This is a genomic window from Streptomyces sp. NPDC037301 (assembly GCF_055602785.1).
Map to the genome: position 1 here is coordinate 57,551 of NZ_JBVJWD010000027.1, position 56,261 is coordinate 113,811.

At 69.8% G+C, this 56,261-nt stretch carries 48 protein-coding genes and 6 pseudogenes (1 of these 54 cut by a window edge); 22 read left to right on the forward strand and 32 right to left on the reverse strand.

The features are described 5' to 3' along the window. Both ACZ7IB_RS32570 and ACZ7IB_RS32575 read right to left on the reverse strand, forming a co-directional pair. Positions 1 to 1,101, reverse strand: partial view of an extracellular solute-binding protein gene (locus ACZ7IB_RS32570; protein ID WP_470917500.1) — the 5' portion only. It extends 207 nt beyond the left edge of the window; the window shows 1,101 of its 1,308 coding nt (coding positions 1-1,101); the start codon lies at positions 1,099 to 1,101; the stop codon falls past the left edge of the window. Then, positions 1,098 to 4,019, reverse strand: coding sequence for an alpha-L-rhamnosidase (locus ACZ7IB_RS32575; protein WP_470917502.1), 2,922 nt, complete (start codon positions 4,017 to 4,019; stop codon positions 1,098 to 1,100). Before ACZ7IB_RS32575 ends, ACZ7IB_RS32570 begins: the two co-directional genes overlap by 4 nt. Positions 4,020 to 4,328: 309 nt before the next feature. On the opposite strand from ACZ7IB_RS32575, the gene ACZ7IB_RS32580 reads away from it, so the two are divergent. Together ACZ7IB_RS32580 and ACZ7IB_RS32585 are read left to right on the forward strand one after the other, a co-directional pair. Then, positions 4,329 to 5,933 carry an alkaline phosphatase D family protein gene (locus ACZ7IB_RS32580; RefSeq protein WP_470917504.1) on the forward strand — a complete coding sequence of 535 codons (1,605 nt, stop codon included), beginning with the start codon at positions 4,329 to 4,331 and terminating at the stop codon, positions 5,931 to 5,933. A gap of 468 nt (positions 5,934 to 6,401) precedes the next feature. Further along, a complete protein-coding gene (locus ACZ7IB_RS32585; protein ID WP_470917506.1) occupies positions 6,402 to 6,797 on the forward strand; it encodes an SSI family serine proteinase inhibitor in 396 nt (131 codons plus the stop codon). A gap of 51 nt (positions 6,798 to 6,848) precedes the next feature. On the opposite strand, the gene ACZ7IB_RS32590 is transcribed toward ACZ7IB_RS32585, so the two are convergent. From ACZ7IB_RS32590 to ACZ7IB_RS32610, 5 genes are all read right to left on the reverse strand, one after another. Beyond that, positions 6,849 to 7,007: a hypothetical protein gene (locus ACZ7IB_RS32590; RefSeq protein WP_389799927.1), complete on the reverse strand. Its 159-nt coding sequence runs from the start codon at positions 7,005 to 7,007 to the stop codon at positions 6,849 to 6,851. Positions 7,008 to 7,073: 66 nt separating this feature from the next. Then, a complete protein-coding gene (locus ACZ7IB_RS32595; RefSeq protein ID WP_470917507.1) occupies positions 7,074 to 8,024 on the reverse strand; it encodes a cytochrome c oxidase assembly protein in 951 nt (316 codons plus the stop codon). Between the two features lie 112 nt (positions 8,025 to 8,136). Further along, positions 8,137 to 9,165, reverse strand: coding sequence for a 6-phosphofructokinase (locus tag ACZ7IB_RS32600; RefSeq protein WP_470917508.1), 1,029 nt, complete (start codon positions 9,163 to 9,165; stop codon positions 8,137 to 8,139). 346 nt (positions 9,166 to 9,511) lie between these two features. Further along, entirely contained in the window at positions 9,512 to 10,240 is a 729-nt protein-coding gene (locus tag ACZ7IB_RS32605; RefSeq protein ID WP_093893408.1) for a type 1 glutamine amidotransferase, read from the reverse strand. A 34-nt stretch (positions 10,241 to 10,274) separates the two neighbouring features. Beyond that, the gene (locus tag ACZ7IB_RS32610) at positions 10,275 to 11,513 is read right to left on the reverse strand and encodes a Mur ligase family protein (protein ID WP_451817936.1); all 1,239 of its coding nucleotides are present in this window, start codon (positions 11,511 to 11,513) and stop codon (positions 10,275 to 10,277) included. A gap of 114 nt (positions 11,514 to 11,627) precedes the next feature. Here ACZ7IB_RS32610 and def point away from each other — a divergent pair, with 114 nt between their 5' ends. Then, entirely contained in the window at positions 11,628 to 12,173 is a 546-nt protein-coding gene (gene def, locus ACZ7IB_RS32615) for a peptide deformylase (protein WP_470917510.1), read from the forward strand. 12 nt (positions 12,174 to 12,185) lie between these two features. Here the strand turns inward: def and ACZ7IB_RS32620 are convergent, their stop codons facing one another. After that, on the reverse strand, positions 12,186 to 12,836 hold the full coding sequence (locus tag ACZ7IB_RS32620; RefSeq protein ID WP_327276626.1) for a TetR/AcrR family transcriptional regulator: 651 nt from the start codon (positions 12,834 to 12,836) through the stop codon (positions 12,186 to 12,188). A 173-nt stretch (positions 12,837 to 13,009) separates the two neighbouring features. On the opposite strand from ACZ7IB_RS32620, the gene ACZ7IB_RS32625 reads away from it, so the two are divergent. Then, positions 13,010 to 14,236: an acyl-CoA dehydrogenase family protein gene (locus ACZ7IB_RS32625; RefSeq protein ID WP_470917512.1), complete on the forward strand. Its 1,227-nt coding sequence runs from the start codon at positions 13,010 to 13,012 to the stop codon at positions 14,234 to 14,236. Positions 14,237 to 14,384: 148 nt separating this feature from the next. Here the strand turns inward: ACZ7IB_RS32625 and ACZ7IB_RS32630 are convergent, their stop codons facing one another. The 3 genes from ACZ7IB_RS32630 to ACZ7IB_RS32640 all read right to left on the reverse strand — a co-directional run bounded on the left by ACZ7IB_RS32630 (position 14,385) and on the right by ACZ7IB_RS32640 (position 16,148). Then, positions 14,385 to 14,873 carry a glutathione peroxidase gene (locus ACZ7IB_RS32630; protein ID WP_470917514.1) on the reverse strand — a complete coding sequence of 163 codons (489 nt, stop codon included), beginning with the start codon at positions 14,871 to 14,873 and terminating at the stop codon, positions 14,385 to 14,387. 96 nt (positions 14,874 to 14,969) lie between these two features. Further along, the gene (locus ACZ7IB_RS32635) at positions 14,970 to 15,536 is read right to left on the reverse strand and encodes a GNAT family N-acetyltransferase (protein WP_470917515.1); all 567 of its coding nucleotides are present in this window, start codon (positions 15,534 to 15,536) and stop codon (positions 14,970 to 14,972) included. Positions 15,537 to 15,566: 30 nt separating this feature from the next. Further along, positions 15,567 to 16,148 (reverse strand): helix-turn-helix domain-containing protein, encoded by a 582-nt coding sequence (locus tag ACZ7IB_RS32640; RefSeq protein WP_470917516.1) that lies wholly within the window; start codon positions 16,146 to 16,148, stop codon positions 15,567 to 15,569. 159 nt (positions 16,149 to 16,307) lie between these two features. On the opposite strand from ACZ7IB_RS32640, the gene ACZ7IB_RS32645 reads away from it, so the two are divergent. Further along, on the forward strand, positions 16,308 to 16,745 hold the full coding sequence (locus ACZ7IB_RS32645) for a DUF7144 family membrane protein (RefSeq protein ID WP_470917517.1): 438 nt from the start codon (positions 16,308 to 16,310) through the stop codon (positions 16,743 to 16,745). Positions 16,746 to 16,761: 16 nt separating this feature from the next. Here the strand turns inward: ACZ7IB_RS32645 and ACZ7IB_RS32650 are convergent, their stop codons facing one another. From ACZ7IB_RS32650 to ACZ7IB_RS32660, 3 genes and pseudogenes are all read right to left on the reverse strand, one after another. Beyond that, a complete protein-coding gene (locus tag ACZ7IB_RS32650) occupies positions 16,762 to 18,147 on the reverse strand; it encodes a chloride channel protein (protein ID WP_470917518.1) in 1,386 nt (461 codons plus the stop codon). Positions 18,148 to 18,418: 271 nt separating this feature from the next. Beyond that, the gene (locus tag ACZ7IB_RS32655) at positions 18,419 to 18,583 is read right to left on the reverse strand and encodes a hypothetical protein (RefSeq protein ID WP_470917519.1); all 165 of its coding nucleotides are present in this window, start codon (positions 18,581 to 18,583) and stop codon (positions 18,419 to 18,421) included. Between the two features lie 182 nt (positions 18,584 to 18,765). Then, positions 18,766 to 19,233: pseudogene (locus ACZ7IB_RS32660) on the reverse strand (cation:proton antiporter domain-containing protein); the annotation flags it as partial. A 259-nt stretch (positions 19,234 to 19,492) separates the two neighbouring features. On the opposite strand from ACZ7IB_RS32660, the gene ACZ7IB_RS32665 reads away from it, so the two are divergent. Together ACZ7IB_RS32665 and ACZ7IB_RS32670 are read left to right on the forward strand one after the other, a co-directional pair. Further along, positions 19,493 to 19,939 carry a DUF6325 family protein gene (locus ACZ7IB_RS32665; protein ID WP_470917520.1) on the forward strand — a complete coding sequence of 149 codons (447 nt, stop codon included), beginning with the start codon at positions 19,493 to 19,495 and terminating at the stop codon, positions 19,937 to 19,939. 89 nt (positions 19,940 to 20,028) lie between these two features. After that, positions 20,029 to 20,328 carry an SHOCT domain-containing protein gene (locus tag ACZ7IB_RS32670; RefSeq protein WP_470917521.1) on the forward strand — a complete coding sequence of 100 codons (300 nt, stop codon included), beginning with the start codon at positions 20,029 to 20,031 and terminating at the stop codon, positions 20,326 to 20,328. A gap of 33 nt (positions 20,329 to 20,361) precedes the next feature. On the opposite strand, the gene ACZ7IB_RS32675 is transcribed toward ACZ7IB_RS32670, so the two are convergent. Then, complete coding sequence (locus ACZ7IB_RS32675; protein ID WP_470917523.1) at positions 20,362 to 21,069, reverse strand: hypothetical protein; 708 nt, start codon at positions 21,067 to 21,069, stop codon at positions 20,362 to 20,364. A gap of 69 nt (positions 21,070 to 21,138) precedes the next feature. On the opposite strand from ACZ7IB_RS32675, the gene ACZ7IB_RS32680 reads away from it, so the two are divergent. Next, positions 21,139 to 21,375 carry a DUF6011 domain-containing protein gene (locus ACZ7IB_RS32680; RefSeq protein WP_385650348.1) on the forward strand — a complete coding sequence of 79 codons (237 nt, stop codon included), beginning with the start codon at positions 21,139 to 21,141 and terminating at the stop codon, positions 21,373 to 21,375. A 12-nt stretch (positions 21,376 to 21,387) separates the two neighbouring features. On the opposite strand, the gene ACZ7IB_RS32685 is transcribed toward ACZ7IB_RS32680, so the two are convergent. Next, a complete protein-coding gene (locus tag ACZ7IB_RS32685; protein ID WP_470917524.1) occupies positions 21,388 to 22,260 on the reverse strand; it encodes an acyl-CoA thioesterase in 873 nt (290 codons plus the stop codon). A gap of 49 nt (positions 22,261 to 22,309) precedes the next feature. Continuing rightward, complete coding sequence (locus ACZ7IB_RS32690) at positions 22,310 to 24,883, reverse strand: DEAD/DEAH box helicase (RefSeq protein WP_470917526.1); 2,574 nt, start codon at positions 24,881 to 24,883, stop codon at positions 22,310 to 22,312. A 78-nt stretch (positions 24,884 to 24,961) separates the two neighbouring features. Between ACZ7IB_RS32690 and ACZ7IB_RS32695 the strand changes: the two genes are divergently transcribed. Further along, positions 24,962 to 25,753: a metal-dependent hydrolase gene (locus ACZ7IB_RS32695; RefSeq protein ID WP_329839839.1), complete on the forward strand. Its 792-nt coding sequence runs from the start codon at positions 24,962 to 24,964 to the stop codon at positions 25,751 to 25,753. A gap of 69 nt (positions 25,754 to 25,822) precedes the next feature. On the opposite strand, the gene ACZ7IB_RS32700 is transcribed toward ACZ7IB_RS32695, so the two are convergent. After that, positions 25,823 to 26,881 (reverse strand): LacI family DNA-binding transcriptional regulator, encoded by a 1,059-nt coding sequence (locus ACZ7IB_RS32700; protein WP_470917528.1) that lies wholly within the window; start codon positions 26,879 to 26,881, stop codon positions 25,823 to 25,825. A 116-nt stretch (positions 26,882 to 26,997) separates the two neighbouring features. Here ACZ7IB_RS32700 and ACZ7IB_RS32705 point away from each other — a divergent pair, with 116 nt between their 5' ends. The 6 genes and pseudogenes from ACZ7IB_RS32705 to ACZ7IB_RS32730 all read left to right on the forward strand — a co-directional run bounded on the left by ACZ7IB_RS32705 (position 26,998) and on the right by ACZ7IB_RS32730 (position 31,051). Beyond that, entirely contained in the window at positions 26,998 to 27,216 is a 219-nt protein-coding gene (locus ACZ7IB_RS32705; RefSeq protein WP_470917529.1) for a hypothetical protein, read from the forward strand. Positions 27,217 to 27,563: 347 nt separating this feature from the next. Next, positions 27,564 to 28,151: pseudogene (locus tag ACZ7IB_RS32710) on the forward strand (ABC transporter substrate-binding protein); the annotation flags it as partial. Positions 28,152 to 28,177: 26 nt separating this feature from the next. Further along, entirely contained in the window at positions 28,178 to 28,327 is a 150-nt protein-coding gene (locus ACZ7IB_RS32715; protein WP_470917530.1) for a hypothetical protein, read from the forward strand. Then, positions 28,324 to 29,235, forward strand: coding sequence for a carbohydrate ABC transporter permease (locus ACZ7IB_RS32720; RefSeq protein WP_470917532.1), 912 nt, complete (start codon positions 28,324 to 28,326; stop codon positions 29,233 to 29,235). Before ACZ7IB_RS32715 ends, ACZ7IB_RS32720 begins: the two co-directional genes overlap by 4 nt. A gap of 65 nt (positions 29,236 to 29,300) precedes the next feature. Beyond that, entirely contained in the window at positions 29,301 to 30,107 is an 807-nt protein-coding gene (locus ACZ7IB_RS32725) for a carbohydrate ABC transporter permease (RefSeq protein ID WP_470917534.1), read from the forward strand. A 59-nt stretch (positions 30,108 to 30,166) separates the two neighbouring features. After that, positions 30,167 to 31,051 carry a nucleoside hydrolase gene (locus ACZ7IB_RS32730; RefSeq protein WP_470917535.1) on the forward strand — a complete coding sequence of 295 codons (885 nt, stop codon included), beginning with the start codon at positions 30,167 to 30,169 and terminating at the stop codon, positions 31,049 to 31,051. A 103-nt stretch (positions 31,052 to 31,154) separates the two neighbouring features. On the opposite strand, the gene ACZ7IB_RS32735 is transcribed toward ACZ7IB_RS32730, so the two are convergent. The 6 genes from ACZ7IB_RS32735 to ACZ7IB_RS32760 all read right to left on the reverse strand — a co-directional run bounded on the left by ACZ7IB_RS32735 (position 31,155) and on the right by ACZ7IB_RS32760 (position 41,628). Next, complete coding sequence (locus ACZ7IB_RS32735; RefSeq protein WP_470917537.1) at positions 31,155 to 31,907, reverse strand: serine/threonine-protein kinase; 753 nt, start codon at positions 31,905 to 31,907, stop codon at positions 31,155 to 31,157. 659 nt (positions 31,908 to 32,566) lie between these two features. Beyond that, entirely contained in the window at positions 32,567 to 34,348 is a 1,782-nt protein-coding gene (locus tag ACZ7IB_RS32740; protein ID WP_470917538.1) for an ABC transporter ATP-binding protein, read from the reverse strand. Then, entirely contained in the window at positions 34,345 to 36,252 is a 1,908-nt protein-coding gene (locus ACZ7IB_RS32745) for an ABC transporter transmembrane domain-containing protein (RefSeq protein WP_470917539.1), read from the reverse strand. Before ACZ7IB_RS32745 ends, ACZ7IB_RS32740 begins: the two co-directional genes overlap by 4 nt. Before the next feature lie 196 nt (positions 36,253 to 36,448). Further along, positions 36,449 to 37,903, reverse strand: a complete 1,455-nt coding sequence (locus ACZ7IB_RS32750) for a Gfo/Idh/MocA family protein (RefSeq protein ID WP_470917541.1) — start codon at positions 37,901 to 37,903, stop codon at positions 36,449 to 36,451. 239 nt (positions 37,904 to 38,142) lie between these two features. Further along, positions 38,143 to 41,094, reverse strand: coding sequence for an FAD-binding and (Fe-S)-binding domain-containing protein (locus ACZ7IB_RS32755; protein ID WP_470917542.1), 2,952 nt, complete (start codon positions 41,092 to 41,094; stop codon positions 38,143 to 38,145). Between the two features lie 90 nt (positions 41,095 to 41,184). Then, the gene (locus ACZ7IB_RS32760; protein ID WP_470917544.1) at positions 41,185 to 41,628 is read right to left on the reverse strand and encodes a MarR family winged helix-turn-helix transcriptional regulator; all 444 of its coding nucleotides are present in this window, start codon (positions 41,626 to 41,628) and stop codon (positions 41,185 to 41,187) included. 156 nt (positions 41,629 to 41,784) lie between these two features. On the opposite strand from ACZ7IB_RS32760, the gene ACZ7IB_RS32765 reads away from it, so the two are divergent. Then, on the forward strand, positions 41,785 to 43,590 hold the full coding sequence (locus tag ACZ7IB_RS32765; RefSeq protein ID WP_470917545.1) for an ABC transporter ATP-binding protein: 1,806 nt from the start codon (positions 41,785 to 41,787) through the stop codon (positions 43,588 to 43,590). A 384-nt stretch (positions 43,591 to 43,974) separates the two neighbouring features. Next, positions 43,975 to 44,823, forward strand: coding sequence for an endolytic transglycosylase MltG (gene mltG / locus ACZ7IB_RS32770; RefSeq protein ID WP_470917547.1), 849 nt, complete (start codon positions 43,975 to 43,977; stop codon positions 44,821 to 44,823). Between the two features lie 12 nt (positions 44,824 to 44,835). Here mltG and ACZ7IB_RS32775 read toward each other — a convergent pair whose 3' ends face one another. Then, on the reverse strand, positions 44,836 to 45,978 hold the full coding sequence (locus ACZ7IB_RS32775; RefSeq protein WP_470917548.1) for an NAD(P)-binding domain-containing protein: 1,143 nt from the start codon (positions 45,976 to 45,978) through the stop codon (positions 44,836 to 44,838). A gap of 123 nt (positions 45,979 to 46,101) precedes the next feature. After that, positions 46,102 to 46,619: pseudogene (locus tag ACZ7IB_RS32780) on the reverse strand (LLM class flavin-dependent oxidoreductase); the annotation flags it as partial. A gap of 141 nt (positions 46,620 to 46,760) precedes the next feature. Here ACZ7IB_RS32780 and ACZ7IB_RS32785 point away from each other — a divergent pair. The 4 genes and pseudogenes from ACZ7IB_RS32785 (at position 46,761) to ACZ7IB_RS32800 (ending at position 51,215) form a co-directional block, all read left to right on the forward strand. Further along, complete coding sequence (locus ACZ7IB_RS32785; RefSeq protein WP_470917549.1) at positions 46,761 to 47,183, forward strand: secondary thiamine-phosphate synthase enzyme YjbQ; 423 nt, start codon at positions 46,761 to 46,763, stop codon at positions 47,181 to 47,183. A gap of 613 nt (positions 47,184 to 47,796) precedes the next feature. After that, a pseudogene (locus ACZ7IB_RS32790) lies at positions 47,797 to 48,033 on the forward strand (IS30 family transposase); the annotation flags it as partial. A gap of 202 nt (positions 48,034 to 48,235) precedes the next feature. Further along, positions 48,236 to 50,479 (forward strand): serine/threonine-protein kinase, encoded by a 2,244-nt coding sequence (locus ACZ7IB_RS32795; protein ID WP_470917551.1) that lies wholly within the window; start codon positions 48,236 to 48,238, stop codon positions 50,477 to 50,479. Positions 50,480 to 50,660: 181 nt separating this feature from the next. Then, positions 50,661 to 51,215, forward strand: a complete 555-nt coding sequence (locus ACZ7IB_RS32800) for a helix-turn-helix domain-containing protein (protein WP_470917562.1) — start codon at positions 50,661 to 50,663, stop codon at positions 51,213 to 51,215. On the opposite strand, the pseudogene ACZ7IB_RS32805 reads toward ACZ7IB_RS32800, so the two are convergent. Both ACZ7IB_RS32805 and ACZ7IB_RS32810 read right to left on the reverse strand, forming a co-directional pair. Further along, positions 51,103 to 51,330 (reverse strand): annotated as a pseudogene (locus ACZ7IB_RS32805) (DUF4140 domain-containing protein); the annotation flags it as partial. The gene ACZ7IB_RS32800 and the pseudogene ACZ7IB_RS32805 overlap by 113 nt on opposite strands. 22 nt (positions 51,331 to 51,352) lie before the next feature. Next, positions 51,353 to 51,895: a nucleoside-triphosphatase gene (locus tag ACZ7IB_RS32810; protein ID WP_470917553.1), complete on the reverse strand. Its 543-nt coding sequence runs from the start codon at positions 51,893 to 51,895 to the stop codon at positions 51,353 to 51,355. Between the two features lie 109 nt (positions 51,896 to 52,004). Here ACZ7IB_RS32810 and ACZ7IB_RS32815 point away from each other — a divergent pair, with 109 nt between their 5' ends. Continuing rightward, complete coding sequence (locus tag ACZ7IB_RS32815) at positions 52,005 to 52,457, forward strand: YbhB/YbcL family Raf kinase inhibitor-like protein (RefSeq protein ID WP_470917555.1); 453 nt, start codon at positions 52,005 to 52,007, stop codon at positions 52,455 to 52,457. 5 nt (positions 52,458 to 52,462) lie between these two features. Here the strand turns inward: ACZ7IB_RS32815 and ACZ7IB_RS32820 are convergent, their stop codons facing one another. The 4 genes and pseudogenes from ACZ7IB_RS32820 to ACZ7IB_RS32835 form a co-directional block, all read right to left on the reverse strand. Next, complete coding sequence (locus tag ACZ7IB_RS32820; RefSeq protein ID WP_470917557.1) at positions 52,463 to 53,107, reverse strand: protein-L-isoaspartate(D-aspartate) O-methyltransferase; 645 nt, start codon at positions 53,105 to 53,107, stop codon at positions 52,463 to 52,465. Continuing rightward, positions 53,097 to 53,950: pseudogene (locus tag ACZ7IB_RS32825) on the reverse strand (hypothetical protein); the annotation flags it as partial. The gene ACZ7IB_RS32820 and the pseudogene ACZ7IB_RS32825, both read right to left, overlap by 11 nt. Positions 53,951 to 54,089: 139 nt before the next feature. Next, on the reverse strand, positions 54,090 to 55,187 hold the full coding sequence (locus tag ACZ7IB_RS32830; RefSeq protein WP_470917558.1) for a baeRF2 domain-containing protein: 1,098 nt from the start codon (positions 55,185 to 55,187) through the stop codon (positions 54,090 to 54,092). 95 nt (positions 55,188 to 55,282) lie between these two features. After that, positions 55,283 to 55,552: a hypothetical protein gene (locus ACZ7IB_RS32835; protein ID WP_470917559.1), complete on the reverse strand. Its 270-nt coding sequence runs from the start codon at positions 55,550 to 55,552 to the stop codon at positions 55,283 to 55,285. Between the last annotated feature and the right edge of the window lie 709 nt (positions 55,553 to 56,261).

Sequence of the window (56,261 nt, forward strand, 5' to 3'; positions counted from 1 at the left end):
GCGCTTGAACGGGATCGCGGCGACGGACCGCGCCCACCGGTTGACGTTCTCCTGCTTCCCGAGGAACTCGATGAGCGCCTTTGCCCCTGCTGCCTTCTTGGACCGTGCGCAGACGCCGAGGCCGACGACGATGCCCGCCGGGATCCACAGGTTCGCGGCGTCGTCACCGCCGGGGAACGGAAACATGCCGAGGTCGTCCGGTGTCCGGGTGGCCTGACGGAAGTTGGCGAGTACGGCGGAGACCTGGACGGCCATCGCAGCCTTGCCGCTCGCGACCATGGATGTCTGCTGCTCGTACGTCGTTCCGTTGGGGTTGTCGTTGAAGAACCCCCGACGCTGCAACTCCTGGTACTTGCCCATCGCGTCGGCCCACCCGGAGCCGCGGAAGTGCGCCCGCCCGGCGGCCATCTCGGCGTCGAAACCGGGGTTCTTCGCGTAGACGGCGTTGGGGACCAGTGCGTAGGTGATCAGTTGGGTGACCCAGGGAGTCTGCGCGCCGAGCGCGATCGGTATCACGCCCTTGGCCTTCAACTTTGTGCAGACGTCGAGGAGTTCACTCCACGTATGCGGCGGCTCGACGCCGGCCTCGGCGAAGGCCTTCTTGTTGTGGATGGCGCCGATGACGCTGCTTCCCGCCGAATACAGATACGTCTTGCCCTTGTATCGGTACGCGGGGTGGAAGTTCGCCGGGACTTCCTTGGCCCACGCCTGGTCGCTGAGGTCGGCAAGCAGCCCGGCCCTGGCCACCTCGACCATGGACATGGCACTGCCGCTGCCGGGATAGAGCACATGCACATCGGGGGCGTTGCCACCCGCGAGCTGTGTGCGCACCACTGTCTGTACCTGGTCCGTGGGTGCGAAGGAGGTGGAGAACACGTCGTCGGGGTGGGACTTGCGGTACAGCGCGACGAGTTCCTCGATCGGCTTCTGCTGGTCGGCGACGCCGACGATGCGCAGCTTGCCGGAGCCGCTGCTCGAATCGGAGCAGGCGGTCAGTGCGGGGGGAAGGGCGGCGAGCGCCGCGACCCCACCGCCGATACGGAGAAAACCCCGGCGGCCGACCGTGCTCCGGCCCGGCCGGCTGTGAGAACCCGTCGTCATGGTGTGTCCTCCTCGTGCGAACGGGCGGACGAGGGTTTCGCCGCCGGTCCTGATGTGCGTCGGCTCTGGGTGAGCGCCGGCTCGGGCCGGTCCGCCGGAGACGTCCCGGCGTGGCCGTCTGCCGGTGGATGAGTCGCGGTGAAGCGGTAGGCGCCGGAGGACACGCGGTAGCGAACGTGGTCGGAGGCGGTTGCGAGCAGCGTGATGTGGCGGTCGTCGGCCCTCGGGGCCACGCCCGATTCGCGGATCGAGCGGGGGTCCGTGGTGGGCACGTACACATCGGCTGTGGAGCCGGGCGGCACCAGGACCCGCAGGGCGAGCCGGCCGCCGTGTCTCTCCCAGGTCACCTCGACGGTGCCGCGGACCGATTCGTGGCGGGCGCTCGCGTGGCGCAGGGCACCCGGGCGGGGCCGTATCCGCAGATGCCGGTATCCGGTGGAGTCCGGCGCCTGGTCGAGGCCGGCGACACCGCGGTAGAGCCATTCACCGATCGAGCCGAGCGCGTAGTGGTTGAAGGAGTTCATCGACGGCGCGCGGAACCCGGTATCGGGGGTCCACCCGTCCCAGCGCTCCCAGATCGTGGTGGCGCCGTGCCGCAGCGGAAACCGCCACGACGGCACTTCGTCACGGTTCAGGAGCGCATGGGCGAGGTCGGCCCGCCCATGGGCGTCGAGGACGGGCGCGGCGAGCGCGACCCCGAGGAATCCGGTCAGGAGGGCGGGTCCGGCCGACTCGACGATTTCGGCGAGACGGTGTGCGGCGGAATCGACGAGGTCCGCGGGCAGCAACTCGAAGGCGAGGGCGACGAGATAGGCGGTCTGGGTGTCCCCTGCGATACGCACGGCAGGAGGTGCGGCAGCGGCACTCCCGACGGTGACGAAGTGCTCCGTGAACGTGCGACAAATGTCGTCGGCCAGCCGGTGGTAGTGATCCGCGACGTCCTTCCGACCCAGGGCATCGGCAGCCTTCGCGGTGAGGCGGGCACTGTGCGCGAAGCAGGCCGTGGCGATGACGTCGCGCGGGGTGGGGGTGCCGGGAGCGAGCCAGTCGGAGAAGTGCGGACCCACCCGTCTGCGCCAGACCAGATCCGTGTTATGACGGTGAATCAGATCGACCCAGGCGCGCATTCCCTCCAGTTCCCGGGCGAGGAACCGCGGGTCGTCATAGGTGCGGTAGAGGTGCCACGGGATGATCACACCCGCGTCGCCCCAACCGGGCGCGCCTTCGTCACAGACCCCCACGAGGCGGGGGGCGACATTGGTGAAGCCGCCGTCGGGTGTGCGGGCGTCATCGATGTCGCGCAGCCACTTGGTGAAGAACGCCGCGACGTCCGCGTTGAGCGCGGCGGTCGGCAGGAAGACCTGCGCGTCGGCCAGCCAGCCGAGCCGCTCGTCACGCTGCGGACAGTCCGTGGGCACACTGACGAAGTTTGAGCGCTGCCCCCACGCCACACACTCGTGGAGCCGGCGGAGCTCGGCGTCCGAGCAGTCGAACTCCCCGGCCCACGGGGTGTCGCTGTGCAGCGCCACAGCAACGACATCGGACTCGGTCAGCTCCGGGACTCCCCTGATCTCGGCGTAACGGAACCCGTGATAGGTGAAACGCGGCTCGAACACGATGCCCTGGCGCCCGTCCCCGACGATCACATCGGTCGCGGCGGCGGTCCGCAGATTGGCCGTGTACAGCTTGTGCGACTCGTCCAGTACCTCGGCGTGGCGGATCACCACACTTGCCCCGGCGGCGAGTTCACCGATCCGGAGCCGTACGCGCCCGGCGAGGTTCTGGCCGAAGTCGACGATGTGGGTATCCGGCGAGATGCGCCTGACCGAGCACGGGCGCAGCTCGGCCATCGCTCGCACGGGCTCGTCGACGGACGCCACGAGCAGATGGTGGTCTGCGTCCGCGACCAGGGCCGGGGACCAGTCGGTGTCGTCGAAGCCGGGAAGTTCCCAGCCGTCGGCCGCGTGCCGCAGGTCATGGCACTCGCCCATCAGCAGGTCCGCGTGACGGATGACTCCCGTGCTGGCGCGCCACGTCTCGTCGGTGACGATCGCAGTGCTGCGGCCGTCCGGACCGGTCAGGTGAAGCTCGGCCAGGAACTGGGGGAACGAGCCGTAGTGTGCTCCGGCCCTGCGCGGCTCGAAGCCGACGAATCCGCTCCACCAGCCGTCGGCGACGGTCGCGGCAAGAACGTTCTCGCCCTCACGCAGCAACTCGGTGACGTCATACGTCTGGTACTGGACTCGACAGCGGTAATCGGTCCAGCCGGGGGCGAGTTCGGCGTCGCCGACCCGTGCGCCATTGAGCCGGACCTCGTACAGGCCGCGCGCGCTGACAAGGAGCCGGGCTTGCGCGCCGGGCGAGCCGGTGAAGGTGCGTCGCAGGACGGGGCACGGGGCGAGCCCGTGGTCGTCGAGGGCGAACTCGCCCTCGGTGGGCGCGTCCATGACGTCGACCGGATGCCGGTCGTGAGTGATCCACGACGCCCGCCAAGCCCCGGCGTCGGTGAAGGCCGTCTCGAACCAGGACGTGGCCTCGGCGGGCACCGCCGTTCCGGCCGGCCAGACGGAGACCCGCCAGTGATAGCGGGTACGGCCCAGGAGAGCGGGTCCGGCGTACTCCACGGCGGCCGCATGGGGATCAGCCACCCGGCCCGTGTCCCACAGGAGTTGACCGCCCACGTCCAGCTCCTCGGAGCGTTCGGCGACCCGGACCCGGTAGGCCACGGGGTCGTCACCGCGGCGGTCGGACGCCAGCCGCCAGGAGAGCCGGGGTGCCGGTTCGTCGATCCCCAGCGGAGTGGTGCGGTGCTCGCATCGAAGGCCGTACGGCCGCAGCGTCCACTCTGAGGGACGGCCGCCCGCTGCTCCTTCGGCGGGACGGGGGGCGGGCATATCCGCTGCCGAGGGACCGGACACGAGCACGTCCTTCCGTCGCACCGATTTTCCCCATGTGAAATCTAACGTTAATTCTGTGGCGTGGAGACTATGAGCCCCCCTGGGGGGTGTCAAGGGTGTTGCCGACCCGTCCCCAGCCACCTCGGGAAATTGCCGATGTCTCCCCAACCAACCGCCTCTGAACGGCATTGCGACCACCGATGCGTGGTCTTGTGGCGTGCGATTCCCCTGTGATATCCAGCCTGTGATTACCACATGGGCAGACGTGAAATCACGCGTCGATCCCACCTCGTACCGCACGGGATCCCGCCCGACGAAGGGACGAGCTCCATGCACATGAACAGTGGGTCAGGCGGCACCGGAGGGTTCGGCAGACGGGCGATGCTCGGCGGGACGGTCGGGATGGCCCTCGCCGCGGCCGGCCTGTCGTCGGGCAACGCCTGGGGTGACGCCCCCTTCCACCACGACCCGTTCACTCTGGGGGTCGCCTCCGGCGATCCATGGCCGGACGGATTCGTGCTGTGGACCCGCCTCGCGCCCCAGCCCCTCGCCCCCGACGGGGCCGGAGGCATGCCGCCGTACTCCGTCGACGTCCAGTGGGAGGTCGCCCGCGACGAACGCTTCCGATCCGTCGTACGCCGGGGACGGACCCGCGCAGTGCCCGAACTCGCCCACTCCGTCCACGTCGAGGTCTCCGGGCTGCAGCCGGGCAGGCACTACTACTACCGCTTCCGCGCCGGCGGTGTGCACAGCCCTGTCGGCCGCACCCGCACCGCACCCCCGCCGCACAGCCGTCCCAAGGAAATCGACTTCGCGTTCGTCTCCTGCCAGGCGTGGTTCGAAGGCTTCTACACCGCCTACCGGCACCTCGCCGAGGAGGATGTCGACCTGGTCCTGCACCTCGGCGACTACATCTACGAGAACGCCATCGACGGGATGGGCGGCGTACGCAACGTCCCCGTCGCCGCCGAACTGCGCCCCGAGCCGATGGACCTCGTCCAGTACCGCAATCGCCACGCCCTCCACCGCTTCGACCCCGACCTCATCGCCGCCCACCAGGTCCACCCGTTCGCCGTCGTCTGGGACGACCACGAGGTCGAGGACAACTGGGCACGCGACAGGTCCAAGGCCGACACCGAACCCGACCAGGACCCGGCGGTCTTCCGGCAACGCGCGGCGGCGGCCTTCCAGGCGTACTACGAACATCTGCCGCTGAGGCTGCCGAACAAGCCGAACGGCTTCGAGGCCCGGATGTACCGCAGCCTGCGCTACGGGCGGATGGCCACGTTCCATATCCTCGACACCAGGCTCTTCCGCGACGACCAGCCCTGCGGCGACGGCACCAAGAGCGGCTGCGACGAACGGCTCGCACCCGGCCGTACCATCCTCGGCCCGGAACAGGAGCAGTGGCTCTACCGCGGCCTCGGACGGTCGGACACGACGTGGAACCTGATCTCCCAGCAGATCCCCGTGACCCAGGTCGACACCGACCCCGGTCCGGGCCAGGCATTCGTGATGGACTTCTGGGACGGCTATGTGGACGCACGCAGGCGGCTGTTCAAGGAGATCACCGACCGCAGCGTGAGCAACCCCGTCGTACTCACCGGTGACATGCACCGTCACCTCGCCGCCGATCTCAAGCAGAACTTCGACGACCCCGAATCGCCCACGCTCGGCGTCGAGTTCGTCGGCTCGTCCATATCCACCTCGAAGGACGGGATGGACCTGGACCCCTCCGGGGCCAGACTGCTCGCGGCCAACGAGCACATCAAGTTCACCAACTTCCAGCGCGGATACGTACGTTGCTCGCTGACCAAAGAGAGCTGCCGCGCCGACTTCCGGGTCCTCCCGTACGTCACCACCCCCGGCGCCCCTGTGTCGACCCGCACCTCGCTGGTGACCGAGGCGGGCCGCCCCGGGATTCAGCCCGCCTGAGAAAGACCGGCCGCCCCCCTGCCGGGAGAGGACAGGGGCGGATCGTGCCTGACGTGTTCCTCGCCCGGCCCTCGGCCCCGTCGCCGCCCGTACGGACGGCGACGGCCGATTCCGTCGGGGAGGCCGAGGGGGGGCATGGTTCCCCATCACGAGAGCCCCTCGGATCCGTGCCGCTGCTCCGGCGGCACTGTGATCCGAACGTCAAGGGCCCCGTGACCTGGGAGAGGACAGACGCTCGGGGTGACCCGCCGGCAGGATGCGTCCGGGTGCAGGGCACCCGCCGGGCGGTACTCCAGCCGGACCCGCCGACTGACTCCGGAGGGTGGGACCCGCGGCGCGGTTCCTTGCCCGGTGCGAACTCAAAAGATCATCTTGCCGGGTACCCGAATGCGGGCCGTCCAGGACGCCTGAGACGCACCCGGTCCGTCCCGGGACGCCCCGGATCCCCCGAGCCACAGGAGTTCTCCGATGCGCCTGCGCGCCGCTCCCGCCGCCGCTGCCCTGCTCACTCTCACCGTCGCGGTGCCTGCCGCGGCCGCCCAGTCCAAGGACCCGGTGCCGGACCGCGGGTTCCTCCTCACCGTCTCGGGCAGCGAGAACACCTGGATCCGTGGCGTCGCACTGTTCTGCCCGGCCGCCCCGGACGCCCGTCACCCCCATGCGGCCGCGGCCTGCGCGGCGATCGACCGGGCGGAAGGCGATCTGGACGCCCTGCCCGGCAGCCCGCGTCTGTGCGTCGAGGGGTACGACCCGGTGACGGCCACCGCCACCGGTAACTGGGACGGGCACCCCGTCCGCTGGCAGCGGACGTTCCCCAACGCCTGCGTGATGGACGCGGTCACCGGACCGGTCTTCCGCTTCTGAGCCCGGCCGGCCTGAGCCCGGCCGGCCTGAGCCGGGTGAGACCCACCCGGCTCAGGACTCGCGCGTCGCAGCCATCCCCAGAGTGATCAGACCGAGCACCACCCATCCGAACCAGAGCCAGCCGCTGCTCCCCAGCGCCACCGTGTAGGCGGTGACCGCCACCAGTGCCGCCACGGTGATCACTCCCATGGTTTTCGTGGATCCGGACATGCCCGCACCCTCCTCATCGGCCGCGCGGCCGTGGATGCCATCGTCACCCCGGAGGCATGCCCACCGCTACTGCCCGCGCGCCTGCAACGAGGCGAGATAGGCGTTGTACGCCTGCAGCTCCTTGTCCCCGTCCCGGTCGGCAGCCCGGTCGGAGCGCTTCGCCGTGCGCTGCTCGGAGCGGTACCACTGGAAGACCAGCGCGATCAGCACCAGCACCGACGGGATCTCGCTGAATGCCCAGGCGATGCCGCCCGCCCAGTTCTGATCGCTCAACGCGTCGACGCCGAGCGAGGCCGGTGGGTTCTTGTACGTCTCCACCATCGGCGTCGTCGCCATCATCAGCGCGATACCGAAGAACGCGTGGAACGGCATCCCCGCGAACAGCTCCAGCATCCGCATCACATAGCCGGGCCGGTGCGGCCCCGGGTCGACGCCCATGATGGGCCAGAAGAACACCAGACCGACCGCGAGGAAGTGCACCATCATCGCGATGTGCCCGGTCTTCGAACCCATCAGGAAGTCGAAGAGCGGGGTGAAGTACAGCGCGTACAAGCTGGCGATGAAGAGCGGAATCGTGAAGACCGGATGCGTGATGATCTTCATGTACCGGCTGTGCAGCAACATGAGAAGCAGCTCACGCGGGCCGGTGCGGTCACGCCCCGCGACCGGGAGCGCACGCAGCGCCAGAGTCACCGGAGCGCCCAGCAGCAGCAGGATCGGCGACAGCATGCTGATCACCATGTGCTGCACCATGTGCACGCTGAACATGACCATGCCGTAGTCGTTCAGCTTGGTGCACATCACGAGGGCGATGGACAGCACGCCGACGACGAAGAAGACGATCCGGCCGGCCGGCCAGCTGTCCCCGCGTCTGCGCAGCCGCAGCACAGCGTACGCGTACAGGCCGATGGCGAGCACACAGCCGATGAGAAAGAACGGGTCCGCGGAGAATTGGAGCCCGCGTCCCAGCGTGAACGGCGGCAGATCCATGTTCATGCCGTGCCCGCTGTGATCCATCTGTTCACTCCCGCTGGGGACATCCCCGTTTCGTGCCGGTTGTCCCGACCAGAGTAGAACTGCCCCCGGCCGCAGCTGCGGCCGGGGGCAGTTCGTCGGACAGGGGTGTCGCTCAGAGCACGCACTCCGCCTCGGCGTAGCGCTCGGCCGGGACCGTCTTGAGGGTCTCCACGGCCTCAGCCAGCGGCACCATCGCGATGTCCGTGCCGCGCAGCGCCGTCATCATGCCGAATTCGCCGCGGTGCGCGGCCTCCACCGCGTGCCAGCCGAAACGGGTGGCGAGAACACGGTCGTACGCGGTGGGGGTGCCGCCGCGCTGCACATGGCCGAGGATCACCGGGCGGGCCTCCTTGCCCAGGCGCTGCTCCAGCTCGACGGAGAGCTGCGTGGCCACGCCGGCGAACCGCTCGTGCCCGTAGATGTCCTTGGTGCCCTGCTCGAATTCCATGGAGCCGCCCTGGCGCGGCTTGGCGCCCTCGGCGACGACGACGATCGCGAACTTCTTGCCGGCCGAGAAGCGCTTGCCGACCAGCTCGGTCAGCTCGTCGATGTCGAAGGGGCGCTCCGGCACGACGATGGCGTGCGCACCGGCCGCCATGCCCGAGTGCAGGGCGATCCAGCCGGTGTGGCGGCCCATGACCTCGACGATCAGCACCCGCTGGTGAGATTCGGCGGTGGTCTTCAGCCGGTCGAGGGCCTCGGTGGCGACACCGACGGCGGTGTCGAAGCCGAAGGTCACATCGGTGGAGGCGATGTCGTTGTCGATCGTCTTCGGTACGCCGACGATCGGCAGGCCCGCCTCGGAGAGCAGATTGGCCGCCTTGAGAGTGCCCTCACCGCCGATCGGGATGATCGCGTCGAGACCCAGATCGGCGACATGGCCCCTGGCCTGTTCGACGCCGCCTCGCAGATGGGCGGGCTGGACCCGGGAGGAGCCGAGGATCGTACCGCCGCGGGCGAGAATGCCGCCGACCGCGTCGAGGTCGAGCTTGCGGTAGTCACACTCGAGGAGGCCCTTCCACCCGTCGTGGAAGCCGATGACCTCGTCGCCGTGGTCGACCACCGCGCGATGCACGACGGAACGGATGACGGCGTTGAGGCCGGGGCAGTCGCCGCCGGAGGTGAGCACACCAATTCGCATTGCCCGGGAAACCTTTGCAACGTGGGCCGACGACCGGACCACGTCGTCCGGTTGGATCCCCGCCACCCTACCGGCGCAGGGTGGCGGGACCGAACCGGGCGTCCGCCTGCTGGACTCCGCTCAGCTGAGCGAAAGCAAGAGCGTCCGGCAATCGGGGGGGGGCGGCGTCGCGGGGCTGGGCACGCACACCTGCGGCGTTGTCGTCGGTCACCGACTTCCCCGAGCTCTCGGCTTCGCTCGAGCAGGGGAGACCCCATCGCGTTGGCTCAATCCTCCGCCTTGCAGCTGCACGCACCCAGCCCCGCTCCTTCTCCCACCCCCCGATTGCCGGACGCTCTGCGCCTCATCAGGCGGGCTGGGTCGCCGAGGCGATGCGCTCGGCGCGCAGCGCCTCGTACCAGCGGTCGTCCGTCGGCGGCAGGGCGTTGACATCGAGCGCCAGCTTCAGCAGCAGATCCGCGATCAGCGGGTTGCGCGCCATCACGGGCCCGTGCATGTACGTACCGAAGACGGTGTCGTTGTACGCACCCTCGGTGCCGTCGCCGGTGCCGTTGCCCCCGCCGAACTGCACCCGGGCGAACGGCCGTGCCGTCGGGCCGAGATGGGTGATGCCCTGATGGTTCTCGAAACCGGTCAGCGGCGGCAGGCCGAGGCGCGGGTCGATGTCGGCCAGTACGTCACCGACGCACCGGGCCCCCTCGCCGCGGGTGGAGACCACGTCGAGCAGCCCGAGACCGGGCTCGCGCTCACCCAGGTCGTTGATGAACTCATGGCCGAGGATCTGGTACCCGGCGCAGACCGAGAAGATGATCGCGCCGTTGGACGCGGCCCGGCTGAGCCCGCCGTCGCGGCGCAACCGCTCCGCGGCGAGGCGCTGCGGCCGGTCCTCACCGCCGCCGATCAGGTAGATGTCGCCGGACGTCGGGACCGGCTGGTCACTGCGGACATCCACGCGCTGCACGTCGAGACCGCGCTGGCGGGCCCGGCGCTCCACCACGAGCGCATTGCCCTGGTCGCCGTAGGTGCTGAGGAGGTCGGGGTAGACCCAGACCAGACGCAGACCGTTGTTGCTCATGCTTCGTCCTCTCCGGAGGTGGCCGGGGCCGGGGTCAGTTGCCGACACGACGGCGCAGCTCCTGGAAGGCGGTGTAGTTGGCAATGACCTCGATACGGCCGGGCGGGGCCTGCTGCACGGCCTCGTCGAGGTTCTCGCAGACCCGGAAGTCGAGACCGGCGACTTCGAGACGGACCGCGAGGTCCAGCTTGCGGTCGCCGAGCACGAAGATCGGGTGACCGGCGAGCTGGGTGTAGTCCACGTCCCACAGCCAGGAGGTGTCCGTGCCGTCCGCGCCACGGGCGTTGACCGAGAGGATCACCGGGGTGGGCGGCGGGTCGATCAGGGAAAACGTTTCGAGCCAGCCCGCCGGGTTCTTCGCCAGCAGCAGTCGCAGCTCACGGCCGAGGAAACTGACCACGTCGTAGCGGCCCGCGACGGCTTGCACCTGGTACATGCGCTCCAGCGCGACCTGCGGCGGCACACCGAAGACGGCGGCCACGGCGGCGGAGCTGGTGGCGTTGGCCTTGTTGGCGCGGCCGGGCAGCTGGAGGTGGATCGGCCACGCCGATCCGTGCGGGTCCAGGACGTAGTCGCCGTGCAGCACCCAGCTGGGGGCGGGGCGGCGGAATCCGCACTCGCCGCAGAACCAGTCGTCGCCGGGACGCTGCATCACACCGCCGCAGGACGGGCAGGACCAGGCGTCGTCCTTCCACGCCTGGCCGGCCGCGACCCACACCACATTGGGGGAGGAGGACGCCGCCCAGACGATCAGCGGGTCGTCGGCGTTGGCGACGATCACGGCCTTCGAACCGGACAGCCCCTCACGCCACTTCTCCGCGAGCATCCGGGTCTCCGCGGCGCGGTCCAGCTGGTCGCGGGAGAGGTTGAGCAGCGCGATCACCTTGGGCGTCGTGTCGCGAGCGACACCGGCGAGGTACTTCTCGTCGACCTCTATCACGCCGTACTTCGCGTCCGAGCCGCCTGCCAGCGCCGAGGTGATGCCCGCCGGCATGTTCGCTCCGAGCGCGTTCGACACGACCGGGCCCGCGGCCCGCAGTGCCTCGGCGATGAGCCGGGTCGTCGTTGTCTTGCCGTTCGTCGCCGACACGAGGATCACGTCCAGGTGCTGCGCCAGCCGCCCCAGCAGGTCGGGGTCGAGCTTGAGCGCCACCCGGCCGCCGATCACCGATCCGCTGCCGCGCCCAGCAGCGCGCGACACCGCTGCCGCGGCCTTACCCGCCGTCACGGCCAGCTTGGCCCGCGGCGACAGCGGCTCCGTGTTGCCTGCCATCGTCCTAGATCCTCCTTGCATCGGTCCACGCCCAGCCTATCGATGTCCGGCGCGGCGACCGCACCGCGGCACCGCCGGGGAGGTGGAGGTCACGTGGAACGTACGATTGCCTCCATGCGAAACCGCCCGATCCCCGGCAGTTCCGGACTGATTCGTGCCATGAGTCTGCTCGGTGATCCGGTGCTGCACGGTGCCTGCGAACCCGTCACGGACTTCGGTCCCTCGCTCGCCCGCCTCGTCGAGGACATGTACGCCACCATGTACGCGGCCCAGGGAGTCGGACTCGCGGCCAATCAGGTCGGCGTTCCGCTGCGGGTGTTCGTCTACGACTGCCCGGACGACGATGACGTCCGTCACCTCGGGCATCTCGTCAACCCGAAACTGGTCGAGGCGGACGGCATCACCGTACGCGGCCCGGAGGGCTGTCTTTCGCTGCCCGGCATCGAGGCCGGCACCCCGCGCTTCGACCGTGCCGTCGTCGAGGGCGTGACGGTCGAGGGCGAGCCGGTACGGGTCACCGGCACCGGCTTCTTCGCCCGTTGCCTGCAGCACGAGTGCGACCACCTCGAAGGCACGGTGTACACGGACCGGCTGACCGGGCTGCGCCGGGCGAGGGCGCTGCGCGCGGCCCGCCGGGCGCCCTGGGCGGCGGGCGGCTGACCACACAGACCCTCAGAATCCCGGGCCGCCGGGCCGGTCGCCCGCGTCGGCCAGCCTGCCCCACAGCAGATCCGCCAGGCTGCGCACCAACTGCTCGCGGGAGCAAGGGCGTTCCCCCAGCCACCAGTCGCCCGCCGCGTGCATCATGCCGACGATGCCGTGGCCCCAGATGCGGGCCATGGCCTCGCTGTCCGGGCCCAGGTCCACCCGCTCGGCGATCACCAGGGCGAGCTCCTCGCCGAGCCGGCGCAGCAGCGGTGCGGAGTGCCTTCCGACATCGAAGCCCTGCTCGGTCGAGGGTGCCGAGTCGTCGGACGGGTGCATCAGGAAGCGGTAGACCTGCGGCCGGGCCTCGATCGCCGCGAGATAGGTGTCGAGCGTCGACTCCACGCGCCGGCGGCGCTCGGCGGGTGCGTCGAGCGCCGCCCGCAGAGCGATGAGCAGGGCATCGGTGTGGCGCTTGGCGAGGGCGCGGTAGAGGCCGCCCTTGTCGCCGAAGTGCCGGTAGAGGATGGGCTTGGTGATTCCGGCCTCCGCCGCGATGGCGTTCATCGAGGCCCCCGGCCCGTCCCTGAGCACCACGCGGTCGGCGGCCTCGAGCAGCTCGCGGCGGCGGCTCTCGGCCGCTGTTCGCTGGCGCTCGGCCTGTCGTGTGGTCTCCATGTCGCCTCTCCCCACCCCTGGCCATGCAATTGCGTCCTGCCTGCGCAACGTAACACCCCGTCCTGCGGGGTGCGGATCGGCACCCGGGCGGTTGACAGGGGCTACTTGTCGGTAACAGACTGCGGTTACCGCAAGTAACGAGTGGATTTTCAGGGCAGTACGTGGAGGGGAACATGGCCGAGTTCACGCTCGAACTCAACGATGACCAGAAGCAGGTCCGTGACTGGCTTCACGGCTTTGCCGCGGATGTGATCCGGCCGGCGGCTTCGGAGTGGGACGAGCGTGAGGAAACGCCCTGGCCCGTCATCCAGGAGGCGGCCAAGGTCGGCATCTACTCCCTCGACTTCTATGCCCAGCAGTTCTTCGACCCGACAGGCCTCGGCATCCCGATGGCAATGGAGGAGCTCTTCTGGGGGGACGCGGGCATCGCCCTGTCGATCGTCGGTACGGGCCTGGCGGCCGTGGGCGTCCTCGCCAACGGCACCGAGGAGCAGATCGGCACCTGGATCCCGCAGATGTACGGCGACGCCGACGATGTAAAGGTCGCCGCCTTCTGCTCCTCCGAGCCGGACGCGGGTTCCGATGTCGCCTCGATGCGCACCCGCGCGGTGTACGACCAGGCCAAGGACGAGTGGGTGCTGAACGGCACCAAGACCTGGGCGACCAACGGCGGCATCGCAGGCGTCCATGTCGTCGTCGCCGTGGTCGACGCGGAGCTCGGCTCCAAGGGGCACGCCTCGTTCATCGTGCCGCCGAACACCCCCGGCCTCTCCCAGGGGCAGAAGTTCAAGAAGCACGGCATCCGTGCCTCGCACACCGCCGAGGTCGTCCTCGAGGACGTCCGTGTCCCCGGCCACTGCCTGCTCGGCGGCAAGGAGAAGCTCGATCAGCGCCTGGCCCGGGCCCGCGAGCGCGCCGCGTCCGGTGGCGAGCGGGTGAAGAACGCGGCGATGGCCACCTTCGAGGCCTCCCGCCCCGCGGTCGGTGCCATGGCGGTCGGCACCGCCCGTGCCGCGTACGAGGTCGCGCTGGACTACGCGAAGACCCGCACCCAGTTCGGCCGGCCGATCATCGACAACCAGGGCGTCGCCTTCCAGCTCGCCGACATGCGTACGCAGATCGACGCGGCCCGGCTGCTGGTCTGGCGCGCCTCCTGGATGGCGACCACCGGCAAGCCGTTCACCTCGGCCGAGGGTTCCATGTCCAAGCTGTACGCGAGCGAGACGGCGAAGAAGGTCACCGCGCAGGCCGTGCAGATCCTCGGCGGCAACGGCTTCACCCGTGAATACCCGGTGGAGCGGATGCACCGGGACGCGGCGATCTACACGATCTTCGAGGGCACGAGCGAGATCCAGCGCCTGGTGATCGCCCGCACCCTCTCGGGCATGCCGATCCGCTAGCCCGGGGCGGGGGCGGCGGTGTGCACGGTTCACGCTCGTGCGGCCCGCACCCCGGCGCCGGCTGTCCTCAATCGCCGGGCAGGCTGAAATTCCGGCCCGTCCGGCGATTGAGGGCGAAGCGGCCGTCCGTCATCGAGGACGGAAACGGTCAGGCGGGCAGCTGGGACTCGATGGCTGCGATGAGCTCCGGGGCCTCCGGCTCCGTGCGCGGGCGCAGGCGCGCAACCGGCTCGCCCGCAGGCGAGATGAGGAACTTCTCGAAGTTCCACTGGACGTCACCGGCCTCGCCGTCCTCGTCCGCGAGTGCGGTCAGCTCGGCATAGAGAGGGTGGCGCCCCTCTCCGTTCACGTCGGTCTTCTCCAGCAGCGGGAAGCTGACACCGTACGTCGTCGAGCAGAAGGTCTGGATCTCCTCCGCGTTCCCCGGCTCCTGCCCGGCGAACTGGTTGCACGGCACGCCGAGCACGGTGAAGCCGCGGCCGGCGTACTCGTTCTGGAGTCGTTCCAGGCCGGCGTACTGCGGGGTGAGTCCGCACTTCGACGCGACGTTCACCAACAGGACCGCCCGGCCACGGTAGTCGGCCAGGGAGGTGGGCTCGCCGGTGAGCGTGCGCAGGGGGATGTCGTGCAGCGTCATGAGGCTCTCCTTGTGAGGGTGACTTCCACAGCCATTGTCACGCCCACAGGTTGATCGGTACGAACCCGATCGCCCGGATTCAGCCGAGGGGGTTGCCTACAAGGACGTGGACGGGCTCGCCGGACGATCCGATGCTCCCTGTGCGGAGCCGACCGCCTTGTAGTAGAGGGTTGTCGGTTTCAGGACCCCTGCCGGGTCGCAGGCGTAGTCCGGAATCGATCCGCACTCCGCCCAGCCTGCCGAACGGTAGAGCCGTTCGGCAGGACTGCCGCTCTCGGTGTCCAGCACCAGCAGTGTGACTCCCGCATCGGCGGCCGACCGCTCGGCGGCGGCGAGCAGCGACCTGCCGAGACCCTGGCCGCGGGCCGACGGACGGACCATCAGCTTGGCAACCTCCGCACGGTGACGGGCATTCGGCAGCGGAGCCCGGACCAGGCCGATGGTCCCGGCCAGCCGTTCCGCGTCCCGGGCGATCCAGATCTGAAGGTGTCCCGCATCGACGGCCCCGGCCCTCTCCCGCCACCAGGCAGCGGCCACGTCGCGGTCCAGCGGCGCGAGAAATCCCACCGACGATCCGCCGTTCACGGTCTCCACCAGGAGGGCGGCCAACTCATCGGCGTAGGTGACCAGTTCGGGTCCGGAGACCGGGGCGATCTCGGTCATGAGACGGGTCCTTTCACGGCTTCACAACATTCACGGCAGGACGATCATCAGTGCGTAGCGGACCTGTTCCGGTCCCGGACAGTGGAAGCGCGAAGGGCCGCGCAGCCGGAAGCGCAGGCAGTCGCCTCTGCGCACGGTGTGCACGGTGCCGTCGACGGTGATCTCCACCGTCCCCTCCAGCACCCAGACATGCTGCTCCACACCGGACACCGGCGCGTTCTCGTATGCGACGGCGGCTCCGGCGTCGAGAGTGCCCTCGATAACCTCCGCGCGCAGACCGGTGTGCGGCGGCGAGACCGAGCGGCGTACGAAGCCCGATGCCTCGTCCCGCCACACCGGTTGCCGCGCGGCGGGGACCAGCTGCGGTGGTTCCGCCTCCACCTCCATCAGCAGCCGGGACATCGTCCGCTCGTAGACCGTGCACAACTTGCCGAGAAGGGAGGCGGTCGGGCTCAACTCGCCGCGCTCCAGCCGGGACAGCGTGGAGCGGCTCACCCCGCTGCGCCGGGACAGCTCATCCAGCGACCAGCCGTGTTCGGTGCGCAGTTCACCAAGCCGCGCGGCGAGCCGGGCGTCGACGGAGCCGGGCTCCACCCCTTCGGATTCTCTCACAGTAGAGACAATATCCCTGATTGGAGAAAACTATGTCATGGGCGACGGCCGGACGTCATCGTTCTGCTGACCGGGTGCTGTCGTGCCACGCTTGTTCGGGGAGGTCCCGGCGGGCCCACTCGGGTCTGCCGGGTTGCTCTGCTACCCGAGGAGGCCGATATGGCCAGTGCCAGCACCGGGCCGAGTGTGGCGCGTGACGCCACCCCGAGTTCGCATCACCCCTTCCGGTACGGCTGGACCGCCTTCGCGGCGGTTCTGATGATCTTCGGCGGAGCGATGGCGATCTTCGAAGGGATCGCCGCCATCGCCAAGGACAACGTCTTCGTCGCCACACGCAACTATGTGTTCCAGTTCAGCCTCCCCGGCTGGGGCTGGATCCACCTCATTCTGGGCATCGTCATAGTCCTCGCCGGCTGTGCGCTGTTCACCGGGGCCGCATGGGCACGCGTCGTGGGCATCGTGCTCGCAGGCCTGGGTGCACTCGCCAACTTCCTGTGGCTGCCCTTCTACCCGTTCTGGGCCATCGTGCTCATCGCCATCAACGTCTTCATCCTCTGGGCGCTCTGCGCGGGTCCGCAGGAGGAGGAATGGGCCTGAGACCACGGCCTGCCCGTCATCCTCGATCCGGTCGGGAGCCGGCACCCGTCGGAGCGTCGGGTGCCGGAGGCAGGGTGGCCGATGACGGAGTGAGCCTGAGCGTGACGACATAGGAGACCACGACCGAGACGATCACCAGCGGCATGACGGTGACGCCCTCGGACCCCAGCAGCAAGGTGGCCAGCAGCACCGAGGTCATCGGCAGCTTCAGCATCGCCACGCACATGGCACCGATGCCCATCGCGAAGCCCGACGTCGGATTCGGCCCGGGGAGATGGGACAGCGCGAGTCCGCCCGCCGCTCCTACGAACATCGCCGGAAAGACGGGGCCTCCCCGGAAGCTGCTCAAGGACGCGCAGTACGCCAGCGCCTTGCACAGGGCGAGCACCAGGAGCGCGGCAGCGGAGTAGCCCGCGCTCTGGGAGAGCAGCGGGTCGAGCGCGCTCTCCCCGGAGAACAGCACCCCGGATGCGTCCCTTCCCGTGCCCTGCGCGTACACGAACGCCACCAGACCGACGACCAGGCCCATGACCACGGTGGCCACCACCGTCCGCCGTTCGACCCGCGCCTGAAGGAACAGGGCCAGCCGCTGAATGCCCGCGCCGGCGATGGCTGCCGTGAGGCCCAGCACGACTGCCCAGCCGAACTGCGCGATGTCGGGCTCCTCGGCGTGGGGCACATGGTGGAGCGCCAGGGAGTACGTTCCCAGGCCGGTCCATGAGCCGAGACCGGTGAAGATGAGCGCCCCGATGCCGGCGGCGAGCAGTCCCGGCACCAGGACCATCCCGAGCAACATCCCGGCCAGCCCCGAGGCCTCCATCAGGAGAAATGCACCCAGGAGCGGAGACCCCAGCAGTGCGCTGATGGCGGCGAAGCTCCCCGCGGCTCCCACCACGGCACTCGCCTTGGGGCTGATGCCGGGCTTGACCAGACGCACCGCGTACACGGCCAGACCACCGCCGAGCGCGATGAGCGGCGCCTCGGGACCGAGCACGGCCCCGACACCCAGCGAGGCGAGCGCCGCGAATGCGATGCCGGGCAGCTCCACCGCCGAGGGCGCCCCCGTGTTCATGAGACCGTCGGCGGGCCGGTGGCCGCCCTTCCCGGGGAGGTGGCGGACGGTCAGCCCGACCAGAAGGCCGGCCACGGCGAGCAGCGGCACCGGCCACCACGAGGGCGTGCCGGTGAAGCCCAGCGCCCTGGGCAGGTCGTCGTAGGTGAGCGACTGGAGTTCGTGGACGAGGGCGAGGAAGCCGAACGCCACCACCGAGATCGGGATTCCGAGAAGCGCCGCTACCACGAGGAGCATGGCGTAAGCGCGGGTGCGGATCAGTGTGAAGGGGTCCGGCGGCGCCGTGGTGGTGGCCGGCATGATCGTCGTCTCCTCGGTGTCGGAACCCATCTGGAACACGCTGCTCCGCAAGCGTCCACAAGGAGTTAGCACAATGCGGTCACGTGGCCGCGATGCCCCCGCTGTGTGCGGGCGGTGATTTCCGTACGGCCATTCGCTTGGAGCAGCGCCGTGGGCGGGCCGCCGCCCACGGGGTCACAACGGCAAAGACGGGCCTCCGATGTGAGCACGCGGATGATGCACCGGGACGAAACCTCGACGAGGCGCTGGACCGGGCGCGCGACCGGGAGTGCCGCTGACGATGGCCATCAGGCGACGGCCATCAGGCCGACAGTTGCCTGGACGGGGGACTCAGCAGGACGGCGACGTCTCCCGGATGTGCAGCCGGGGTGCGGTTGTTGGTGACCGGGGCGGGTCGCCCGTCCGGGCGGACGACGAACAGCACGTCGTGCCCGGCCGGGACGGCTCCGTCGACCCGGTGGGCCACCACCCGGGTCCCGGCCTCGTACCGCCGGGCCGGCTCCGGACCTGTCAGCCCCGCACCGAAGAGGGCCTCGCCGCGGTGTACGGCGCCACCACGCCCTGACTGTCGGCGGGCGGCCCGAGACGGTGGACCGGACCTTCGACGCTCTCCCGCAGGGTCATGGAGGCGAGTGCGTTGAAGTCGTACTCCCGGATGAGGATGCGTTGCAGTCGCTCGGTCGGCCGTACGAAGTCGAGCAGCGGCCCGACGACCGTCGGCCCGGGCACGACCAGGATCGCGCCCAGCATCACGGCCGCGCCTTTGGACATGTTCAGCACCGGCATGGCGAACAGGGCGGCAGACACCCAGGTGAGGAGCGCCCCGAGCCAGATCAGCCGGACCACGATGCGCCGCGTACGGCCCTGGAGCTTCTTGATGTCCAGGCCGGGTCCGGCGTCGTAGAGGATCACCGCCACCGCCAGGGAGACCAGTGGCGAGAACGCGACGCCCAGCAGCTTCTCGGGATTGATGTTGTCCGTCAGCGCCCCGGTGATGAAGCCGACCGGCAGCAGGATCAGCAGGGCGGGCACACGCAACCGGCTCGCCAGCAGTTGGGAGCCGACCGCCGGCACCACGATGAGGCCCATGCCCACCAGCACTTGGTCGGCCGTCACGTCTGCGCCTCCCCGCAGGAATCCGGGCCCGCTCCGCAGGCCGCCCGCGCGCGACAACCATCCGTGGCGGCGGGGGACGGGAGGGGGCGGCTCGCACCACTCGGCCATTGGAGGGACCCGCTGTCCGTCCAATGGCCCAATGAGGTCCAGGCTCACCCCACGTCCATGGCCGAGATGCGCTGCGGTCCACCCGCTGTTGCAATGGCCAAGGCCGTGGTCTCCGGCGGAACCGGGGCAGTCGACATTCTGAGGAGCTGGCGTGAGCGGCGAGAGCGACGAGACGGGACCGATCGACTACCTGGTGATCGAGTTCCCGGCGGGAAGCCGGATGACGGGAGAAGGGCTGCCCCTGCTGGTCGACCTGGTCGACCGGGGCATCATCCGGATCCTGGATCTGATCTTCGTCAGGAAGAACCAGGACGGAACGGTCGAGGGCGTGGAACTCTCCGAGGTGACCGGGGACGGCGGCGAAGACCTCGCCGTGTTCGAAGGGGCGTCCTCGGGCCTGCTCGGCCAGGACGACATCGACGAGGCGAGCACGGTCCTCGAACCCGGCAGCGCTGCCGGAATCCTCATCTACGAGAACGTGTGGGCGGGACCCCTCGCGGCCGCGCTGCGCCGCTCCGGAGGCCGGCTCGTCGCCAACGGGCGTATCGCGATCCAGGAGGTCCTGGCCTCGCTCGACGCGGCCGAGTCCAGGGTCTGAGCCGTTTACGGTCTCGTCGGGCCGACCGTCCCCGCTGCCCCTCGGTCGGGCGGAACCGTTCCCGCAGAGCCAGTCAAAGGAGATGCACCATGCCAGGCCTTCTTCGCGGCGTCGCCCGTACAGCGGTGATCGCCGGAACCGCCACCTCGGTCTCCAACCGGGTCTCCCGGCGGCAGGCGGGCCGCTGGGCGCGGCAGGACGCCGCGCAGGCACAGGCGGCCCAGCCCGCCCCCGCAGCGCCTCCGTCGCCCGCTCCCACGTCTCTCGCACCGGAGGACGAGATGAGCAACAAGATCGCTCAGCTCAAGGAACTCGGTGACCTCAAGAGTCAAGGAGTGCTGAGCGACAGCGAGTTCGCGGCCCAGAAGGCCAGAATCCTCGCCCCCTGACGGGTCCGGGCCAACCACCGGCGCCGCTGCGGCTCACTGCCGCTTGTCGTCCCAGGGAGTGCCCATCCAGCTGTCGAAGGTGCGGATCAGCGCCGTCAGCGCGGCTGCGAGCCGCCAGTCGACCCACGGTGCGTGGACATGGATCTCGTCGTCGTCCGACCGGAACTCCAGCGGGACATCCTGGCCGGCCCGCCAGATGATGCGCCGCGGCCCCCGCGCCACATCGCCGCTGCCGCTCAGAAGGCTGCCCACGCCGATGGCCACCTGGACGGGGAACAGCAGCCACCACACGTACCACCAGAAGACCCGGCCCTTGAGGCCGACCGCCTCCTGGCAACCGGTCTGCGTGACCGTCCAGCGGGTCCGCAGCCCCTTCCCGGAGAGGGCCTTCTCGCGGACGAGTGTGCCGATGGGCTCACCCTGCGCGCCCAGCACCTGGTACGTGGCGACGCCATCGGCCGCGGACGTGGTGACCAGGGTCGCCACCCGGGCCCGGCGATCGGGGTCGGCCCACAGGACGAAGGAACGCGCACCCGCCTTGCGGGCCGCGAGGTACGCGGGTATCCCACCCTGCGGCAGTTCGCGCTCCACATGGGCGACCACCCGGGACTCCCCGCCGGGCTCGTCCGCGAACTTGACGACATGGCCGATGGGCGCGACCGCATCAGGGGCGATGTCCTCTTTCGCCTTCTTGCCCTTCTTCGGCTGGGGGACCGACTCCAATGTCAGCACGCTGCTCACCCGCGAACTCCTCCGTTGTGCGCCGTTCGGAAGTCGCAGAGTAGACGGGCGTCTTGAGAAGATCGATTCGTGGAGTCCGCCGAACCCTTCCCCGAATCCGGCGTCGAGCCGCTGCCCGACGGCCCGGCCGACCGGACCGCCCGCCGACGGGTGGTGCGCTGCCGCATGTGCGGGCGTCCGCTCACCGGTACGGAGTCGCGCCGCACCGGCCTCGGCCCCGCCTGCGACGCCAAACTGCACCCGGCGCCCCCGGACATCCGCACCCGCCGCCACGAGGTCGAGCAGGACCCGCTCCCCGGCATCTGAGCCCAGGCACGGCTACTCGCCCAGGCGGCGGAACAGCCCCTCCTGCACCACGGACACGAGCAGATTGCCTCCGCGGTCGTAGATCCGGCCGCGCGCCAGCCCTCGTCCGCCTGTTGCGATCGGCGACTCCTGGTCGTAGAGGAACCACTCGTCCGCCCGGAACGGCCGGTGGAACCACATCGCGTGGTCCAGCGACGCCATGTCGAAACCGCGCGGACCCCAGAGCGGCTCCACCGGGATACGGACCGCGTCGAGCAGTGTCATGTCACTGGCATACGTCAGCGCGCAGGTGTGCACCAGCGGATCGTCGCCCAGCGGGCCGACCGCACGCATCCAGACCGCGCTGCGCGGGTCCGCGCCCTTGGTCTCCTCCTGCGTCCAGCGCAGCCGGTCGACGTACCGGATGTCGAAGGGCTGCCGACGGGCCATGCGCTCCAGCGCCTCCGGAAGCGCCCCGAGGTGCTCACGCACCTCCTCGGCGACGGTCGGCAGCCCCTCGGGGTCGGGGACCTCGCGGGCGGGCGGCAGCTGGTGCTCGAAGCCCGCCTCCTCCGGCCGGTGGAAGGACGCCGTCAGATTGAAGATCGTCCGGCCCTGCTGGACGGCCGTGACCCGGCGAGTGGTGAACGACCGGCCGTCCCGGACGCGCTCGACGTCGTAGACGATCGGCACACCCGGACGCCCCGGACGCAGGAAGTAGGCATGCAGCGAATGGACAGGCCGGTCCCCGTCGGTGGTACGGCCGGCCGCCACCAGCGCCTGCCCGGCGACCTGGCCGCCGAAGACCCGCTGAAGAGACTCCTCGGGGCTGCGCCCGCGGAAGATGTTGACCTCGATCCGCTCCAGATCGAGGAGGTCGACCAGGCGCTCGGCGGGGTTCGTCATGCGGTTCGTCTCCACTCTCGCAGGGGTGCCGGATGCATGGCGGGCGAGGTCACAGCTGGCCGACCGAGGTGACCCTGACGACCGCCCGGCCCTCTTCGTCGGAGGCCGCCAGATCGATCTCGGCGCTGATGCCCCAGTCGTGGTCGCCCTTCGGGTCGGCGAAGGTCTGCCGGACCCGCCACAGGCCGTGCGGGGCGTCCTCGTCGATCTTCAGCAGCTTCGGCCCGCGGGCGTCCGGACCGGTGCCCAGATCCTCGTACTCGTCCCAGTAGGCGTCCATAGCCTCGCCCCACGCGTCCTCGTCCCAGCCCGCGTCGCCGTCCAGCTCGCCGAGCGCGGCGACCTTGTCCAGCGCGGCCAGCTCCACCCGGCGGAACATCGCGTTGCGCACCAGCACCCGGAAGGCGCGGGCGTTGGCCGTGACCGGCTTCACCTCGTCGGCCCGCTCCTGCGCCTCCTCAGCGGTCTCCACCTCCGGGTTGGCGAGCTGCTCCCACTCGTCGAGGAGGCTGGAGTCCACCTGACGGACCATCTCGCCGAGCCAGGCGATCAGGTCCTGAAGGTCCTCGGACTTGATGTCGTCCGGGATGGTGTGCTCAAGAGCCTTGTACGCGCCCGCGAGATAGCGCAGCACGATGCCCTCGGTACGGGCCAGCTCGTAGTTGGAGGTGAACTCCGTGAACGTCATGGCGCGTTCGTACATGTCACGGATCACGGACTTCGGCGACACCGGGTGGTCGCCCACCCACGGGTGGCTCCTGCGGTACACGTCGTAGGCATGCCACAGCAGCTCGCTCAGCGGCTTCGGGTACGTGACGTCCTGGAGCAGCTCCATGCGCTCCTCGTACTCGACTCCGTCCGCCTTCATCTGCCCGACCGCTTCGCCGCGCGCCTTGTTCTGCTGGGCTGCGAGGATCTGCCGCGGGTCGTCGAGCGTCGACTCGACGACGGAGACCATGTCCAGCGCGTACGAGGGGGAATCGGGGTCCAGCAGGTCGAACGCCGCCAACGCGAAGGTGGACAGCGGCTGGTTGAGCGCGAAGTCCTGCTGGAGATCGACGGTGAGCCGGACGATCCGGCCCTCCGCGTCCGGCTTGTCGAGCTGCTCCACGACGCCGCCGTCCAGCAGCGAGCGGTAGATCGCGATGGCCCGGCGGATGTGACGCAGCTGCGCCCTGCGCGGCTCGTGGTTGTCCTCCAGCAGATGCCGCATCGCCTCGAAGGCATTGCCGGGGCGCGCGATCACGGACAGGAGCATCGTGTGCGTGACCCGGAAGCGGGAGGTCAGCGGCTCCGGATCGGACTGGATCAGCTTGTCGAAGGTGGTCTCCGACCAGGCGACAAAGCCCTCGGGGGCCTTCTTGCGGACCACCTTGCGCTTCTTCTTCGGGTCGTCGCCCGCCTTCTTGACGGCCTTCTCGTTCTCGATGACGTGCTCGGGCGCCTGCGCCACGACGAAGCCCGCCGTATCGAATCCGGCCCGGCCCGCGCGGCCCGCGATCTGGTGGAACTCACGTGCGCGCAGCGTACGGACGCGGGTGCCGTCGTACTTGGTGAGCGCCGTGAACAGCACTGTGCGAATGGGCACGTTGACGCCGACGCCGAGTGTGTCCGTACCGCAGATCACCTTCAGCAGACCCGCCTGGGCGAGCTTCTCCACCAGCCGCCGGTACTTCGGCAGCATGCCCGCGTGGTGCACGCCGATGCCGTGGCGCACATAGCGGGAGAGGTTCTGCCCGAACTTGGTGGTGAAGCGGAAGTTGCCGATGAGATCGGCGATCTTCTCCTTCTCCTCCTTGGTGCACATATTGATGCTCATCAGCGACTGCGCCCGCTCGACGGCCGCGGCCTGGGTGAAGTGCACGATGTAGACGGGCGACTGCCTGGTCTCCAGGAGTTCGGTGAGGGTCTCGGTGATCGGGGTCAGCCGGTACTCGTAACTGAGCGGGACCGGCCGGGTCGCGGAGCGCACCACGGAAGTGGGGCGGCCGGTGCGGCGGGTCAGGTCCTGTTCGAACATCTTGACGTCACCGAGCGTGGCCGACATCAGGACGAACTGGGCCTGCGGCAGCTCCAGGAGCGGGATCTGCCAGGCCCAGCCCCGGTCCTGCTCCGCATAGAAGTGGAACTCGTCCATCACGACCTGGCCGATGTCGGCGTACTTCCCGTCGCGCAACGCGATGGAGGCCAGCACCTCGGCCGTGCAGCAGATCACCGGGGCGTCGGCGTTGACGGAGGCGTCGCCGGTGAGCATGCCGACGTTCTCCGTACCGAACAGCTTGCACAGGTCGAAGAACTTCTCCGAGACCAGCGCCTTGATCGGTGCGGTGTAGAAGGTGACCTTGTCCTGGGCCAGGGCGGTGAAGTGCGCAGCAGCCGCGACCAGGCTCTTTCCGGAGCCGGTCGGGGTGGAAAGGATCACGTTCGCGCCGGAGACCACCTCGATCAGCGCCTCCTCCTGAGCGGGATAGAGGGTGATGCCCTGCGTCTTCGTCCATGACGAGAAAGCCTCGAAGAGGGCGTCGGGGTCGTCGGTCGGGGGCAGCTGATCGATAAGGGTCACGCCCCCATCTTGCCTGCCTTCCGCCCGGATGAGGGAACCGGACGACCGTATGAAGATCATGGACGATACGCTGCCCACTCAACTCGGCCGTGCCTGGGCGGCAATGGCAGCAGGACAACTTTGGGGGCGGGCAGAACAATGATGGGACCGGCACACTCACTGTCAGGGGCGGCGGCCTGGCTGGGGGTGGGCGCGGCGGCGGCCGCCGCCGGCCACGCGATGCCGTGGCCCGTCCTCGCCGTCGGTGCGCTGATCACCGCCGGAGCCGCGCTCGCCCCGGACCTCGACCACAAGTCCGCGACCATCTCGCGCGCCTTCGGGCCGGTCTCCCGGGGACTCTGCGAGATCGTCGACAAGCTCTCGCACGCCGTCTACAAGGCGACCCGGGGCTCCGGCGACCCGCGCAGGAACGGCGGCCACCGGACCCTGACGCACACCTGGCTGTGGGCGGTCCTGATCGGCGCCGGGGCCTCCGCCGCGGCGATCACCGGCGGCCGGTGGGCGGTCCTGGCGATCCTCTTCGTCCACCTGGTGCTCGCCGTCGAAGGACTGCTGTGGCGGGCCGCCCGGATGTCCAGCGACGTCCTGGTGTGGCTGCTCGGCGCGACCAGTGCCTGGATACTGGCCGGCGTCCTGGACAAGCCGGGGAACGGCTCGGACTGGCTGTTCAGCGCCCCCGGTCAGGAGTATCTGTGGCTCGGGCTGCCGATCGTGCTCGGCGCCCTCGTCCATGACATCGGTGACGCGCTGACCGTCTCCGGCTGCCCGATCCTGTGGCCCATCCCGCTGGGCCGCAAGCGCTGGTACCCGATCGGGCCGCCGAAGGGCATGCGGTTCCGGGCCGGCAGCTGGGTGGAGCTGAAGGTGCTGATGCCGGCCTTCATGGTGCTCGGGGGAGTGGGCGGGGCGGCCGCGCTGAACTTCATCTGACCGCCGTGGTCCGACGGCTGTGGTCCGACCGTCGGGTTCCGGCCGTCCGGATTCAGGCCGTCGGAGCGCTCAGGCCGACTCGCGGGGTACCAGGCGGTGGGCCAGGACGATCTCCCTGGCCGTTCCCGGACCGTCCCCGTCGAGCCGGTCGACCAGCAGCTGCGCGGCCGAACGGCCGATCTCCCGGGCCGGGTTGAGGACCGTGGTGAGGGCGGGGGAGACCAGTGAGGCCGCCTCGATGTCGTCGTACCCGGTGATCGCCACGTCGTGCGGCACCCGTAGCCCGGCGGCCCGCGCCGTGTCCAGCGCGCCGATCGCGATCAGGTCGTTGGCGCACACCACGGCGTCCGGCCGCTCCGCGGCGCTCAGCATGATGGTGGCCCCGGCCCGCCCGCCCTCGCGGGTGAAGCCGGTCCAGGCGACCAGCTCACCGGGCACCGGCAGCCCGGCCGCCTCCAGGGCCTTGCGGTAGCCCGCGAAGCGTTCCTCGCCCGGCTCCACCCCCGGTGCACCGCCGATGAAGGCGATACGCCGGTAGCCGCGGCCCACCAGATGGCTGACCAGGTCGTACATCCCCTCGGTCTCGGCGGCCCTGACCACATCGCCGAGCGCCGGCTCCAGCCGTCCGCCGAGCCGTACCAGTTTCGATCCCGAGGCCACGATCCGGTCGAGATCGCGCCGGGTGGCGCCGTACCGGCCGATCACGATGCCGTCGATACGGCGCGCAACCAGCTGCCGGATCACCGCGGGCAGGTGCGGGCCGTCCATCGGGGCCTCGCAGACCACCGTCAGATACTCGTGGGTCAGGGCGATCTCCTGCATGCCCGCAGCGATCGAGGTGTTGAACGGGTTGGTGATGTCCGGGACGACCAGGCCCAGGGTGCGGGTGCGCTGGGTGCGCAGACCGCGCGCCGAGGGGTCGGCCTGGTAGCCGAGTCGTTGTATGACGTCCTCGACCCGGGCGCGGGTGATGGCCGAGACCGGGCGGCGGCCGCTCAGCACATGGGAGACCGTGGTGACGCTGACGCCCGCTTCGGACGCCACATCCACGATCTTGATCCGGTTCCCGCCCTGCACCATCGACCTCCCGTTGTCGTCCAGGATTGTTGTCCTGGTGTTCGAAGTCACTCTATCCATTGTGCAAAACGTTTTGTATGGTGCTCGTTATCGCGCCTGACAGAGGCCGAGCCAGGTTATGCAAAACGATTTGGAGAATCGATGTCCATCGCAGGCCGGAGAGCCGTATGACGAGCTCTCCCAGCCGCAGAACCGTGCTCGGCGCCGCACTCGGCGTGGCGTCCGCGGCGGCCCTGGCCGGCTGCTCGGGCGGCCGCCCGGCGGACGGCAGAACAGCGGTACGGTTCCTCGGCCCGGAGACCCCCGAGACGTTCCGGGCGGTCATCCGAGGCTTCGAGCGCGCCAACCCCGACCTGCGGATCGACTACACCGTTCCTGGGCAGTGAGCAGAAGTGAGTCCTGTCTCACTGGCACGCCCCGAACGGTGTTGGGCGCGCTGGTCCTCCGCTTTCTCGTCCTGGTCGGCGACGCATATCCCGTATGCGGTCCGTCCCGGGTGGGCGGAATCCCTACGACCTGGCCATGTGGGTGTAGCCAGAGGCGACGGGGAGGCCCCGAACCATCACTCCGGTGATACGGGGGCCCCGACTGCTGACGCCACACCCGGCGTCCCAGATCGCGCCTCACACGTTACGCACATTCAGCCAGGCACACCCACAGAACGTCACGCCGTTCACTCAATCGTGCTCATGTTCGCCAAAACGAGGTACTGGACCAGTAGTTGTGAACCCCCGTGCCTCCCGACCGGCTCGGCGACGTCCTCCAGCTGCGGCTCTCCGCGAAGGACAGCGCGATCGACGTGTACACCGTCGGCCAGCCCCGGGTACCCGCACTCACCGCCCGCGGCTTCCTCACCGACCTCGACCCGGTCGCCGACCGCACCAGGGCCGCCGTCACCTCCGAGCAGTACGGCGTCAGCTCCTGGCAGGGCAGGCTCCGCTCCCTGCCGATCTGGACCTCCACCCAGTACCTCTTCTACAACGCGGACCTGCTCACCAAGGCCGGCGCACCGCTCCCCGGAGGGGCCCCTGCGGACCGCTGGAGCTGGGAGCAGACCAAGAGCGTCGGACGCCGGACGATGGACAGGGCAGGCGCCGACTACGCCCTGCTGCTGGAACAGACCGACCTCTATTACGGGCTCCAGCCGCTCATCGAGTCCCTGCACGGCGGCTCCGGCATCACCGGCAAGGACATGCTCACCCCCGCCGTCACCACCCAGGGCTGGATCGACGCCCTCGACTGGTACCGCACGCTCTTCGCCGACGGCTCGTCGCCGCGCGGCATCCCCTCGTACCAGCTCTCCTCGCTCTTCACCTCGGGCCGGGTGCCGTTCTTCGTCGGCGGCCCGTGGAAGCTCGGCCGCGCAGCATCGGCTACACCCAGTTCGAGACCGTCATGGGTTCCGCCTTCTCCGACATCCGCAACGGCCTCGCAGTGGAACCCCGGCTGGCGAAGGCCTCCGGAGAACTGGTGCGCACCTGGGAGCGACTGCGATGACCACCACAGCAACCCGCTCCCCGAAGCGCCTGCCGCGCCGCCGCTCCACCTCGCAGGGCAGGACCGCCCTGTACTTCCTGGCGCCCGCGCTGCTCGCCCTCGTGGTCCTGCGACTGCTGCCCGCCGCGATGGCACTCGTCAGCAGCCTGCGCCACCACAGCCTGGTCGACGGCGCCACCACCTTCGTCGGCTTCGACAACTACGCGGACCTCTTCGGCGACAGCCAGTTCTGGCAGAGCGTCCGCGTGACACTGCTCTTCAGCCTGGTCATCAACCCGCTCCAGGTACTGATCGCCCTCGGCCTCGCCGTTCTGCTGAACCGCCGTTTCGCGGGTGTCCGGTTCTGGCGGTCGCTGGTCTTCGCGCCCATTGCCGTGCCGCCGGCCGTCTCCGCGGTCATCTGGGGCATCCTCTACCGTCCCGAAGGGCCGCTCAACGCGATCCTCGGCACGATGGGCATTGGGCCGCAGCCCTTTCTCACCAGCTCGCAACAGGCACTCTTCGCGCTCATCGTGCTGACGTCCTGGGTCGGCGTCGGCTACTGGATGATGTTCCTCATCGCCGGGCTGCAGGACATTCCGCAGGAGTGCTACGACGCGGCCGCCGTCGACGGCGCCTCCGCCTGGCAGCGGTTCGTCCATGTCACACTGCCGCTGCTGCGCCGCCCGCTCGCCTTCGTACTGGTCGCCGACACCGTCTCCAACTTCCTGGTGTTCGCCCCCGTGCAACTGCTGACCCGCGGCGGTCCCGACAGCTCGACCAATCTCATGATGTACGACGTGTTCCGCCGCGCATACAGCGTCGGCGACATCAACTTCGCCCAGGCCGAAGTGGTGGTGCTCGTCGCGATCACCCTCACGGTCGTCGCCGTCCAGTTCCGGATGATGCAGGGCAAGGGCGAGGAGTGAATCGATGAAGACAACGACCGCCCCCCCAGCAGCCGACGGGACGCCGCCCCTCCGCGCTGAGGCGCATGCCGCTCGCCACCGCCGTCGTCATCGGCGTGCTCTTCGCCCTCCCGCTCCTGTGGGTGCTGACCGGATCGCTCCGCCCCGGCGACAAGGTCCTGGCCGGACTCGACCGGCTCTCCTGGAGCAGCCTGATCCCGACCGATGCCACGCTGCGCAACTATGTGACGCTCTTCCAGGGCGACTTCGGCCGCGCCGTGCTCAACTCCATCGGCGTGGCAGCCGCCACCGTCCTGCTCGGGCTGCTGCTCTCCGCGATGGCCGCGTTCGCGCTCTCGGTGTTCCGATTCCGTGGCCGCGGCCTCGCCTTCGCCGTGATCCTGCTCAGCTTCATGATCCCGTTCGACGCCATAGCGATCCCGCTGTCGGACATCTTCCGCGGCTGGGGCCTGCAGAACACTTACACCGGACTGATCCTGCCCGGCATCGGCAACGGCCTGGCGATCTTCCTGCTGCGCCAGTTCTTCCTGGCCGTCCCGCGCGAACTCGTCGAGGCCGCCCGGATGGACGGGCTCGGCTGGTGGGGCATCTTCCGGAAGGTCTACGTACCCCTGTCGTGGCCCGCCTTGATCGGCGCCGGACTCACCCTGTTCACCTTCCAGTGGCAGTCCTACATGTGGCCGCTGCTCGTCGGCACCGAACCGGACAAGCAACTCGGCCCGATCGCCCTCGGCACCCTTCAGGGCCAGATGGTCGTCGACTACGGCCAGGTGTTCGCCGCCGCCGTCGTCCTGACCGTCATCCCGCTCGTCGTCCTGCTGCGCCTGCAGCGCTATTTCACACAGTCGATCGCGGGCAGCGGTCTGAAGTGACGGCCGCTGAACCGACCGCCGGAACACCGAAACCCATCCCCACCGACCCGAGGAACACCGTGACCCACCCCCTCGCCGACATTCTCCTCGACACCGACATCGGCAGCGATGTCGACGACGCGCTCGCCCTCGGTGTGCTGCTCGGCTCACCCGAGGCCCGGATCACCGGCATCACCACCGTCTACGGCGACACCCTGCTCCGGGCCCGCCTTGCGCACCGGCTCGGCACCCTCGCCGGACACGACCTCACCGTCGTCCCCGGAGCCACCGAGACCCTCTCCGGCAAGGAGGTCTGGTGGGCCGGACACGAGGGCAGGGCCTTCACCGACCTGGAGACCGAGCCGGTACGCGACACCGTCGCCGCCGACCGCTTCCTCGTCGACTCCGTCCTCGCCCGGCCCGGCGCGACCGATGTCATCGCCATCGCCCCGCTCGCCAACATCGCCCGCGCGATCAGGCTCGACGACCGCTTCGCCGCAGGCGTACGCACCCTGTACATGATGGGCGGCAGCTTCGGGCCCGGAGCCAAGGCCGAGCACAACATCGTCAGCGACATCACGGCCGCCCGTGCCGTCTTCGGCTCCAGCATCCGCACCGTCGTCACCGGCCTGGACATCACCACGCGGCTGCGCATCGAACAGCCCGGCATCGAAGCGATCCGCGAGGCCGGCGCGTACGGCGCGGAGCTCGCCCGCGAGATCGACGCCTGGACCGGCTTCACCGGCGAACCGTGGAGCGTCCCGCACGACCCGATCACCGCGCTCTCCCTGCTGCGCCCCGACCTCTACACCACCGAACGCGGCACGGTCGAGGTCACCGACGAAGGGCTGACCGTCTTCACGGCCGATCGGGACGGCAATGTGGACCTGGTCGTGGACGCCGACGTGGAGGCCGTCGCGGAAGAGATCGTGGCCCGGATCGTCCGGGCCTCGAAGGGCGACTGAAGAGCCGTCATTCGATCGCAGCGGAGACAGTCCGTGTGCAGTTGCAGATGCCCACGCAGGGCTTCTGGCCTCAGGCCTCTTCGGCTGCAGTGGAGGGTGCGCCTCACATGGCCTGACGGATCGCGCTCCGAAGGTCGGAGGCAGTGGTCGGAGTGATCCGGGGTCGGTCGATGAGACCGGCGTCGATCAGCTCGGCGAGCCGCCGGGGGAGGGAGGGCAATCGGTCGCGTATCGGCACCGGCGGCTCGCGCAGGACGACGGCGGCCGGGTCGGCGCCGGGCGGGAAGTCACGTGGGGCCGAGCCGGTGAGCATCCAGTACAGGCAGGCTGTCACGGCCCACAGATCGGCCTCCGGGCGAGCGTACTTGAAGTCGATCACCTGGCCGCGCGGCATGGAGGCCAGGCTTCCGCCCATCGCGCCGGTCAGGGTGTGCCCGGACAGTCCGGCGCTGTCGTACGCCTTGGCCAGGCCGAAGTCCGCGATCTTGAGTGTCATCCGCTCCCGGTCGCCGGTGAGTAGCAGATTCTGCGGTTTGATGTCGCGATGCACCAGCCCGTGACTCACGGTGACGGTCCCGTCGGGGAGCCGTACAGGTACCTCCGCGGCGTGCGCGTAGTCAAGGCCGCGCAGCGTCCGCAGGGTGATCGCCGGCGCCTGTTCGACGCACAGTCTGCCGCCGGCCCGGACGACCCAGTCGGCGACACTGCCCCAACGGCAGAACTCGCAGGTGAAGTAGAACGTGCTGCCGTGCACGCCGCCACCGTGGAAGGCGACCACATCGCGGTGCCGCGGGGCCCGCGTGCAGGCGAACTCGCGCAGGAACCCGTCGCGGGCCGCCCGGCCTGACGGAACCATGGGCCAACAGCGTCTTCAGGGCGAGGAGTTCACCGGTCTCCTCTCGGCGGGCGAGATGGACGACGCCCTGCCCGCCACGGCCGAGCTCCTGGAGTAGTTGGTAGCCGCGGATCGCGGTGAGGTCGGTTTCGCCCGCCTCCGCGGCGGCCAGCAGCGTGTGCAGGGCGTCGGCGGGGTCCTGGCGGGCATCGGGCACGGTCGCGGGGTTCGCGTCGGTGACAGTGACCAGCAGGAGCGCATTTCCGGGGCGGATCTCGTCTCCATCGGTCAGCTCCCAGGCGGCTGGGCTCTCCTGACCGGTTTTGTCGAGGAGATGGATGACTCGCGAGGCCTCATCGATGAGTTTTTGGCCCATTGCTGTGGGGTGACGGGGCGATTGCGGTGGTTGAACAGGCCGAACCCTGCGGCTTCCTCGATGGTCTGGATCTGGGCGTTGAAGGTGGTGCCGGACCCATGTGGCCAAGAGCGGTCGGGCCGTTTCCAGCCGACTCTCATAGACCACGGGCCCGGCCGTCGTCGCTGATGCGTGCCGTCCCGAGTAGTGCGCCTGGCCGTGGACGGAGCGAAAGCTCCGCCCCAAAACTGCCCGTCCGTTGGCCATTTCACCCGCGCACCGTCCATCGAGACGCGGAACCTGCACAGGAGGCGTGCAGGCCTTCTCAGCCGTGCCAGGACCGCCACAGCGCCGCATAGGCGCCGTCCGCCGCCACCAGCTCGTCATGACTGCCCAGCTCGCTGATCCGGCCGCTCTCCACCACTGCGATCACATCCGCGTCGTGCGCGGTGTGCAGCCGGTGGGCGATCGCCACGACCGTGCGACCGTCCAGCACCCGGGCCAGTGAACGCTCCAGGTGCCGCGCGGCCCGCGGGTCCAGCAACGACGTCGCCTCGTCCAGCACCAGCGTGTGCGGATCGGCCAGGACCAGCCGGGCCAGCGCGATCTGCTGGGCCTGAGCCGGTGTCAGCGCCAGGCCGCCGGAGCCGACCTCGGAGTCCAGCCCCTCCTCCAGGGCCCTCGCCCAGCCGTCCGCGTCGACCGCCGCGAGCGACGCCCACAGCTCGGTGTCCCCGGCGTCGGTACGGGCCAGCAGGAGGTTGTCCCGCAGCGAACCGACGAACACATGGTGCTCCTGGTTGACCAGCGCCACATGCGTACGTACGCGCTCCGCCTTCATCCGTGACAACTCCGCGCCACCGAGCGTGACTTCACCCGTACGCGGGGAGTAGATCCCGGCCAGCAGCCGGCCCAGCGTGGACTTGCCGGCACCGGACGGGCCGACCAGCGCGAGGCGCGTACCCGGTGCGACGTCCAATGACACCTTGTGCAGGACGTCGAGCCCGGCGCGGTAGCCGAAGTGCACCTCGTCCGCCCGGACATCACGGCCGTCCGGGACGACCTCCGCATCGCCCGCGTCCGGCTCGATGTCCCGTACGCCGACCAGCCGGGCCAGCGACACCTGCGCGACCTGCAACTCGTCGTACCAGCGCAGGATCAGGCCGATCGGGTCGACCATCATCTGCGCCAGCAGCGCACCCGTCGTCAGCTGCCCCACGGTCAGCCAGCCCTCGATGACGAACCAGCCGCCGAGCATCAGCACCGCGCCGAGAATCGTCACGTAGGTGACATTGATGACGGGGAAGAGCACGGAACGCAGGAAGAGCGTGTACCGTTCCCACGCCGTCCACTCCTTGATCCGCCGGTCCGACAGCGCCACCCGGCGCGCACCCAGACGGTGGGCCTCCACGGTCCGTCCGGCATCCACGGTCTCCGCGAGCATCGCCGCGACCGCCGCATATCCGGCGGCCTCCGAACGGTACGCGGACGGCGCCCGCCTGAAGTACCAGCGGCAGCCGAGGATCAGGACAGGCAGGGCGACCAGAACCGAGAGCGCCAGCGGCGGAGCCGTCACAGCGAGTGCAGTCAGGAGCAGCCCCGCCCACACCACACCGATCGCCAGCTGCGGCACGGCCTCGCGCATCGCATTGGCCAACCGGTCGATGTCCGTGGTGATCCTGGAGAGCAGATCACCGGTCCCGGCCCGCTCCAGCACGCCCGGCGGCAGCCCGACCGACCGTACGAGGAAGTCCTCGCGCAGATCGGCCAGCATCTCCTCACCGAGCATCGCGCTGCGCAGGCGCATCATGCGGGTGAACACGGTCTGCACGATCAGCGCGAGCGCGAACACCCCGGCGGTGCGCTCCAGATGCAGGTCGGTGACGCCGTCGGAGAGGTCCTCGACCAGCCCGCCCAGCAGATACGGGCCGACGATCGAGGCGATCACCGCGATGGCGTTGAACGAGATGAGCACGGTGAACGGCCTGCGGTGGCGCCGCAGCAGCTCCCGTACATAGCTCCGTACGGTGGTGGGGGTGCCGACCGGCAGGGTCGTCGCCGACTCCGGTGCGGCCGGGTCGTACGTCGGTTCTGCGACGCCGGTCATGCCCGTTCCTCGATTTCCTCGATCGTCCTGATCCTCTTGATCGCGTCCTGAGACAGGATCGCGATTTCGTCGTCCGTCTCGCGCGTCACGACTGCCCGGTAGCGGGGGTCCGTGTGCAGGAGTTCACGGTGTGCGCCGACCGCGACGACCGTGCCACGGTGCACCATCACCACCCGGTCCGCGAGGTCGAGCAGCAGCGGTGACGAGGCGAACGCCACGGTCGTGCGGCCCTGGCGCAGTGCCTTGATTCCGGCGGCGACCCGGGCCTCCGTGTGCGAGTCGACGGCGGAGGTCGGCTCGTCGAGAACCAGCGCCTCCGGGTCGGTCACCAATGAGCGGGCCAGTGCGAGCCGCTGGCGCTGGCCGCCCGAGAGCGACCGCCCGCGTTCGGTGATGCGTGTCGTCATCGGGTCGCCGTCCGTGGCGACGGACGCCTGCGCCAATGAGTCCAGCACATCGTCGCACTGGGCGGCGGACAGCGCGTCCTCGGCGCTCACCCGGCCGGACGACGGAACGTCGAGCAGCTCGCGCAGCGTGCCGGAGAGCAATACCGGGTCCTTGTCCTGGACCAGTACGGCGGTCCGCGCCGAGTCCAGCGGGAGTTCGTCCAGGGGTACGCCACCGAGCAGGGCGGACGGGGTCTTCTGCTCGGACGTGGCGTCGTCCGTGGAGTCGCGCGCTCCGTTCTCCGCCGAGTCCTTCGCCCCGTTCGCGTTCCCGGCCTCGTCCGAGTCCGAGTCCGCGTCCGCGTTTGCATGCGCGTGTCCGCCGAGACGCTCGGCCAGCCGGCCCGCCTCGTCCGGATCGCCGCAGACCACCGCGGTGAACAGGCCGGCCGGGGCCATCAGCCCGGTGACCGGGTCGTACAGATCGCCGGTCGGCGTTGCGTCGACGGTCGACGGCCGGTCCGTGCGGTGCAGCGACAGCACCCGGACCGCGCGCTGGGCGGAGGGGCGCGAGAAGGAGTACGCCATCGCGATCTCCTCGAAGTGCCGAAGCGGGAACAGCAGCAGTGACGCCGCGCTGTACACCGTGACCAGCTGACCGACCTCGATCCGGCCGTCGCGGGCCAGCGATGCCCCGTACACGACCAGCGAGATGAGCAGCACGCCCGGCAGCAGCACCTGGATCGCCGAGATCAGCGACCACATCCGCGCGCTGCGCACCGCGGCCTTGCGGACCTCCTGCGAGGCGCGCCGGTAGCGGCCCAGGAACAGCTCCTCGCCACCGATCCCGCGCAGTACCCGCAGCCCGGCAACGGTGTCCGAGGCCAGTTCGGTGGCCTTGCCCGCCTTTTCGCGCTGGAGGTCGGCGCGCCGGGTGGCCCGGGGGAGCAGCGGCAGTACGGCCAGTGCCAGCAACGGCAGGGCGAGTGCCACCAGGACGCCCAGCGACGGCAGATAGAGGATGAGCCCCACGCAGATCAGTACGAGGGCGGCGGCCGCCGCCGCGAAGCGGGAGAGCGCCTCGACGAACCAGCCGATCTTCTCGACGTCGCCGGTGGACACCGCGACGACCTCGCCCGCGGCGACCCGGCGGGTGAGCGCCGCGCCGAGCTCCGCGGTCTTACGGGCGAGCAGCTGCTGAACACGAGCGGCGGCAGTGATCCAGTTGGTGACGGCGGTCCGGTGGAGCATGGTGTCGCCCAGCGCGATCAGCACACCCAGGACAGCGATCACGCCGCCCGCCCACGCGAGCCGGCTGCCGGAACGGTCGACGACCGCCTGCACGGCGAAGCCGACGGCAGGCGGCAGCCCGGCAAGGGAGCACTGGTGCAAAAGGCCCCAGGACATGGACTTGAGCTGGCCGCGCAGCTGATTGCGGCCGAGCCAGAACAGGAAGCGTGGGCCTGACCGGACATCGGGATCGCCTGGATCCGGGTACGGAAGATCGCGAATCTGCATGACGTCCCATGGTTCGGTGTGCGTCGGTTTGTTCGGTGAATGACTCAAACCGTGCAAGGTTCGCCCCGGGACGTCCCTCGGAGCAATTGGTTTTCTCCAGGAACGGTACTTATCGCGCCATGATCACGATGCGGGCGGGGGAGCTGATGCGGGGCCGGCTCGACCGGAGCAGGCCCCGCAGCGCCCTATCGGCCCGTCAGGCCTTTTCCGGATTCTCCGAGTCCATGCCGGAGCGGGCCTTCTTCCACTCGCCGCGGGTGAAGTCCGGAATCTGCTGCGGCGCGCCCTTCGCCTTGATGGACAGATGGCTGAGCGGAACGGGTGACGTCCAGGTCGCCGCGTCGTACACATCGAAGTCGGGGACGAGACCGAGCCGCATGCACTGCATCAGCCGGAACACCAGCATGTAGTCCATACCGCCGTGACCGCCGGGCGGGTTGGCGTGTTCCTTCCACAGCCAGTGGTCCCACTGGGTGTACTTGGCGAAGTCACCCCAGTTGTCGTCCGTGTGGTCGGGCTCGATGTAGATACGGGCCGGGTAGTCCTCGAAGACACCCTTCGTACCGCCGAGACTGTTGATCCGCGAGTACGGATGCGGAGTGGACACATCGTGCTCCAGCCGGATGACCCGTCCCTTGGCGGTCTGGACAAGACTGATCGTCCGGTCGCTCTCGATATAGGTCTCCTTCCAGCTCGGATCACCGGCCGGCATGTTCTTCTCGCGGTACTCGGCGAGCCCCAGGGACGGGGATCCGACACTGGTGATGCTCACCGCACGGTCGCCGCGGTTGATGTCCATGTAGTTGGCGACCGGACCGAACCCGTGGTTGGGGTAGAGATCGCCCCGCAGCCTGGTGTGCCACAGCCTGCGCCAGGGACCTTCGTAGTACCCCGGGTCGAACATCAGGCCGCGCAGATCGTGGTTGTACGCGCCCGCGCCGTGCAGCAGATCACCGAAGAGACCGGCATGCGCCATGCGCAGCACCCGCATCTCGTTCTGCCCGTAACAGCAGTTCTCCAGCTGCATGCAGTGGCGTCTGGTGCGCTCGGAGAGGTCGACCAACTCCCAGAGCTGGTCGAGCTGGAGAGCGATCGGACACTCCACGCCGACATGCTTGCCGTTCAGCATGGCGGTCTTCGCCATCGCGAAGTGGAAGTCCCAGGGCGTCGCCACATAGACGAAGTCGATGTCCCCGCGCTTGCAGAGATTCTCGTAGTCGTCCTCGCCCTTGGTGTAGACGGCGGGCGCGGGCTGACCGGCGGCTGTCACCTTCGCCGCCGCCTGTTCGGCCTTGGCCTTGACCGGGTCGCACACGGCGACGACCTGTACGCCGGTGACGGCGAGGAAGAGATCGATCATGCTGCCACCGCGGTTGCCGAGGCCGACGATGCCGACCCGGACGGTGGAGCGCCGGTCGAACGGCACCCCTACCATGGTGCGCCCCTGGCGCTTCGGAGCGGCCGCCTGTCCCGCGGCAGTGGCCTCCGGGCTCCGGGTGGGGGTGGCAGCGGCCGCGGTGCCGCTGCTGAGACCGCCGAGTCCGAGCCCGGCACCGGCCACTGAGGCGGTCGTCCACAGGACCGAGCGGCGGCTCATCGAGCCTGCGTCGCCGTCCTGCGTACCGTCGTCCTGCTGTGCTGCGTCGTTCATCGATCCTCCAGAAAGGGGGTCTGACGTGCGCGGCTGGTGAATGAACCTCGGTAAGGACCTTGGTAGTTGGGGCTGCTGATGCGCAAGGGGAGTGATTGGACTCCTGCTTCGAAACCATGGACTTTTGTGCCCACACAAAAGCCGGGCGGGCTCGGAAATTGAGCCCGCCCGGCTATTTGGCGCATCGTCAGGCCCATCGGGTTGCCGAGAACGAATCGGCCGCCGGACGACCCCGGTGATCACCGCACCACAGCACCCGGCCGCGTGGCCCGCTCCAGCTCCATCAGCACCGAGTGGTACGACTGCCCCGTGGCCCGGTCCATGCCGATCTCGCACATCCGGTTGGCCGAGAGATACGCGTCGTACTCCCGCGCATTCACCTCGGCGGCCTCCTTCGCCGTCGCGGACGCCGTCAACTCCTTGTGCAGCATGCCGCGGTCGCCCGCGAAGGCGCAGCACCCGGCGTCGTCCGGGATCACGACCTCCTCCACGCAGGCCTCCGCGACCGTGCGCAGCTGCTCCACGTCGTCCAGATGCTGCATGGAACACGTCGGATGCAGGACCGCCGAGTCGATTTTGCGGAGGACTGTCAGCTCGGGAAGCAGTTCGTCTGCCGCCCAGACCAGGGAGTCGACAATGGTCAGCTCCCGGTGCAACTCCCGGTTGTCGTCGGTGAGATACGGCACCACCTCATGGGCGATGCCCAGCGTGCACGACGAGGCGTCGACTACCAGCGGCAGCTTTCCGCCCGCCGTCCAGCCCCAGGCCGCTTCCACGATGCGGTTGGCCATCACGGCATTGCCCGCGTCATAGCCCTTGGAGTGCCAGATCGTCGCGCAGCAGGTCCCCGCGACATCGTCCGGGATCCACACCGGCTTTCCGGCGCGGGCGGAGACGGCGACGACGGCCTGCGGCAGCGACGGGCCGCGATGGCCTGCGGGACCTCCGAAGATACGGTTCACGCACGCCGGGTAATAGACAGCACTCGCCCCGACACGGGAGGTGCGGGGCAGCTTCCGTGCGGCGGCGCCGGGGATCTCGGGCAGCCACTCGGGCACCAGATCGGGGCGCACGGCCTTGCGGGCGAGCCCGGTGAGCGTCTCCAGCGGCCCGTCACCGATCCGGTCGCCGATCCGGTCGGCCGCGGCGACCGCGAGCCGTGCCGCCGCCTCCACCGCCTTGAAGTTTTTCGCGGTGAGCGCCGCGATCCGTTCCTCGCGTGGCGAGTGCCGCTGGTGGCGGAAGTCCTTCATCATGGCGCCGGTGTCGATGCCGACCGGGCAGGCGAGCTTGCAGGTCGAGTCGCCCGCGCAGGTGTCGACGGCGTCATAGCCGTACGCGTCGAGCAGCTGCGCCTCCACCGGTGAACTGTCCGGCTGCCGCATCATCTCCCGGCGCAGCACGATCCGCTGGCGCGGAGTGGTGGTCAAGTCCTCGCTGGGACAAGTTGGTTCGCAGAAGCCGCACTCGATGCACGGGTCGGCGATCGGCTCGACCCTGGGGATGGTCTTCAGCCCGCGCAGATGGGCCTTCGGGTCGCGGTCGAGGACGACCCGGGGCGCCAGCACCCCGTCGGGGTCGATGATCTGCTTCGTGCGCCACATCAGCTCGGTCGCCCTGGGGCCCCACTCCAGCTCCAGGAAGGGGGCGATATTACGGCCGGTGGCGTGCTCCGCCTTCAAGGAGCCGTCGAAGCGCTCCACCGTCAGCCGGCAGAAGTCGTCCATGAACGCGGCGTAGCGGTCGACATCGGACGGCTTCGCCGCGTCGAAGGCGAGCAGGAAGTGCAGATTGCCGTGCGCCGCATGGCCGGCGACGGCGGCGTCGAAGCCGTGCTCCGCCTGAAGTCCGAGCAGGGCCTCGCAGGCATCGGCCAGCCGGGAGGGCGGCACCGCGAAGTCCTCCGTGATCAGCGTCGTACCCGAAGGCCGGGAGCCGCCGACCGCGGTGACGAATGCCTTGCGGGCCTTCCAATAGCCGGAGATGACCTTGGCTTCGCGCGTGAATTCATTGGTCACCGAGGCAACGGGGGCGACCAGGTCGAGCCCCGCGACGACGGTCGCCGCCGCCCGCTCGTACGCCTCCTGGCCCGCTTCGTCCGGAGCCCGGAACTCCACCAGCAGTGCCGTGGTCTCCTTGGGCAGCTCGGCCCAGTCCGCGGGCACGCCCTGGACGCTCACGGACGCACGCAGCGTGTTGCCGTCCATCAACTCGACGGCGATCGCCCCCGCCTCGTTGAAGCGAGGCACGGCGGCCGCCGCCGCAGTCAGGGAGGGGAAGAACAGCAGGGCCGTGGAGATGCGGCGGTCCAGCGGCAGTGTGTCGAACACGACCTCGGAGATGAAGCCGAAGGTGCCCTCGGAGCCGACCATCAGACCGCGCAGGATCTGTACGGGCGTCGAGCCGTCGAGGAAGGCGTCGAGCCGGTAGCCGTTGGTGTTCTTGATCTCGTACTTGGCACGGATCCGGGCGGTGAGCTCGGCATCCGCCTCGATCTCCGCCTTGAGGGCCAGCAGCCCCTCGCACAGCCGCGGCTCGGCATGGGCCAGGTCCTCGTCCGCTGCCGGATCCGCAGTGTCGACGACCGTGCCGCTCGGCAGTACGAAGGTGAGGGAGGAAACGGTGCGGTACGAATTGCGGGTCGTTCCCGCAGTCATTCCGGAGGCGTTGTTGGCGACGACTCCGCCGATCGTGCAGGCGATGGCGCTGGCCGGATCGGGCCCCAGCAGCCGGCCGTGCCGGGCGAGGGTGGCGTTGGCCCGCAGGACCGTCGTACCCGGCCGGATGCGGGCCTGCGCGCCGTCGTCCAGGACCTCGATGCCCGCCCAGTGCCGGCGCACGTCGACAAGGATGTCCTCACCCTGGGCCTGGCCGTTCAGACTGGTGCCGGCCGCCCGGAAGACGACCTCGCGGCCCTTGCCGTGCGCGTACGACAGGATCGCCGAGATGTCGTCGATGTCCTCCGGGACCACGACGACCTGGGGGATGAACCGGTAGGGACTGGCATCGGAGGCGTACTTCACCAGGTCGGAGACCTTCCACAGCACCTTCTCCGGCCCCAGCAGGCCGACCAGCTCGCCGCGCAGCGGTTCGGGCGTGCCCGGAGCCTGCCGGTCGGGGACCCGGTCCACGGACGGAGTGCGCACCGCACCAGGGCGGAGTGCTTCCGGCTTCGGCTCCAGCAGTGGCATGTCGATCTCTCCTCGGCGGTTCGGTTCGGTACTCGGTACGGCGACGGCACACCCGCAGCACCCGTCCGGTCTACGCGTGTCCGCACGGGTTCAGCAGCGGCGCTCCGGCATTCCGTTGACCACGGTGGACAACAGCCCGCCGAGCACCTCGCGCTGATCGGCGGTCAACGGGGCCAGGATCTCCTCTGCGGCGGCCCGGCGCGCGTCGCGCAGCGACCGGAGGGTGGCGAGGCCCTCCTCGGTGATTTCGATCCGGACCACCCGGCGGCTGTCCGGATCGGGGGCGCGTCGCACCCGGCCGCTCGCCTCCAGGCCGTCGACCAGACTGGTCACGGCACGCGGGACGACATCCAGGCGCTGCGCGAGGTCCGCCATCCGGGGCGGCCCGTCGTAATGCGCGACGGTGCGGAGCAGCCGGAACTGTGCGGGAGTTATGCCGATCGGCTCCAGCTGGCGGCTCTGAATCCGCTGGAGCCTGCGGGTCACCCGCAGCAACTGCTCGGCGAGCACGCCATCGGCGTCGGAGGAGTCCATGAGGGGAACAATATCAGGACCTTATGCATTGTGAGTATAGGTAACAATGAGCTATGCTCTCGAAAGTCCGAGTCCCCAGTCCGAGTCCCGAGGCTGAGTCCCGAGGCTGAGTCTTCAGTCTGATTCCTCGCTGTCGCGCGCCCGACGAAGGAGCCCATGAAACCCGACGAAATCACCTGGACACCCCCGCCCCGGGACGGGAGCCGCCCGCCCGCCGAGCTGCGCCGCATCCTGCACCTCTTCCGTCCCTACCGAGGCCGGCTCGCCCTGGTCGGGCTGCTCGTCGGCGCCTCGTCGCTGGTGTCGGTCGCCTCGCCGTTCCTGCTGCGCGAAATCCTGGACACCGCCATCCCGCAGGGGCGTACGGGACTGCTGTCGCTGCTCGCCCTCGGCATGATCCTCACCGCCGTGATGAACAGCGTCTTCGGTGTCCTGCAGACCCTGATCTCCACCACGGTCGGCCAGCGCGTCATGCACGACCTGCGCACCGCGGTCTATGCGCAGCTGCAGCGGATGCCGCTCGCCTTCTTCACCCGGACCCGCACCGGCGAGGTGCAGTCCCGCATCGCCAACGACATCGGCGGAATGCAGGCGACCGTCACCTCCACTGCGACGTCACTGGTCTCCAATCTCACCGCGGTCGTCGCCACGGTCGTCGCCATGCTCGCGCTCGACTGGCGGCTCACCCTCGTCTCGCTCCTCCTGCTTCCGGTCTTCGTCTGGATCAGCCGCAGGGTCGGCCGTGAGCGCAAGAAGATCACCACCCAGCGCCAGAGGCAGATGGCCGCCATGGCGGCCACGGTCACCGAGTCGCTCTCCGTCAGCGGCATCCTGCTCGGCCGGACGATGGGCCGGGCGGACTCCCTCACCAAGGGCTTCGCCGAGGAGTCCGAGAAGCTGGTCGACCTCGAAGTGCGCTCCAGCATGGCCGGGCGGTGGCGGATGTCGACGATCGGCATCGTCATGGCCGCCATGCCCGCCGTCATCTACTGGGCGGCGGGCCTGGCCCTGCAGTCCGGCGGCCCCGCCGTCTCCATCGGCACACTCGTCGCCTTCGTCTCGCTTCAGCAGGGTCTTTTCCGGCCCGCCGTGAGCCTGCTCTCCACCGGGGTGCAGATGCAGACGTCCCTCGCGCTCTTCCAGCGGATCTTCGAGTACCTCGATCTCGAGGTGGACATCACCGAGCCCGAGAACCCCGTCCGGCTGGAGAAGATCCGAGGTGAGATCAGCTTCGAGGACGTCGACTTCAGTTACGACGAGAAGAGCGGCCCGACCCTCAGTGGCGTCGATGTGACCGTGCCGGCCGGCGGCAGCCTGGCGGTCGTCGGACCGACCGGGTCCGGCAAGTCCACGCTCAGCTATCTGGTGCCCAGGCTCTACGACGTCACCGGCGGCCGGGTCACGCTCGACGGTGTCGACGTACGCGATCTGGACTTCGACACCCTGGCGCGGGCCGTGGGCGTGGTCTCTCAGGAGACGTATCTCTTCCATGCCTCGGTCGCCGACAACCTGCGCTTCGCCAAGCCGGATGCGACCGACGCCGAAATCGAGGCAGCCGCCCGTGCGGCGCAGATCCACGAGCACATCGCCTCGCTGCCCGACGGCTACGACACCCTGGTCGGTGAACGCGGCTACCGCTTCTCGGGCGGCGAGAAGCAACGCCTTGCCATCGCCCGTACGATCCTGCGCGACCCGCCCGTCCTGGTGCTCGACGAGGCGACGAGCGCCCTCGACACCCGCACGGAATTCGCCGTGCAGGAAGCGATCGACGCACTCTCCGCGGGACGCACCACCATCACCATCGCCCACCGGCTCTCCACTGTCCGCGACGCCGACCAGATCGTCGTCCTGGACGGCGGCCGAACCGCCGAGCGCGGCAGTCATGACGAACTCCTCCAACAGGACGGCCGCTACGCCGCCCTGGTCCGGCGGGACACCGAACTGGCACCCGCGCCAAGCTGATCGGCGGGGTCGGGCGTGCCCCCGCCGGGGCCGTACACGCGGCGACGCCGCCACTCCCGTGGGACGGGGAGCGACGGCGCCGGGCGGAGCAATGGTCAGACGAGCCAACCCACGAAGTGGACGATGCCGGCGAGCAGGTTGGTGATGAGGTTCATCCGGTGTTTCTCCTTGTACATGGTGCATCTATGGGACTGCGCAGTCTCGGTCTGCAGCCCGTCGCTTGCGCCCTGTAATCATCATCTGCCGCAGGGGAGTTGAGCAACGAACAGCGAAACGATCACGCGTTCCAGCGAACACCCGATCCCCTGTTCGTGTGTTCTCTTCATGGAGTGTGGGCCCGTGTCGTCCAGGTGGGGGTTCCGGGCGGCGGGATAGCGTGCCCGCATGGTGAACGAGTCCCCGGACACCCCGCCTCGTCGCACTCGCCGCCCGACCCGGCGCGGTCGTCCGGTGCTGCTCATCGGCATCATCCTCGTCCTCGCCGTGGCAGCGGCTGTCCTCGTACCGCTGCTGACACGGGGGCCGAAGGTCGAGCGGGCTCGCCCGCTCGTGATCCCCGAGGGATGGCGGGCGTCCCAGGTGTACGCCGCAGTCGACAAGACCCTGGCCGTGGCATCCGGCACCACCGAGAAGGCCGCCGGTACGTCAGATCTGCCGCTTCCGGCCGAGGCGAAGGGCAATCCCGAGGGTTACCTCTTCCCGGCGACGTACCCCGTCACCTCCGAGTCCACCCCGCAGAGCCTGCTCAGGTACATGGTCGACACGGCGGTCAAACGCTTCGGCGCGGACCACATCACCGCAGGCGCGCGGCGCAACGGCGTCCCGGTGTACCAGACGGTGACGATCGCAAGCATCGTGCAGGCCGAGGCGGACACTGAGGGCGACATGGGCAAGGTCGCCAGGGTCGTCTACAACCGGATCGACCGGGGCATGCCGCTCCAGATGGATTCCACGCTCAATTACGCGCTGAACCGCAGCATCCTGGACACCACCACCGGCGACACGAAGATCGACAGTCCGTACAACAGCTATGAGCGCAAGGGGCTGCCGCCCACACCCATCGGCAACCCGGGCGAGCAGGCGATGATGGCGGCGATCACACCCACCCCCGGACCGTGGCTGTACTTCGTCACGGTCGCGCCGGGAGACACCCGCTTCACCAGCAGCTATGCGGAACAGCAGCGAAACGTGGAGGAGTTCAACCGCAACCGCCGCAGCGCGTCCGGCGGCTGAGCAGCGGCGCCGTCACACCACGGCCGGCATGAGCTCCTCGTCCGTCCTCGTTTCCGTCTCCGCTCCGGTCTCCGCCCCCGCCGTGTCCAGCAGTCGTGTGATCGCACGCACCGCGGCCCGCCCCGCCCGGTTGGCGCCGATCGTGCTGGCGGACGGCCCGTACCCGACGAGATGGATGCGCTCGTCCCGTACCGCCTGTGTGCCCTCGACCCGGATGCCGCCGCCCGGCTCGCGCAGTTTCAGCGGCGCGAGATGATCGACGGCGGCCCGGAACCCGGTCGCCCAGAGGATGACATCGGCCTCGACGGTCCGGCCGTCGCCCCACGCGACGCCGGTCGGCGTGATCCGGTCGAACATCGGCAACCGGTCGAGCACCCCCTCCTCGCGGGCCCGCCGGATCGCGTCGGTGAGCGGCAGCCCGGTCACGCTCACCACACTCTGCGGCGGCAGCCCGCGCCGCACCCGCTCCTCCACCATCGCCACAGCGGCCCGCCCCTGGTCCGCGCCGAACGGTCCCTCCCGGAAGACCGGCGGCCGACGCGTCACCCAGTACGTCACGGCCGCCACCTCGGCGATCTCCATCAGATGCTGCGTACCGGAGGCGCCGCCGCCCACCACCACCACGCGCTGCCCGGCGAACTCGGCGGGCCCCGGGTAGTTCGCGGTGTGCAGCTGCCGCCCCCGGAAGGTCTCCTGGCCCGGGTAGCGCGGCCAGAACGGCCGGTCCCAGGTGCCGGTGGCAGTGATCAGGGCACGGGTGGCGTATGTACCCTCGGACGTCTCGACGAGCAGTCGCCCGCCGTCGCCCTCGCGTACGGCGCTCACCTCGACCGGCCGGTGAACCCGCAGGTCGAAGGCGCGCTCGTACGCGTCGAAGTACTCACCGATCACTTCGGAGGAGGGTCGGCTGTCGTCGGCTCCGGTGAGTTCCATGCCGGGCAGGGCGTGCATGCCGTGGACCTTGCCGTACGTCAGCGAGGGCCAGCGGAACTGCCAGGCGCCGCCGGGGCGCGGGGCGTGGTCGAGCACGACGAAATCACGGTCGGGTTCCATTCCTGCGCGTCGCAGATGGTAGGCGCCGGACAGTCCTGCCTGTCCGGCGCCCACCACGACCACATCGACCGTGTGCGTTGCGGCCACCCCAAAGTTGTTCACGCTTCTACTAACTTCTTCGGGGGCGAGGATCTTCCCGCGATCTGTAGCGGTTCCCTCACACCGGCCGACGCGCCGGCACGGCGACACACCGGCCCGGCCTTCCGGCTCACCGCACCACCCGGCTCAGCGTCCACCGGCGATCAGCAGCGGAGCCCCGCCCGGCGCGGACGCCGGCCGGCCGTTCGCCGCGGGCACACCGAGCAACGGCGACGCCGGTACGGTCGAGAGCAGATCACGCGCCGCCGACTCGGGCGTCACGTCCTCACCGAACCAGTACGCCTCCTCCAGATGCGGGTAACCGGACAGCACGAAGTGGTCCACACCCAGTGCGTGGTACTCCTCGATCCGGTCGGCGACCTCCGTATGACTCCCGACCAGCGCGGCGCCCGCACCGCCCCGCACCAGACCGACGCCCGCCCACAGATTCGGCGAGATCTCCAGATTGTCGCGTGAGCCGCCGTGCAGCGCCGGCACTCGCTGCTGCCCGACCGACTCGCTCTGCCCCAGCGCCTGCTGAGCAGCGGCGATCGTCTCGGGTCGAGATCGCCCAGCAGCCGGTCGGCCGTCGCCCACGCCTCCTGCGACGAGTCGCGGGAAATGGTGTGCAGCCGGATACCGAAGCGGACCGTACGGCGCCCCTCGACCCGCACGGCGGTCTCGGGCCGGTCGGGCGCGGCGGGGGAGCTCACTGCCCCGTGAAGGTCGGTCGCCATTGCAGCAGCCTTTCGAGTATGCGGGCGCGTGGACGCGTGATCTCGCCGCATGAGCGAGAGGATGGCGGCATGCCCCACGCCTTCACCACCAGCGTCCTGCACATCACCACCGGATCGACGGAGACCGTCACCGACCTGACGCACGAATGCGAACAGTTCCTCACCCGGACCGCGGCCAGGGACGGTCTGCTCAACATCTTCGTACCGCACGCAACCGCCGGCATTGCCATCCTCGAAACCGGATCGGGCAGCGAAGACGACCTCCTGGCCACCCTCCACACCCTGCTTCCCGCCGACGACCGCTGGCAACACCGCCACGGCAGCCCCGGCCACGGCCGCGACCACGTACTCCCCGCCCTCGTCCCGCCGCACGCAACGCTGCCGGTGATCGAGGGGCGGCTGGAACTGGGGATGTGGCAGTCGGTGTGTCTGGTCGATACGAACAGGAGCAATACCAACCGTAAAGTCCGGTTGAGCTTCTTCGGTCAGTGAGTCGCTTCGGTGGCACTGTAGAGGGGAAGCCCGGCCGCACCAAATGAGCAGCGCGCGTTGCTGCCGCAGGGTGGGCGAAGGCGGCCAGCAGGTTCTTCGTCTGCTGGTGGTACACGGGGCATTGCCCTGCTGGCCAGCCAAAGCGGCGGCTTCTGAGCCATGTTGTGCGACGATGGTCCGGGAATGGCCCGGATCTTGATCCGCTGGCGAAGAGGTCGCCGGCCTTCTGCTGGGGTGCTGTCCGTGGTGCCTGCACAGTGTGGGCGGCTGCATCGGTACCACATGGCACAGGTTGTAGATCGCGTCTTGTGTGGTCCAGGTGGCCCATGTGAGGGTAAGTGCAGGTCAGGTCATTGTGGTCCAGAGGCGTCGGCGCTGTTGGTGATACGTGTGTGAGAAGTCACGAACCCCCGTCGGCTTGCGCCGACGGGGTTCTGCGTGTGGCGGTGGGCCGCACAGTGCGGTGTTCCAGGACACGACGAAGCCCCGCCATGCTCCCTTGAGTTCCAGTGGTCGTCGCAACACCCCAGCTCAGGGGATGCGATGGACTTCAAGATCCGGGAGGACCGGAACCGGAAAGGGCGCCGTCTGACGCGTGGGCGCGAGGCATACCTTCAGCATCGCCACCGACATCCCGGTCTACTTCTGCAACCCAGGCAGTCCCTGGCAGCGCGGCTCGAACGAAAACACCAACGGCCTGCTCCGCCAGTACTTCCCCAAGGGCACCAACCTGGCCCGGCACACCCGCGAAGACCTCGACGCCGTCGCCGCCGAACTCAACAGCCGCCCACGCAAAACGCCCGGCTGGGAAACCCCAGCCGAGCGCCTGTCTAAACTGCTCGCGGCCTGAACAACCGACCACGTGTTGCAACGACCCCTCGAATTCGCCCATGCTTGGCGGGGCTTCGTCGTGTGCGGCACGGGAGCAGCCCTGGGCTCCTTGTTCGTCACCCGCTTTGCTCTGCCGTACTGCCCTGCGGCTAGTTTGTGTGCAGGACAGGTACGCAGGCCCGTGGTGGCAGAGGTGCACGGGGGACGGGAGGTCGGGAAGAGTGTCGCTGCGCGTAGGCGATCCAGCCGAGATCGGCGGTTATCCGCTTGAGGCGCGGCTCGGCTCGGGTGGCATGGGCACGGTCTTTCTGGCCCGTATGAGTTCGGGGCGACCTGTCGCGATCAAACTGATCCACCAGCAGTTCGCGGGGGACGACGAGTTCCGCATCCGTTTCCGGCAGGAGGTGGCGGCGGCGAGGCGGGTGAGCGGCGCGTTCACCGCCGCCGTGGTCGACGCTGCCCCTGAGGCCGAGCAGCCGTGGATGGCGACGACCTATATCGAGGGGCTCACGCTCGCCCAGCGCATCGCCACGAAGGGCCCGCTGAACGGAGCGGAGCTGAGGAGGCTCGCCATCGGGCTGGCGGAGGCGCTGTGTGACATCCACCGGGTGGGGGTCGTCCACCGTGACCTGAAGCCCTCGAACGTGGTGCTCTCGCCCGAGGGCCCGCGCGTCATCGACTTCGGCATTTCGCGCGCGATGGACCAGCAGACGCTGACGATGACGGGGCGGGTCATCGGTACGCCGCCCTTCATGTCGCCGGAGCAGTTGCAGGCGCCGCGTGGTGTGGGGCCGCGGTCCGATGTCTTTTCGCTGGGGACTCTGCTGGTGTACGCGGCGACGGGGCAAGGGCCCTTCGATGCGGACAGCCCGTACATGACGGCGTATCAGGTGGTGCACGAGGAGCCGGCGCTGGGTGCCGTGCCGACGGCTCTGCGCGCGGTCGTCGAGCCGTGCCTGGAGAAGGAGCCCGAGGGGCGCCCCTCGGCGGATGAACTCCTCGTGCTGCTGCGGGACCTGCCGGTTGACCTCGGCGGGACCGATGCGGACGGGGTTGGCGCGGGCCGCACCCGTGACGTGATCACCCAGCATCACTTCGCGACGCGGGCCACCCTGTCGCCGATCGCCCCGGCCACCGCCCCGGTCGGTCCCGATACGGGGAACACCGGTACCCCCATCGGCCGCCGTCTGCGCCGCCGATGGCGTCCCGTGCTCGCGGCCGCGGTCGCGGTGGCAGCGATCGGCGGCGGGGTCGCCGCGGTGACGGCCGACGGCTTTGGGGGGAACAGCGGCGTCGACAAGGGCAACAGCGTCGCGGCGCCGGGTGCCGCACTTCCGGCCGGTTTCAAGCCGTGGCGCAAGACCGTGCAGGGCGGCCGCGAGGACATCCCCGACGAGCTGCGTTGCGTCGCGCGCGGCGACGCGCTGTTCTGCGGGGGCGGCGGAGTCGTGGCGACCCGTATCAGGGCCTCGGACGGCTCGCGGGTGTGGACGGAGAAGAGTCCGGGCGTCCCCGTCCAGGGCATGCACCTGGTGGGCGCGACCGACGATACGGTGCTCGGTTACCGCTTCGCCGCCCAGGACGCCCCGCAGGGCCCCGCCGGCGAGGTGGTGGCAATCGACGCGGACAAGGGCCGAAAGCTGTGGTCCGTGCCGTCCGGCGCTCAGTCGAAGGCTGTCACGGGTCGGACTCAGGACGCCGTGGTGGTCGGCTCCGCCGTCGTGACGGTCGACGCCTCCAACTCCCGCTTCGAGGCCCGGGACGCGCACAGCGGCAAGGTGGCCTGGACGGCGCCGTTCCCCGCGGGCACACAGTGCGCTCCCGTCCCGGTGGGCCCACAGCTCCTCGCGATGTGCGCGACGGATGCGGAGGTGGATGCCTCAGAGGTGCGCCACCCCACCCTGTACACGGTCGACCGCACCTCGGGGACACTGGGCAGGCCCATCGCGGTTAACGGCCCCGCCGTGCCGATGGGCGTCGCCAACGGCAGGCTCGTACTCCTTCAGGGGCACATGGAAGGAACGGCGCTGGCCGGCTACGACGGGGTGGCGCGGGTCGACCCGGCCTCGCAGAAGGTCACGTACTCCCGGCTGGCCAAGACATACGCGGGGACGCCCGGCATGGCGGACGGCATTGTCTACGTGAGCGGGCAGACCGGTCTCGTCACGGCGCTCGACCCCGCGACCGGCCGGAAGAAGTGGTCGCGGCAGACGAGCGTGGAGGGCGCGTCGGGTCCCGTGGCGGGAGCCGACGCGCTGTATTTCAGCTCGGCCACCGGCCGAGTGGTCGCGCTGTCGCCGTACGATGGCAAACCCCTGTGGACAACAGATCCGCAGGCCGATGGTTTGACGGGCGAACAGGGCGCAAGCCCGCGCGTGACCGTCGCGGGGCGTGCAGTGATCGTGGCCGCGGCCAAGAACACTCTCTTCGCCTTCGACGCGCAGAAGCCGCCGAAGTCGGGCTGACCCCGGCGGCACCGGACGCCTTCCTTGCCGTGCGGACACCTCAGCGGCTCACTCGGTCGCCTACGCAGCGAGGTCGCGTCTTGTGCGAGTGCGTCGCGCCCGTAGCGTTTTTGGCGCATCACACTAGTGTCTCGTGATCCCGTTCGTGGAACTTGATGCTGGTTGGCTTGTTGAGCCCGACATGGACCTCCACTCTGAACAGGTCGCCGATTTGCGAGAGTTGACCGCCTCGCGTCACGTGCCGGCCGATGTGGCCCTGCGGGCCCGGATCGTGTTGTGGTCCGCAGAGGGGCGGCGGCGCAAGGACATCGCCGAACTCACCGGGGTATCGCCGGTGACGGTGGACCGTTGCAAGGCCCGCTATGCCGCGCACGGTTTGGCCGGGCTGGAGGAGAAACGCCGCGGCGGGCCGCGTGACCAGGTGCCGCCGCAGACGCGTGGTCGCGTGGTCGCGTTGACGAAGATGTCCCCGCCGGCTGATTCGGGGTTGTCGCACTGGTCGACGCGAACCCTTGCCGATCATCTGAAGCGGCGCGAGGGTATCTCGGTGTCCTGGCACTACGTGGCGAGGATCTGGCGCGAGGAGAATCTCAAGCCGCACCGCAGCGGGACGTTCAAGATTTCGGCAGCGGCCCGCGCGGCGTCCAGTTGGGGACGATCCGCACGTCGAGCACGATCGCGGGGTGATCGGCGGTCAGCTCGGCATGGAGGGTCCGGTCGACGGCCAGCGCATTGACCGGCCCGAGACGCAGCTGCTGGACGCCGGCCTCCAGGTCGAGCACGACGGTGCGCTCGATGTGGGCGCGATCCTCAAGGCACGTGACGGCGGTGACGGGGAGGGCGATCGGCTTCGGGCCGTGGACATGGCGGGTGTCAGCTCCTGCGGTTGCCGCCGACCAGCCGGGCCGCGAGTTCCCCCGGCAGGACGTCCCGGTTTGCCGGAGTGAGCTGGATGACCTCGATGTCGGCGCGGCGCTTGAGGGCGTTGGTGAACGGATCGCGGTGCGTGTGGACCGTGGCGACGACGTCGACCTCTGCGACGAACAGCGCGTCGACCGCGTGCCGGAACGCCGTGCACGTCAGTTCCATCCGCCCCAGCTCGTCGATGAGCACCAGCCGCCCTGTTGCCTCCTCGGTTGCTGCCGGCCGAAGCGACGGCAGCGCCAGTCGTTCCATGACGCCCAGGTCGACGCCGTATTTCCCTACCCGTGGCGGACCGGGCAGGTCGACATGGGCGAGCACCTCCCGCCGGCCTGCCAGGGTCTCCAGCGCGAAACCGACGCGGGCGCCGGATTGCCGGATCTCCTCCGTGGTGAAGCCGGTGGCCGCGTGGGTGGGCAGCAGCGCGGCCAGCCGACGCAGAGCGGTCGTCTTGCCTGCGCCAGGGCGGCCCTCGAGCAGGATCCTTGTCGGCACACCGCCATCTTCCCCCCGCTTCCGGAGGCGGCCCGGGTGGGCTCGGCCGAACGGGGGTTTTGGGGTGCGGACCGGTGCCGGTGCCGCCGTTGCGGGTATGGCGGCGCGCATGAGCGGAATTGAACTCAGCAGCACCGCGTTCGACGACAAAACGGTGATCCCCCGTCGGTACAGCGGGGAGGGTGAGAACATCTCACCGCCCCTGACCTGGTCGGGGGTGCCCCACGAGGCCACGGAGCTGGTGCTCCTGTGCGAGGACCCGGACGCGCCGGGGACGACCTTCCTGCACTGGCTGGTGACCGGCATCGATCCGGGGGTCACCGGGGCGGCCGAGGGCCAGAAGCCCCACGGGGGCCTGCCGTGGCCCAACGGCTTCGGCCGTGTGGGCTGGGGAGGGCCGATGCCTCCACCGGGGCACGGGCCGCACCGCTACTTCTTCCGCCTGTACGCCCTGTCCGAGCCGCTGCCGCTGCACGACCACCCGGGCGCCGAGGACGTGCACCGTGCCCTGAAGGGCAGGGAGCTGGCCTCCGGCACCCTGGTCGGGACCTATCAGCGCTGAGCCCGTCACCGCTGGTCGTAACCATGGGCGCCGTACAGCCGGACGAACCGGGCCCCGGTGACCGTCCTGCGGTGGACCAGGCCGCGGGCCCGCCGCTCGTACAGCTCGACGCGCTCCTGCCCGCCCTGCCCGATCGGCTGGACGAGCCGGCCACCGGTGCGGAGCTGATCCACGAGCGGCTCAGGCACTCGCGGGAAGGCCGCGCAGACGATGACGGCGTCGTACGGGGCACAGGTCGGCATCCCGAGGGTCCCGTCGCCGAGTACGACCTCGGCATTGCCGACGCCCTGCCCGGCCAGCCGCAGGCGGGCCTCGCCGACCAGGTCGGGCCAGCGCTCGACGCTGACGACGTACGCGGCCAAGCGGGCCAGCAGCGCGGTCTGCCAGCCGTATCCGGTCCCCACCTCCAGGACCTGTTCGTCTCCGGTGAGACCGAGAGCCGAGACCATCATGGCGATCAGCGAGGGCTGGGTGGTCACCTGCCCGTGGGGGAGCGGAACGGGTGTGTCCCGGTACGCGGATGCCACCTCGTCCGCGGGGACGAATTCCGCCCGGGGGATGCTCCGTACGGCCTCCAGGAGACGGTCGTCGGTCACGCCCACGGCGTGGGCCGCGCGGACCAGGTCCTCGGGGGTCCCTTCACGGGCCATCGGACCGCGGGGCCGTGGCGGTGGCGCCGGCGGCCTTGGTCGTGGTGCGTTCCAGTCTGACCACGATCCCCTTCGGCGTCGGCGTGTTGCTGATCTCGGTCGTACTGTCCAGCGGCACCAGGACATTGGTCTCCGGGCAGTAGGCGGCGGCGCAGCCGGGTGCGGTCGGGTGGTCGACCAGCCGGAAGCCCTCCGCGCGGCGCTCGGTGCCGTCCGTCCAGACACTCACGAGGTCCACCCGTTCGCCGTCGGAGAGCCCGAGCGCGGTGAGGTCCGCCGGGCTCACGAAGGCACGACCTTGGCGATCCGGTCCCTGAGGGCGCCGCAGTCCGCGGTGAACTCCTCCCAGGGGACGGGCACCTTGTCACCGAGGGTTCGGCGGGCCGGCCGGCACAGGACGGCCACCTCGCTGAGCGGCTGCGGGGAGGCGGGCTCCAGCCGGCCATGCGAGGCACGGACCTCGCTCATGGAGTCCTGGGCGGTGACGAACTGCTCGCCGCCCACCTGGAGGTCGCGTTCGGTCCGGCCCAGCGTGGGCAGGATCAGCGCGGTCTGCCCGCACACCGTGTGCGAGTGGTTGAGCTTGGTGGAGACGTACGCGGTGATCCGGCACCGGCGCAATGCCTGCTCGGTCACCCGGCTGTCCGGGGTGGCCCGGACGAAGTTGCCCGCCACGCCGAGGAGCACCTTGGCACGGCCGTCGAGCACGGCCCGGATGGACTCCACGGTTTCCCAGCCGTGTTCGGTCGGCGGGGTGAAGCCGAACTCGCGTCCCAGCGCGTCCAGGAAGTGCTGGGGCATCCGATCCCGGATGCCCATGGTGCGGTCGCCCGCGCTCCTGCTCCTGTCCATGTGCCCCATCCGCCGCTCATCCGCCGCGCTGCCGCTCCAGCCCAGTGTCGGCACGTTCCGCGCGCGGCGCGATCCGGGGCGGTCGGGCGCAAGGGGCGACCCGTGACCCGGGAGGCGCAGTGCGCCGGCGTCAGGACGGGGTCCCCGGGTCGGTGTACCGCAGCAGGGCGCCCACGCCCTCGTACAGCCTCAGCTCGCTCTCCGGTACGACGACCAGCTCGGCACCGGTGCCGACAAGGGCCCGGACGAGGGCCTCGTCGGCGCGTTCCTCGCGCGGGGCCCGCACGCCGAAGGACATCAGCTCCGCCTCGGTCAGGGCGAGCTGAGTGGGCTGGGAGCCCGCCCAGAGCTGCAGCGAAGACGCTGGCGGCCGGTTCAGCAGCAGTGCCGCGACCTGGCCACGCTGGAGGGCGGCGACGGTGGCGGCCAGCCCCTCCGTCATGGGTCCGTCCAGGGCACGCCGGCCGATGAAGATGTCCACGAGTTCCCGGTCGTGCGCGGCCATGCGGCCGCGGAAGACGCCGTCGAGCTGCGGCTCCAACAGGGCGCGTCCGGTGTCGGTGGGGGTCCGGCCGCCCACGCGTACGACCTTGTCCCGCAGAGTGTGCGGCAGGCGGCGGATCAGTACGTTGCACGCCCACTCGTCGCCGCCCACGACGACGGCGTCGGCATGGGCGCGCCGCGCCCGTTCGTCCAGCCGGTGGCCGAGCCGGAGGGAGGTGCGGTGCCAGGTCGCCACCGCGACCCTGCGGTGCAGCCGCTCACCCGGGGTGACGGTGGACGCGGGCCAGGTGCCGGTCTCCGCCTCCAGAGTTACCCAGCCGTGGGTCTCGGCGGTCGGAAGGCCGCCGTAGTGGACGACTACGGCCATGTAGGGGATCTCCGGAACGTGCTGGGTGACCAGGGGCATCGCGTCCGGCAGGGTGCTGTAGCGCGCGGAGTCGTGCTCGGGCGGCCTGGGCAGCTCCCCGTCCAGGACGAGCGTGCCGTGGGCGGCGAAGATGGCCTGACCGTGCACCCCCGGCACCTCTGTGTCGGCGCCGACCACCTTCTCCAGTACGTTCAGCAGCGCCCGGTCCGAGCCCTGACGGGACAGACTCTCGCGCAGCCGCCGCCAGCGCAGCGCGATCGCCCGCTCGGGATGCTCGACGTCTCGGGAGGTGTCCAGGTACACGGAGGCGAACGGGCCCGGCTCCGCGTAGAGGGGTTCAAGGAACGACAACCTCATCGCCACTCCTCGTCGATGGTCTCCCCTCCTTTGATGATGCGCGCCCAGGGGCGCTGGAGCTCGACGAGCGCAAAGCGGTGCGGAACGCGGGACGGTCAGGCGCCGGCCGGCAGCAGCCGGCCCATCGTGAGCGTGGTGGCGGCGACCAGGCCGTCCAGCCAAGCCGCGGGACGGGACAGCGGGCCGCTGAGCAGCCGGGCTCCGTGGCCGAGGGCGGTGAACCAGGTCAGGCCGGGCAGGTCGGCAGAAGGCTGTTCGACCCACCCCGGTCGGCAGCTGTGGCAGATCTTGTCGTCGAAGGCGAAGACGGACTCGCCGTGCCCGTTGTGACCAGGCCCCTTTGGTGCCCGTCCGGAGGTGGCCACGTGCGGGCCACGGATCCGAGCCTCCCGTGCGAGCGCGCGGCGTCCGCCGCCCGTTCGGCGGACTCGGCCGACGAGGCGCGGCGTATGGCTCAGGCGGTTCTTTCCGAGGAGTGACCCGGTTGTCCGGACGAACAGGGGCTTCCCATCGAAGGATTACGCCGGCCGGCTGCGGAGTCAGCCACCCTGAACGGCCCACTCAGCAGATCCACTCGGCGGTGGGCCGGTATCGGCCTCTGCCTCTCCGGCTCGGTCGGCCTGCGGGCCCGGGCCGGTCGTGCCGCTCCGTCTCCCCGCGCCGATCGGACGCCGCGCCTCACCACATCCGACCGGCGCAGGACCCAGCGGCGCCACCGCGGTGGCGGGAGCCGGGAGACGTTCGCGTCCGGGCTGTGGGCCGTGAGCCGTTCCGCTTCGCCTGCCCCCGGCTCGCGCGTCGCCGATGCCCCGTCGGGGCCCTCGATGTGGTCCCGTGGATGTGATGCCACCCATAGGAGCTGTGTCACATCCTAAGGCGGGTAGTAGGGCCGGGGGCCGCCCGAACAGCACGTAAGTGCCGCAGAACGTATTATTTCGGACATTTATCCGATGTTGGGTAGTACGTCACATCATTGCGTCCCGCCCCGCACGTCGCTAACCATGGCTGTCGTTGCGGGAAGCCGCGACAGGGCCGGGTGGATTCCTTCGGATCCGTTCGCTCCGGCCCGCAGCG

Coding starts and splice junctions, on each gene's coding strand:
- ACZ7IB_RS32580 (WP_470917504.1), top strand. CDS start 4,329: ATGCACATGAACAGTGGGTCAGGCGGCACCGGAGGGTTCGGCAGACGG.
- ACZ7IB_RS32585 (WP_470917506.1), top strand. CDS start 6,402: ATGCGCCTGCGCGCCGCTCCCGCCGCCGCTGCCCTGCTCACTCTCACC.
- ACZ7IB_RS32590 (WP_389799927.1), bottom strand. CDS start 7,007: ATGTCCGGATCCACGAAAACCATGGGAGTGATCACCGTGGCGGCACTG.
- ACZ7IB_RS32595 (WP_470917507.1), bottom strand. CDS start 8,024: ATGGATCACAGCGGGCACGGCATGAACATGGATCTGCCGCCGTTCACG.
- ACZ7IB_RS32600 (WP_470917508.1), bottom strand. CDS start 9,165: ATGCGAATTGGTGTGCTCACCTCCGGCGGCGACTGCCCCGGCCTCAAC.
- ACZ7IB_RS32605 (WP_093893408.1), bottom strand. CDS start 10,240: ATGAGCAACAACGGTCTGCGTCTGGTCTGGGTCTACCCCGACCTCCTC.
- ACZ7IB_RS32610 (WP_451817936.1), bottom strand. CDS start 11,513: ATGGCAGGCAACACGGAGCCGCTGTCGCCGCGGGCCAAGCTGGCCGTG.
- def (WP_470917510.1), top strand. CDS start 11,628: ATGCGAAACCGCCCGATCCCCGGCAGTTCCGGACTGATTCGTGCCATG.
- ACZ7IB_RS32620 (WP_327276626.1), bottom strand. CDS start 12,836: ATGGAGACCACACGACAGGCCGAGCGCCAGCGAACAGCGGCCGAGAGC.
- ACZ7IB_RS32625 (WP_470917512.1), top strand. CDS start 13,010: ATGGCCGAGTTCACGCTCGAACTCAACGATGACCAGAAGCAGGTCCGT.
- ACZ7IB_RS32630 (WP_470917514.1), bottom strand. CDS start 14,873: ATGACGCTGCACGACATCCCCCTGCGCACGCTCACCGGCGAGCCCACC.
- ACZ7IB_RS32635 (WP_470917515.1), bottom strand. CDS start 15,536: ATGACCGAGATCGCCCCGGTCTCCGGACCCGAACTGGTCACCTACGCC.
- ACZ7IB_RS32645 (WP_470917517.1), top strand. CDS start 16,308: ATGGCCAGTGCCAGCACCGGGCCGAGTGTGGCGCGTGACGCCACCCCG.
- ACZ7IB_RS32650 (WP_470917518.1), bottom strand. CDS start 18,147: ATGGGTTCCGACACCGAGGAGACGACGATCATGCCGGCCACCACCACG.
- ACZ7IB_RS32670 (WP_470917521.1), top strand. CDS start 20,029: ATGCCAGGCCTTCTTCGCGGCGTCGCCCGTACAGCGGTGATCGCCGGA.
- ACZ7IB_RS32685 (WP_470917524.1), bottom strand. CDS start 22,260: ATGACGAACCCCGCCGAGCGCCTGGTCGACCTCCTCGATCTGGAGCGG.
- ACZ7IB_RS32690 (WP_470917526.1), bottom strand. CDS start 24,883: ATGATCTTCATACGGTCGTCCGGTTCCCTCATCCGGGCGGAAGGCAGG.
- ACZ7IB_RS32695 (WP_329839839.1), top strand. CDS start 24,962: ATGATGGGACCGGCACACTCACTGTCAGGGGCGGCGGCCTGGCTGGGG.
- ACZ7IB_RS32705 (WP_470917529.1), top strand. CDS start 26,998: ATGACGAGCTCTCCCAGCCGCAGAACCGTGCTCGGCGCCGCACTCGGC.
- ACZ7IB_RS32720 (WP_470917532.1), top strand. CDS start 28,324: ATGACCACCACAGCAACCCGCTCCCCGAAGCGCCTGCCGCGCCGCCGC.
- ACZ7IB_RS32725 (WP_470917534.1), top strand. CDS start 29,301: ATGCCGCTCGCCACCGCCGTCGTCATCGGCGTGCTCTTCGCCCTCCCG.
- ACZ7IB_RS32735 (WP_470917537.1), bottom strand. CDS start 31,907: ATGGTTCCGTCAGGCCGGGCGGCCCGCGACGGGTTCCTGCGCGAGTTC.
- ACZ7IB_RS32740 (WP_470917538.1), bottom strand. CDS start 34,348: ATGACCGGCGTCGCAGAACCGACGTACGACCCGGCCGCACCGGAGTCG.
- ACZ7IB_RS32745 (WP_470917539.1), bottom strand. CDS start 36,252: ATGCAGATTCGCGATCTTCCGTACCCGGATCCAGGCGATCCCGATGTC.
- ACZ7IB_RS32750 (WP_470917541.1), bottom strand. CDS start 37,903: ATGAACGACGCAGCACAGCAGGACGACGGTACGCAGGACGGCGACGCA.
- ACZ7IB_RS32755 (WP_470917542.1), bottom strand. CDS start 41,094: ATGCCACTGCTGGAGCCGAAGCCGGAAGCACTCCGCCCTGGTGCGGTG.
- ACZ7IB_RS32760 (WP_470917544.1), bottom strand. CDS start 41,628: ATGGACTCCTCCGACGCCGATGGCGTGCTCGCCGAGCAGTTGCTGCGG.
- ACZ7IB_RS32765 (WP_470917545.1), top strand. CDS start 41,785: ATGAAACCCGACGAAATCACCTGGACACCCCCGCCCCGGGACGGGAGC.
- mltG (WP_470917547.1), top strand. CDS start 43,975: ATGGTGAACGAGTCCCCGGACACCCCGCCTCGTCGCACTCGCCGCCCG.
- ACZ7IB_RS32785 (WP_470917549.1), top strand. CDS start 46,761: ATGCCCCACGCCTTCACCACCAGCGTCCTGCACATCACCACCGGATCG.
- ACZ7IB_RS32800 (WP_470917562.1), top strand. CDS start 50,661: ATGGACCTCCACTCTGAACAGGTCGCCGATTTGCGAGAGTTGACCGCC.
- ACZ7IB_RS32815 (WP_470917555.1), top strand. CDS start 52,005: ATGAGCGGAATTGAACTCAGCAGCACCGCGTTCGACGACAAAACGGTG.
- ACZ7IB_RS32820 (WP_470917557.1), bottom strand. CDS start 53,107: ATGGCCCGTGAAGGGACCCCCGAGGACCTGGTCCGCGCGGCCCACGCC.
- ACZ7IB_RS32830 (WP_470917558.1), bottom strand. CDS start 55,187: ATGAGGTTGTCGTTCCTTGAACCCCTCTACGCGGAGCCGGGCCCGTTC.